Consider the following 41035-nt stretch of genomic DNA (forward strand, 5'->3'; position numbering starts at 1 on the left):
GGTCCCCGGGTGATCCGGTATCAGGCGGGACTCGTGATGCGCACCAGATCACCCCACAGTGCGATGTGATGTACCAGGCCCAGAGCCACAGGCCACGCGTGTAGCCGTCGACCAGGCCCGCCCAGCTGTAGGCGAACGCCCAGAGCGCCGGCGGGGCGGACGCGGTGACGAACCCCCAGCCGTCTCTGCCGAACCTCGCCCAGGCGCAGCAGAACGTCACCGTGCCGCAGATGATCCACACCCATGCCCAGCAGCGCAGCGGTGCGAAGTGGACCAGCAGCTCCAGGCCGCCGACCGCTGTGGGCGGGGTGAAGATGAACGAGGCGCCGAGGCAGACCTTGCCGACGCCCATGAAGACGAGGAAGGGCCCGCGGCGGCCCAGACGTCGGGTGTGCCGCCGGGCCGCCGCACGCATCAGACGCTCGGCGCGGTCGAAGCGCTGTTCTTCGGGCCGATCAGGCGGGCCGCGATGCCCTTGACCAGGGTCACGACGGCGGCCAGTCCGGCGGTGCCGACGCCCTCCCAGAAGGACACGCTGAGCATGTCTGCCGGGCCTGCGGCGAGGGCGACCGCGCCAGCCGCGCCGAGGAACGTCCAGATGATTCGCTCGATCAGGTCGACCGCGTAGGTGCGTCCGGTCTTCACGACGGTCTCGGCGTCGGGCAGATGCAGTTGGGACATGGTCAGGCTCCCTTCGTGACGGCCGCGCGCAGCTGCGCGACCTCGGTGCGGAGCGCCTCCATCTGGCGGAGGAGCTCTTCGGTGTTCTCGCGGGCGCGGCGGACGTGGCCGTAGCCCGAGCCGAGCGCCACACTGACCGCGATCTTCTTGTCCGACAGGCCCTTGTCCTCGGGCCAGGTCTCGGGCACCCAGTCGGGCAGGGGCACCTGGTCGGTGAGCTTCATGCCGGTTTCCTTCGGGGATGTCGGGGCCGGTGCCGGTGTGTTGGTGCCCTTGGCGCGGGCGACAATCCCGGGGAACACCACCTCCCGGAACTGGCGGATGCGGGCCTTGCCGGGGCACGCCGTGCCGCTGGTCGACCACTCCCGGAACTGGCTGTGGTAGCCGAACCCGGGGTCGCTGTGGCTGCGGCAGATCCGCAGCGGGATGTCGTGCCGCTCGTGGAGCCATACGCCGAGCTGGACCAGCTGCTCGATCTGCTCGGGCGTCCACTCGTCGGTGGCCGACGTGTTGGACGCCGTCTCGATGGACACCGCGCCGGTGCCGTCCGGCCGTCGGTTCGCGCCGGCGTTGGCGTCCGCGCGGGTCTCGGTGCCGATGTACTGGCCAATCGACCCGTCGTAGTCGAGGCCGAAGTGCGACTCGAGGTTGGTGCTGTCGCGCCAGTAGGCGTAGATCCGCTTCTCGTCCCACGGTGCAACCACCGAGTGGACGATGAACTGCGTGGGCCGGATCGCCGCCTGGGCGTCCGACTCCGGCTGCAGCTCCATGCGGGTGGCGCCGGGATACCAGGCCATGGGGCCTCCAGGGCATGAGAAACGCCCCGGCCGGGCGGCGCGGGGCGTGCGAAGAGGGGTGGGGCTACTTGGTGGGTGTGATCGGTTCCAAGTAGGAGTACGTCCGGGTCGCGTTGTTCACCCGGAAATCCGGGGAGTTCGCGAGCAGGTCGATGAACGCCTGGACGATGGGGGCCACTCCCGGGTCGTCGGGGTTGTCGGTCGTGGCGATCACGTCGAACTGGACGCCGTAGTCGCCGAGCGTCGCTTGGCTGGTCGCGGTGACCTTCCACTGGCTGGCGGTCGGGCCCTGCGGGGTACCCAGGGGCATGTGATTCTCCTTGCTGCTACAGGTGGGATCAGGCGTTGCCGCTGACCCAGGTGGCCATAAAGCTCACGTTGTTGCCGCCGCTGATCGTGGCGTTCGGGCTCAGGGTTTTCAGCATGCAGGTGCCGTCCGGGGCGATGGAGACGGAGCCGTCCGCCACACCGCTCCGGTCGAACGAGGTGACGAGGGTGGCCAGCGGCCGCCAGCCGGCTGGGAGGGTGCCGCACAGGGTGTCGCCGATGTTCCCGGCGGTGGAGGAGGTGATCGCCGACGCCCCGGTGTAGGTCATGACCAGCACCACCGTGGTCATCCCGGACACCTTGTACCCCTGGAACGAACCCACGCTCCAGTTGGTGGGCGCCACTACGCCCGAGGACGTCTGCGCCTCGATCGTATGGTCCATGAGCCGGTCCGCGGTGATTCGCATTCCGGCGAGCCAGAGAGTGATGACGCACCTCCTACATCGCGACGTAGACGGGGGACGCCAGGCGGATGTCCTGGCCCGGCGCGTGGGACTTCACGACGCCGTTGATGGAGCGGGTCACGGTGAACGTCTGCGGCGACGTCGTGCCGGTGATCCGGGTGACGCGCATGACCTCGCCCCCGGTGCGCACGTCGAACGGCAGATCCTGCGGGTACTCGCCCGGCGACGCGCTCACCTCCAGGCCCGACCACCGGACGGTGACCGGCAGGGTGTTGGTGTTGTCGGACGACAGGATCGTGCGCATGCCGATCTGCCCGGCCGCCGCCAGCGACGTGTCGGTGGCCGTGACGTGCCAGGCGTCCGGCTCGGTCCGCCCGTCGGCCCAGATCCGGGCGCGCAGCGTGCTGCCCGTACCCTGCCACCGCACCCGTACCGGCACCCCGGCCTGGTGGGTCAGCGTCGACGTGTAGGACGCCAGCTGCGTCTCGGTGCCTGCCACCCGTTTACGCAGGGACAGCGTGATCGTCCCACCCGGGGCGAACTGCACCCGCGCCAGGTAGGTGTTGGACGCGTCCTGGTAGCGGGCTGCCAGGGCCGGGAACATGCTGCCCCCGGAGGCGACGGCGCTGGTGGCGAGGCTCACCGCCTGGTCCCAGTTCGCACCCGGGGCGGGCAGCAGGCAGTAGCGGGACACGTTGAGGGTTCCGACGGCCACGGCGCCGGCGCCGGGGGAGACCGAGTAGTCGCCGCTGGAGCCGCCGTCCGTCGTCCACGCCTGCCCGGCGTCCGTCGTCCCCCAGCCGCCGGCCACGGTCCGCTGGAACGCGTCGCTGATCGTGGGCGCGCTGCCGGTGACCCAGCGGACGCCGGTCGAGGTCACGGACAGGGTGGTGTCGTCCGCGTCCACGGCTACGGCTACGGCCAGGGTGCTGCCGCCGGTGTCCGCGCGCCCGTGGGTGTCGGAGCCGACAATGCCGGCCGTCCACGGCTCGCCGGGCACGCAGTTGAACGTGATCAGCCAGCCGTCCGGCCCGGCTTCCTCGCTGTACCCGGCCACCAGCACATCGACGTCGTCCGGCCCGTGGTCCGGCGGCAGGTTCGTCAGCCGGATCGTGTCCCCGACGTCGATCCGCAGGATGTCATCGATGTGTTGGTAGACCCGCTCGTTCGCGAGGTTGAGGGTGAGGCGGGTGTACCGAACCCCGTTGTACGTGCCGAGGTGCAGCCGCATACCGGCGACCTGCGCGGCCTGGGCGTCCGTGGCCAGGCTGTAGGTGTACGAGGTGTCATAGCGGCCTACCCCTCCGTCCTCCGGGGCCAGGACGGACAGCTCCCCTTCCTCGAGGACCTGCCGTGCCGGGACCGACCCGAACTCGCGGCTCACCGATACGTCGTTCTCAGTGAGCTTGTCGTCGTCGACCGGGCGGAACGGCGGGCTGATGAGGCCGGCGGAGTAGTCCAGGGTGAGGGCGGGCGACTGATTCCACAGCGTGCTGCCGCCACGGTGGACCACCTCGACAGCGTCACGGCGGTCCAGGAGGTAACCGAAGTTCGTGGCCGAGGCCTCGTTCAGCAGCTCCAGCAGCTTCTTCTGCCCCTGGATACCGAGGGGCTGCTGGTACTCCGACTCGCCCGCCACGGAGGCCGTGTAACCCGCCTCCGTGGCCAGCCGCTCGATGCGCTCCCCGGCCAGCTCGCCCTGGAACCCCATGTACGCGTCGTACATCTGGGCCGCGCTGGGCCCGTTGGCGTCCCAGTAGGTGATGTACCCCACCGACCGGTCGGACATGGTGGTGCCCTCGATCGAGGCGAACCCCCAGCCGAACAAGATCTCACGGGCTGCCTTGAACGTAATGCCGGCGATGGTGCCGCTGCCCGCGGGCTGCCCGTCCACGTAGATGAGCCACTCGGTCAGGCCGCCCGAAGGGTCGATCGTCAGCCGCAGGTGGTGCGGCTCCTCGTCGTAGATGCCCACGGCGTCGATGTTCGCCAGCAGGCCGGAGCTGGACGTGGAATCGCCGTAGGACTGCCGGACAACAGTGAGTCGGTCCAGGCTGCCGGTGAAAATGATCTGGACGGAATTTTGCTCGTCGCCGTCCGTACCGGCCCCGAAGTCGCTGGTGGTCCACTGTCCGGAGGACGGGATGCCGCCGCCGGACAGGAACAGGTCCACCGACCAACCGCCCGCCGCGGACGGAGCGTTCGGCAGGCCGCCGCGCAGGTGCCCGGTCGTCTCCGCCTTCACCGCCAGCACCGGTTCGATCCAGTCGGCGAGGCTGCCCTTCTGCCAGTCGGCGGCCGTGTCCTCACCGATCAGGATCTCCTGCTGCATGTCCTGCCCGCCCACCAGGGACTTGGCGGCCGTGGTGCGGGGCCCGTCCGTGAGCGGCCAGCACTCGATCGGCCCCTCGGCCTTGATGTACCGCAGCAGCGCGCTGTCCTGGGGGCGGTTGCCGGCGTCCATCCGGCGCGTGAGCCCGGACGGGTTGATGCTGACGTAGTTGTCGTTGCCGGACAGGTCGCGGGTGGGCGGCCAGGCGGGCACCTCCCCGGCCATGCGGATATGGCGGTTGGTCAGGACCGAGGTGCCGCCCCGGGACCAGGTCAGCCCGGTGGCGTCCACGAACGTAGTGCCGCCCGGCGTGGCGGACGTGGTGGACATGTCGACCTTGACGGTGCCGCTGTCGCGCAGCTGCAGGGCGTAGGCCTTGCCGCGCATCCGGTTCAGGGAGCCGCCGCCCGGAGTCTGGTTGAAGTTGAAGCCGGCCCCGAGCTCCATGTACGCGCTGCCTGCGAACACTGAGGTGGTGCCGGTGCCGACGATCGGGTCGCCGAGCAGATGCCATTCCTCGTCGTCCACGGTGCGGCCGGTCCAGAAGCGCAGCTCGTAGCCGCCCGACCCGTTGTTGATGTCCAGGGTGACCCGCAGCGCCATGCGCTGGCCGTTGTAGCCGCGGACCGGCTCGGTGGCGGCCCGGTCGATGCGGCCGGCCAGCAGACCGGTCGGGGACCACATGAACGTCAGGGTGCCGTTCAGGATCTCCAGCGCCCACGAGCGCTGGTCGCCGGTGGACTGGTAGCGCAGCGCCAGCATCTGCGACTCCGACCAGTCCTCCAGCGCCACGTCCAGGCGCAGGTCGAAGTCCCCGGTGACGTCCAGGGCCGGGGCGTCATTGACGAACAGGGAGCTGTAGGTCAGGCCACCGGGCAGTTCGGCCCACGGCGAGCCAACGGTGTACCCCCAGCGGAACGGCGTATTGCGGCCGATCAGCCCGTACAGCGGACTGGCAGGGTTGCGGGGCGCGTACCGGTTGTCACGGCTTTCCAGGTCGCAGCTGCAGGCGGTCGGCTCCGCTGTGGACGACGACTCCGACGACAGCCCGCGGGTGACGGTGACGGGCGTCCTCTGAAGCAGATCGCCCGTGATGCTGTTCCAGGCGCCGCTGTAGTACAGCTCAGCCCACATGGGCGGCGGCAGGCTCGGCATGGATCATCCTTCCGCGAACTTGACGACGTCTCCGCCGGCGGTGGTGCGGACGGACTCCTGGAAGAACTCGCGGAAGGCGCGAGACCCGCCGCGCAGTTCCAGCACCAGGCGCTTGTCGGCGGGTTCCACGCGGGCCACGGCCGGGGCCGTTGCGCTGAGCAGCGACTCCAGCTTGGACAGCGGGAGCACGGCCTCCTGCTCACCGCCCTCACCGATCATCGCCAGCGTCGGGCCGGTCGTGATGCCGCCCTCTGCCAGGTACGGAATGTCCGGGGTGTGCAGGGTCACCGTGGGAATGTCGACCCCCATGAAGCTGCCGCCGCCCAGCGTGAACGAGAGGCTGTTCCACATCCAGATCAGCTGGTTGACGGCGTCCTTGAAGCCCCACACGATGCTGTCCCACATGCCCGAGGTGGCACGGCCGATCCGGCCCGGGAGCCCGGCGATGTAGGAGACGACCTCGCCGAGCCAGCCTGCGACCTGACCCGGGATGGCGTCCAGCCAGGCGACCGCGCCGAGGATGCCGTTGACGGCGCTCTCGGTCTTCTCCTCGACCCAGGCCCAGCCCTGGTCCCATTTCTCGTCGAGCCAGTCGATGCCGTCGCCGACCTTGCCGGAGATCCAGTCGATCCCCGCACCGACCTTGTCCTGGATCCACCTCCAGGCCGCTTCTGTGGCCGCGCTGAGCTCGTCCCACTTGGCGATGATGATCACGATGATGGCGATCAGGGCGACGATGCCGATCACGACCCAGGTCATGGGGCTCGCCCACATGGCGGCGTTGACCGCCCATACGGACAGTGCGAAGACGGCGAAGGCGGCTGCCAGCAGGAGAACCGCAGGCACCACGACCTTCATCAGTTCCGGGTGCTCGGTCATGAAGTCGCCGACCTTCTCCAGCGCCGGGGCGAGGGACTCGCCCAGGGTGGTGGAGATCTGCCGCCAGGCCGCATCGAATGTCTGCGCTTCCTCGACAGAGGAGGCTAGGTCCTTCGACGCGCCGGCCGCCTCGTCGAGGCCGGCCGCTGCGTCAGCGCCGGTGGCCTTCAGGTTCAACAGGGCGTTGCCCATGTCCTCGCCGGGACCACCGAAAAGGGCCGCTTGCAGGCTCGTCCTCTTGGTCTGGTCCTCGACCCCACGCAGGGCCTCGATCACCATGTCGAAGGCCTCAGTGCCGCGGCCCTCGTTCATCAGATCTTGGATCTCTCCGACGTCGAGTTTCAGCTCCTTCAGCGGCCCCTTGACCGCTTCGGTGTCGGCCATCAGGAGCGTGAACTCTTTGAGCGCGTCACCCATCTTGTCCAGCTCGAACGTCGGGCTCTTGGCGGCCTCAGCCAGTAGCCCCATCATCTCCGGGCCGGTGAAGCCCATCTGGTCGAAGAACTCGCCGTACTCGCGGGTGAGGGTGGGGAGTTCTTCCTGGAGGGCGGGGGGCAGCTTCTGCGCGGTCGCGGTGAGCAGGTCCAGGGCTTCGGTGCCGTTCTTCGCCAGGCCGGTCTTGAGCAGCGTGCCCATGGCCTGGGTGGCCTCGTTCACGTCGAAGTTGAAGGTGTCCGCGAGCGCGAGCGCGCTCTTGGTCATCTGGGTCAGCTCCTGGTCGGTGGCCTTGCCCATGCCGCCGATGTTCGCGGTGACCCCGGCCAGGGCCTCGTTCACGCCGCCGATCGAGTCGGAGAACCCGGCCTTGAACACCTCACCGGCGACCTCGCCCGCTCGCGCGGACTCCTCGGCGGTGAGCCCGAGTTGGTTCGTCAGCTTGGTGTTCGCGGCCCGCATGTCCATGGCTGACTGCAGGCCTGCCATGAAAAGGCCGCCCACGGCGACACCGGCCGCGCCTGCGGCGATGCCCCGGAAGGATCCTTCGACGTCTGCGGCCGCCTGCTCCGCCCCTTGGGCGGCCTCGTTGGCGGACGTGCCGACGCCGTCCAGGGCGGTGGCCGCCTGGTCGGCGGCGTCCGCGATGTCCCGGCCCATCGCGTCGGCCGCGTCCCCCACCCCGGCCAGGGAGCGTTCGACGTCGTCTGCTGCCCCGTCCGTTCCGGACCTCAGATCGTCGGCGTCGATGCCGATCTCAACGAGCAGTTCATCCAGCGTCGCCACTGTCGCCCCCTCGCGTGAGGTCGGTGCCGCCGAGGCGGCTGTTCAGCGCCCGCGCGGTGGCGAGCATCTCCTGCCAGTCCGCAGCCTGGGACTGGTCCCACTTGGGGACGAAGTCCTTCGGCACGGACTTGCGGCCCTTGCCGCCGGCGGCGTTGGCGGTGACCGCCGCCCGGATGCCGTGCAGCAGGTCCCCGCGCTCCGGTCCGAGCGGGCCGGTGATCTGCTCGTAGGCCATCCACTCGGTCAGCTCGTCCGACTGCATGTCGGCGAGCAGGTGCCGCACGGACCGGGCCCCGAGGTGGGCCGCTAGGCGGAAGTAGAACTGCCGCTCGGGTCGGCTTCGGAGTTTCCCGCCGCGTCCTCGACCGCGTCGTCGCCGAGGCCGGACAGCCGCTTGGCGACCCGCGCGAGCCGCTCGAGCACGGCGCCGTTCTTCGCCCCGAGAGCCTTGACCTGCTTGTCGGTGACGTACAGCCGCTTGAAGTTCTCGTCGACCAGGCACTTGGACAGCAGCCGCGCCAGCTGGTCGGTGAGGTCGACCTCCCGCGGCTTGCCGTTGCTGCCGAAGACGAGCATCTGCTTCTGGTAGGCGTTGCGGTCGGTGCCGGACATGCCGGCCACGCGGACGGTGCCGCCCCACTCGGGGACGTCGACGTCCTCCCATTGGCGGTCGTCGGCGGCTTCGATCTGTTCTGCGGTGAGCAGTGCCATGCGCGTATCCCCGTTCAGGCGATGGTGGGCTTGCCGGAGACCTTGAAGGTCAGCGACGCGGACAGCTTGTCGTCGGTGGGCGCCGACTTGGAGAACCCGGTCATGACCGCGGCGAAGGAGAATGTCGTCTGGGCCGGGTCCGGGAAGACGATCTGGTAGTTGCGCGGGTCCTCGTCCTCAAGATCGGCTTCGAGGACGTCGTGGACGGCCGGGTCGTAGTTGATGTCAGCCGTCACCTCGCCCGCGTCGATCAGACCGCCGACGAACTCCATGTACTTGTTCGGGGAGTCGTGGGCGGTGACGTCGATCGTGTTACGGGTCCGGCCGCCGTCCTCCAGGTTGGTCAGGTTCGCGATGGCGGTGAACACCTCGGGGGTCTCGCCGTCGCCTCGCTTCAGCTGGACGCCGAAGGCATCGATACCGGCCATGGGTGCCTCCTCGGGCATGAGAGACGCCCCGGCCGGCTGGGCTCGGGGCGAGGGTGGAGAGGGTCAGGTGGGCTGTTCGGTGACGACCCGGTAGCGCAGCACCAGGTGCCGGATGTCGCCCGGCGGCTCCGGGTCCGTGAGGGTCTGGGAGAACTCGAACCGGGTCACGACGTGGTCCAGGCCCTCGATGGTGAGCGGCCGGTGGTCCAGCAGCGCGGTCACCCGGGCACCGATCGCCAGCCCTTTCGAGTGGCCGCGGTGGCGGGTCCACACGTGCAGGGTCACGGTCGTCTGCCGTCCGAAGCCACCATGGTGGTTGTCCGGAATCTCGGTGGCCTCACCGATCACGATGTACGGGAAGGCGTCCTTCTCGGCGACGTAGTCCCACACGCCGGTGACGAGCCCCATCAGCGCCGCGTCGCCGGTCAGCACGCCGTACATGGCCTGCTGTACGGGGCCCATGGTGGAGGGGGCGGTCACGACAGCACCCTCCGCACCTCGATCTTCAGCCGGTCCTCGAAGCGGACCCGCTCCTGCTCAAGTGCGGGCCCGAGCGCGGGCTGCGCCGGGATCCGCTGGCTGCCGAACTCATGGATCGTGGCGTACCAGTCGGCCCTGTCCTTCCAGCCCACTTTCGCGGCCAGGCCGCCGCGCGCGTAGTGGATGCCCACCGAGTCGCGCAGGTTCCCGGTGTCGACGCGCACGCTGTCCCGGGTCTGCTCCTGGACGGCCTCGGCGGACGCCTCCACCGCTGCCCTGCTGGCCTCCAGCAGCTTCGGCGCCAGGCCCTCCAGGCTCTCCCTCAGCGAGTCCATCCCGTGGACCTGCATGCGCACAGGACTGCGCCTGCGGCGTCGTCGCGCCATGACGGCCTCCTCAGCGTTTGCGGCGCAGCTCGCGGCGGATCTCCGCCAGCTCCCCGGCCACGGCCAGCAGAGCCCACGCGGTCACCTCGGCAGGTGAGGCGAACGCGTCTTCCAGCAGCAGGGCCGCCGCCTTCTGCCGGCACTCCAGGGGATCGGGCGGCAGCGGCGGACGCTGCTCGTCGGCCGCCATCAGCGTTCCAGCTCGAACACCGCGACGGACACGGCGGTGACCGCGTCGTAGGTGACCGACGCCCTGCCGTTCACTCCCCGGAACACGGCCGTGAGCGGCAGGATCGCCGACTCCCCGGCCGGGACGACAACCGCGACCTCCGGCAGCGGCAGACCGGACGCCGTGCCCGGCGTGGCCACGGTCGCCGTGTGCGGGGCGGCGTCTCCGTTCATCACGTACAGGAACCGGCCCGGCCCGACCGGTGCCGTGTCCCCGCCGGCGGAGGCCGCGACGGCGGAGTCTTCCAGGCCGATGCCGCCGTTGACCGGCACCGTGACGATGTCCAAGGCAGCCATCTCAGGTGCCCTCCTTCTGGATCAGCTGGCACTCGGCCTTGCTGTAGATCGGCGCCGACGGCTGGACGACCGACAGCACCCGGAACGTCTGCCCGTCGCCGCGCAGTTCGTCGCCGCGCCGCACGTCGGCGGTCGGCTGCAGGTAGACGTTGTGCGTGTGCTCGGACCCGGCCTGCGCCGCCAGCGTCCGCTCGGCCGCGGACGGCTGGTCGACTTTCGCGGCGGCGTCGGCCTGGCGGACCAGCGTGGTGTCCTGCCCGCCCGCTCCGTCATCCGTGGCCACGATGCGCCACACCTGAAGCGTCCGGTTCAGCAGGTGCGTGATGTCCACGCCTCACCTGCTCTCGTTGCCGAGGGCGTAGGGCCGCAGCAGCCGTTCCTCGTAGGCGGTCAACTGATCGCCGGGGCGGTCCTTGTCGTAGGTGACAGACCGGTCCCCGAGAGACTCGGCCGACAGCCCGGTGGCCGCCGCCCGCACCCAGGCCCGGCCGGCGACCTGTAGGCAGACCTGCTTGACCGGTGCGGGCACCTGGTCATAGCCGTGGTCGTAGACCACCTCGATGTCCGCGTCCAGCGCCCAGCAGGCGCCGCCGCGGGTCAGGATGCCGTACCGGTTTACCCGCCAGTCGGCGGCGTCCAGGACGGTGCCGTCGACCGTTACCGAGGTGACCGACGTGACGGGCAGCTGAGGCAGGTTGATGACCCGGCGGCCGTTGCCGACCAGCCCGGCCACGTCGGCGGTGACCGCGTCGATGTCCTGCTCCAGGGCGCCGCGAATGATGCCCTCGGCCTCCGCGATTTTCACGGCCGCCGATTCCGTGTCGATCGAGGCGAGCCGGAGGTGGAGCCGCAGCTCCTCCGGTGTCGCCCAGGGCGATGCCACGGCTCCACCCCCGTCACTGGCCGTCGGACGACGCGCTGTCGCCCTTGCCGTCGTCGTCGTTGTCGTCGTCGCGGACGGCGGCGGCCTCGGCGTCGGTCGCCCCGGCCGCCTTCGCCGAGGTGTCCCGGGGCGCGCGACGGGTCGCCTGGCGCCGGCCGTCGCGCGCCTGCCGGACCGGCTTGCCCGCGCCCTTGCCCTTGGTCGTGGCCCTGCTGCTGTCGGGCTCGGCGTGCCCGGCAGCAATCCACGCGTCGGCCAGCTCGTCGTCGACCTCGACGACCTGGCCGTGACCGTAGCGGTGGCCCGCGCCATCAGCGATGGACGTGACCGACGTGATCCGGATGCGGCGCCCCATCACGCGGCCGCCATCGCCAGGATGCGCAGGGCCTGCGGACGGATGACGTCGCCGCCCACCCGCTTGCGGATCTTCCAGCCGACCATGCCCTCTTCCGCGTACAGCTGGTCCAGGACCTTCACGGTCATGCCCTGCCGGTCGTAGATGCGGTAGCCGGCGTTGAAGTCGCCGAAGGCGGCCACGCGCGCGCTGGCGGCGACGGCGGCGAGGTCCTCCTGGTTGTCCACCGGGTAGCCGAACAGCGAGTTGGGGCGGCCCGCCTGCGCGGACGGCTGCCAGATGTACTGGTTGTTGCCGTCCTTGAGCAGCGAGACCGCCAGCTCGGTACCGGAGGAGATGACGAACCGTCCGTTGCGCCGGTACTGCGCCGGGGTGGCGTAGATCAGCTTCTTGAGGTCGTCGGTGGAGATGGCGGCCGCGGCCGCCGCGGCGACGGTGGGCACGCCGCCCTCGGCCGTCATGTAGCCGACCGGCTGGTGGTTGGTGTGTCCGGTGCCGACGGTGAACGCGGTGTCCTCCGCCTCCGCGCACGCGCGGGCGAAGCTGTCGCGGATGAACGCCTCCAGGTTGACGTCGGAGTCGTCCAGCTCGTCCTCGCCGACCTTCGCCAGCCCGTACAGGTCCTCGATGTAGGTGAACTCCTCGGTGGGAGTGCTCGGCATCGAGTCGGTCAGGGTCTGCTCGTTGGTCTCCAGCTTGCCCCAGCCCACCGACACCTCGGCCAGCGACCGGCGCCGCACCCGGTTGGTGGTGATCGAGCGCTGCGAGGCGATGCCGCGCATGATCGTCAGGTCCGGCAGGGCCCGGTTGATCTCGGTCTCCAGGTCCTCCGGGACGAGGATCTCTCCGGCGGTGTTCTCCACCAGGGCCCGCTGCTCGGGCGCCATACGGGGCAGGCCGCGGCGCAGCGCCTGGAAGAACGCGCTGCGGCGCTCCTGGGCGCGGGTCTCGTCGGTGCCGCGGCCGCCGTCGTCCGGCCGGCCGCCGCCGCGACGGATCGGCTCGGCCATCTGCGCGGCCCGCTGCTCCTCAGCCTCCTGGCGCTCGATGCGCTCCGTCAGGCTCCGGAAATCCTCGTCGTGCCGGTCGTAGGACTGGCGCTCCTCCGGGTTCAGGCCGCGGTTCTCGCCCTCGGCTCGTTCGGTGATGGCCCGCATCGACTCAACGACGCCGGCCCGCTGCTGCCGCAGCTCCACGCTGGTGGGCATGGGCTCTCCTCAGTGAGATGGGTGGTGATCCCGGGCCGGTCGGCCGGGAAGTCAGGGGGTTACAGCTGGGCGAGCAGCTCGTACTCGCGAAGCCGGTGCTTGGCCCGCTCCAGCGGATACGCCTCGGGCGTCGGCCCCGAGCGGTCGGCCGCCTCCAGCAGCGCGTCCAGCGCGTCCCGGGCGTCCTGCACCAGCTGCCGGTTCGAGGCGGACAGGACCTTGCCCGCGCGCATCTCGGCGAGCGCCCGCGTCACCTGCTCCGGGTCCGGCTCCCGCAGGGTCTGGCCGGTGTGCCGGGCGGCTGCCGAGCGCAGCTCTGCCGAGGTCGCGGCGAACGCCGGGTAGGTCACGACGGAGACGTCGCCGCCGTCCAGGTCGATGCCGAACACCTCGTGCGTGTTGCCCTGCCAGCCGTCAGCGGTGACCCAGAACCCGAACGACATCTGCGTGATGTCGCCGCGCTCCAGGCTCACGGCCAGATCCCGGGCGTAGGACACGTCGGCCATGTCCGCCTCGACCATCACGCCGGCGTCGTCCTCGACCAGGGAGGCGGTACCGGCTGCGGTGCGGGCGAGCAGCAGGTTCGGGTCGTGGTTGATCAGGAACCGGACGTCCGGGTTCTGGGCGAGGGTGCGGGTCGCGGCGCCGGGCACGATGCGCTCTCGCCAGCCGCCCATGTCCTCGGACAGCGAGTCGTAGACGATCGCCCGGCCCCGGAACCGCAGGGCACCGCTCTGGTCGTCGGCGGCCCGGATCTGCAGGTCCGTCAGCGGGAACGCGCGGACCTCACGTGTGCGCGGCATGCGCGCCTCCTCACAGGTTGAATTGGAGCCGGCACGTGCACCCGGCGATCTCGTCGACACCGAGCCGGTGATCGTGCGGCCAGCGGCCCTTGCGCTTGCCGATGGTGAAGTCCTCGCGGATCTCGACGGTCTGCCCGTCCGCCCGCTGATGCGACTTGCGCGGGTTGGCGTCCCACACCCGCCACGTCTTCGTCCTGGCCCCGGCCTGCTTCGCGCCCTCGTGCGAGGCGAAGTTCGTGGTCTGCGACACCCGCGCCTGCGCGAGGACCTTGGCACGGGTCTCGGTCATCCGGTCGAACATGTCCCGCGCCGCCTTCTGCACCTCGGCCGGCGCGGCCTTCAACGCGATCGTGCTGCGCAGCTGCTCGACCGTCGTTGCGTTGACGTTCGCCGCCGTGGACGCGGCGCCCGCGGCGAGCAGCGCCGTGGTCTCCTCGACCGCGAACGCGCCGCCGAGTGTGGCCGCCGTCGCCGCGCCGACCTCAGCAGCCAGGCCGCGGGCGAGCTGGAACAGCAGCTCGGTCAGTTCCTCGTTGTCGGCGGCCAGGTCGATCAGGTCCTCCGCCGAAGCGTCCGGCGTCACCCCGAGCGCGGCCAGGACCCGCTCGCCCTGCTCGGCGAAGAACGCGCTGATCGCCTCGAAGTGCCTGGTGATCCACGACGGCAGGTCCTCCGCCGCAGGTGTCTCGGCGCTGTCCCCGGCACGGGCCTGCCGCCCGGGCAGGGAGCGCTGAGCGGGTGGTTCCGCACTGCCGGAGGGCACCATGTTCAGCGGCTGCAGGTAGTCGTCACCGCCCTCGATCGGCGCCAGTTCTTCCTTGGCCCTGATCTCGTTCACGCTCATCCAGCCCCACTGCCGGGCCTGCGTGTAGCCGGTGTAGCGCTGAGCGGTGTCACCCCGCAGCAGCCCCTCGGGGTTGAACTTCAGGTACACGCTGGGGTCGCCGAACAGCCGGTTCGTGGTGCGCTCCAGACGGGTCAGCCACGGCAGCAGTGAGTAGATGACGTAGCCCAGGGACTGCTGCTCGATGCCGGAGCCCCACGACGTGGACCGCTCCACGTCGCCGATCATGTGCGGCGGCACACCGAAAATCCCCGCGATCTCCGCGCGCGTCAGTTTGTAGACCTCCAGGAACTGCGCGTCGGCGGGGCTGAGTGTCGTCTTCTCCCACTTCGCGCCGGCCTCCATGACCGCGAGCTGGTGGGCCTTGTCGAACCCCTCGTGCAGGTCCTTCCACTGCCGCGTCAGCCGCTCGTACTGGGCGTCTTTCAGCGTCCCGGGCACCGAGACGATGCCTCCCGGGGAGGCGTCCCGGGCGAAGAAGCTGCCGATGTAGGCGTTGGCCGCGTACCCGGTGCCGACCGACTGGCGGGCCATGCCGATCGGCGACAGGCCCTCTGCACCCCCGACGCCGAAGGACCGGAAGTGCAGGAAGTTCTCGCTCCGGACCAGGCCGTCAGGCTCCCGGATAGGCGCCCACTCGTCGTCATCCAGCGTGATCTTCCAGACCAGTTCGCCGGTGTCCTTTATCCGGCGCTGTTCCACGCTGGTCCACGCCACGGGCCACAGACCGACCGGACGGCCGCCGTTGTTCCGCTCGATGTACACGCCGCCGTTACCGCGGACCAGCATCCAGCCCAGGACCTGCGCCCAGAACTCCCCTGCGGCAAGGTGCGGGTTGGCCTGGTAGGTGAGCAACGGCGCCAGCGGATGTTCCATCGCGGGCAGCCGGGTCTGCCCCGACTTCTGGAACACGCCGGTGGGCAGCATGCTCCCCGTCTCGGCCAGCAGCCGCACCGACGAGAACACCGCAGCGACCTGCAGCGCCCGCTCTGGCGTGACGGACACACCGGCCGACGTGGACCGGCCGTCCAGCCGGGGCATGCTCTTGCGGCTTCGCTCGGTACGGCCTCCCAGGAGGCGGCGGATCATCGGCATCAGTCGCCTCCTCCCTTGGGCCGGACGTTCCCGGCGACGAGCAGCAGCACGGACAGGACCAGGAGGGCGAGGCCGGCGCCGAGCGCGCCCCCGAGCGCGACGCCGACCATCACCGCCCCCGCCATCCCGACCGCCGCCCCGGCCAGTTCACACAGCCACTGGGCACGCTCGTGCACAGCAACGCACCCCCTCGGGCTAGCTGATGATGCGGATCTGCGGCTCCGGCTCTTCCTCCGGCTCAACCTGCGCCAGGTGCATCGCCAGCGCGTTCAGCCCGGAGGCCACACCGTCGATGCGCTTGGACGACGTCTGCCGGTCCGGCTTGACCGGCTTCACGTAGCCGTCTGAGTTCGTCTTCAGACCCACGCAGTCGACGTGCCAGCGCAGGATCGGATGCCCTCCGTGCGCGATCCGCTGAGACAGCACCAGCCGCTCCAGCTGCTGGCACGGCTGGTTCAGCCCCGCGTAGCCCTGCGACACCTGCTCCATCGCCAGCCCGGAGTCGGCCAGTTCCTTCACGGTCTCGGTCGCGTTCCACCGGTCGTAGCCGACCGCCAGGATGTCGAACCGCTCCGCCAGGTCCTCGGTGACCAGCTGGCGCACCGCGCGGTAGTCGACGACGTTGCCCTCCGTCAGCCGCAGCGCCGGCCCGGCGTGCGCGGCTGTCTTGGCCCACCGGTCCAGCGGCACCTTCGTGCGCCGCATCAGCTCCTTGATGCGGTCCTCCGGCAGCCAGAAGAACGGCACCCAGATGTGCGGCTCGGCCGGGTCCTCCGGATCCTCCGGCGGGAACCACAGGGAGAACGACGTCATGTCCGTGGTGGACGACAGGTCCAGCCCGCCGTAGCACTGCCGGCCCTCCAGGTCCGCCAGCTCCACCGCAATGGGCACGCCCGTCCGGGTCCGCGCGCTGGCGTCCCAGTCCTCCATCCGCAGCCACCTCGTGGTCTGCTTCGTCCGCACGTTCAGGTGCAGCCGCAGGTACCGGTTCAGCTGCTGCGGCGAGCGCGCCGCCTGCGCGGCCTTCCCCGCGAGGTAGTCCGCCAGCACGGTCACCCCGTAGCCGGGGTTCGCGGTGCGCAGCGTGTCCTCGGAGAACGGGTCGAAGTCCTCCGCCTGGTCGTCGGCGCCGAACACGACACCCCACACCGTGGGGTCCTCGGCGTGCCCGCCGGCGAGGGTCTCGATCTCCTCGCGCTTGGTGGCGTAGATCGACCCGGCCTCGGCACCGTCGTCGGCCGTGGTGATGAACACGATCAGCGGCTGCGTCCGGGAGCCGGTGCCGGTCTCCAAGGCGTCCACCACGTCCGGGTTCTTGTGGACGTGGACCTCGTCGATGATGCCGCCGTGCACGTTCAGGCCGTGTGCGCGCAGGCCCTCCGAAGACAGGGCCCGGAAGATGCTGTGCGTGCCCGGGTGCTCCAGCAGCTTGCGCTGGATCCCCCGGCGCCCGAGCCGCTTCTTCAGCGGCGGCGACCCGGAGGCCATGTTCGCGGCCGCGCGGAAGACGATGTTCGCCTGCTCGCGGTCACCAGCCGCCGCGAACACCTCGGCGCCCTGCTCCCGGTCCGCGAACGCCAGGTACAACCCCAGCCCCGAGCAGATTGTCGACTTGCCGTTCTTACGCGGGATCTCGAACCACACGGTACGGATCACCCGGTAGCCGTCCGGCCGCTTCAGCCCGAACACCGGCGCGATCAGGTAGCGCACCTGCCAGTCCAGCAGCCGGAACTCACGCCCGGCGTGACGACCAATCAGCTGCTTCAGCAGCAGGAAGAACTTCAGGACCCGCTCGACTGCCTGCGGGTCGAACCACGTACCCGGCGGGGCCGGCAGTGGTGTGACGAGCAGCGGCCGCCGTCCCTCGGCGAGCCACTCGGTGCCCTGCACCAGGCCCCCGTCGACCCAGCCCGCGATTGCCCGGTCGATCTCAGCGGTCAGTCGCGCCCGCAGCCCCCTAGTCGAGGATGCCGTCACCCGGGTCATCGTCGTCACCCTCCGGCTTCACCGAGCGGAGGCGGGCGCTGGGCGTGATGAACAGCTCCTTCGCCAGCGCCGCCACGGTGGTGGCCGCCTCCCGCCAGATCTGCCAGGCCGGGTTCTTCGCCGGACCGTTCCCCGCGCGCCGCTCGGCCACCAGGTCGTCCGACTGCAGCAGCTGCTCGGCGGCCACGAACTTGGACCAGGCCGCGCAGTACGTGGCGAGCGCGGCCCGGTCCACCTTGGCCAGCACCCCGAGCCGGTCCAGGTCCGGAACGATCCGCGCCCACTCCTCCTGTGCCTCGTCGTCCAGCCAGTCCGGGACGTCCGGCACGCCCGGCGAGGCGGTCACGCGCTTCGGGGCTGGCCGGCCGCCGGGGTTGCCGCGCAGAGCGCGGACGTTGTCGGGCTGGCCCACAGGTCCACGGGCTCCCATGACCACCTCCAGGGCATGTCGCAGCAGGTCTGCGGCGGTTACAGGATCCTCAGAAAGGCGGCCGAAACTCGCGGTCGCGTGCGCGACACCCCCGCCTGCGTTCTGGAACCTCCCCGGCGGGAAGATTCGCATCCCCCCTCGGGGGTGCGATCACATCGCCGGGGAGCTTTGGTCTGCGCGGTAGACGCGCCACCAGTCCTCGATGGCGCTGATCGTATCGCCTGGCCTGCCGTCCCGGCGAGCCCTGCGCACGCACTCGTCCTCGGGCGTGGCGAGCAGCACGACGTCGGCGCCGGGCGCCAGGCGCTCGCGGTCGGCCTGCCGGGGCGCGGTCGCGATGATCCACGCCGCGCTGAGGTTGTGGCTGCGTTCGAGGCGAGCGGTCACCGCGTCTCTCGCCTCGGCGATGAAGGGCCGCAGAGCGGAGGGGTGGGCGTGGGGGTGGGGGGACCCCAGGGCCACCCCCAGGGCGTCCCAGTCAACGATCAGGTCACCAGGCTCAGCGTGCTCGCGGACCCAGCTCGTCTTGCCCGAGCAGGGCGGCCCGCACACCAGGGTGACCTTGGCCGTGGTCTGCAGGCGCCGGCCGCCGTCCAGGAACCCTGTCTCGCGTGCGGTCTTGGCGTCGTGGCAGGGCTTGCACATGGCCTGGAGGTTGGCACGGTCGAACGCCAGCTGCTCGTTGCCGCGGTGGGGTCGGATGTGGTCGACGACCGTGGGCGGGCGGCTGCATCCTGCGCGGCAGAACGCTTCCTCGGAGAGGACCTGGTCGCGCAGTGGATCCCAGCGTGGGTCGTTGTAGACCCAGCGCCAGGCGGCCGCCGTCTGCCTGGCCTTGCGGCGGTGAGCTGGCGTCGTGCCCATGGGAACCGGGTCCTACTCGGTCGCGAACGGGATCTGCACGGTGATGAGCGCTGGCCCATCGCCGACTCTGACCTTGCGGCCCTCGGTGTCCTGAGCCAGCAGGCCGACCGTGAGGCCGTCCACGTGGTCCAGTTCGAAGGTGGTCACGGAGCCCGGCAGGCCGAGGGCGTCCAGGGCTGCGCGCGCCTGCTCGCGGGTGATGCTCTCGGGGAGTTCGGGCAGCTGGATCACAGCGTCCTCCGTGCGTGCAGGGTGTGGGTCCGCGCAGGGCGCGCGTCAGCAGCAACCCGACTCGTGTGAGCGATCCAGGGTGGGCCCTGCGCGGACGTCTGGACACGGCGAAGCCCCGACCGGGAACCGGCGGCCGGGGCTTCGTCGTGCGTCTGTGGTGCCGTTTGCGGGCACAGGTGTTCACCGAGATCGTGACAGGTCGCTGACCTGCGGTCAAGCGGCGTCAAGAGTGCGGCGCTTGGCGACCAGGGCTGCGACGTCCTGTGCGGCGTACCAGGGCTGGCGGGGAGTACCGCCCGAGCGTGTGAGGTGGCCGCGCTTCACCAGCTGCCGGACGGCGTCCAACTTCACCCCGAGCAGGCGTGCGGTCTGTTGTGCGGTGAGGTGGCCGGGCCTGATGTGCTGCTGCTCCATGCCTCCATGATGGGTCAGCGGGTGCCGGCCTGGTGGGTGCGGCGCCAGGCGTTGTGGGCGCGGCGGCCGACGCGGATCCGGAGCTTCTTGCCGAGGCAGCGCGGGCACATCTTCGTCTTCCCGAAGCGTTCGATGGTGCCGAGGCCGTCGCATCGGCGGCAGGGCGCGAAGGGCTTGACGGCGCACAGCACGGCGTAGCCGCCGGCCCAGAGGATGAGTGCGGCCATAGCGATCAGCATGAGGTGTCTTCTCCTCGTTTCCGGGCGGGTGCCGGGGTGTGGGTGGTGTCCCTGCTAGGCGCTAGTTGCCTGTTCAGGGGTGGGATTGGCTGCTAGCGGGGGTGCTAGACCTAGCAGGGTCGGGTGCTAGGTCTAGGGGTCGTTTCGGGGGTCAGGAGGCGAGCCTGTCGGCTTCTCGGCGGGTCACTGCGGCGACGACGTCGGTGCGCTTGATGCCGCGCCGGTTGGCGCCTTCGCCGCCGTCGGTGGTGCCCCACACCTGCCCGGTCTTGATGCCCCACGGCTTCACCGCGGCTGTGACGTTCTCGCCCTTCCAACCGTCGTAGGCGTCCGGGCGAAGCTCGGCGAGCCGGTCGGCGATCCGCTCGCACCACACGGCCTTTTCGTCCGTGGCCATCACGGCGAGGACGTCGGCCAGGACGTCCATGCCCACGGTCTTCGCCGGGCCCTCGCCGATGGCGTGGCCGGTGATGTTGCCGTATTCCTCGCGCATCTTCCGTGCCCGGGCGGCGACCAGTTCGGCTTTGGGTGCGTCGATGAACGCGGAGGCGACGATGCGCGGGTCGTCGCCCTCGCCGGCCAGCCAGCAGATGCCGAGGTCGCGGCGGCTGAACATGGTGGCGCGGATGCCCGACTTGTAGGCGCCGGTGCCCAGCACCATGTCGTTGGCCTGGTGGTTCATCACCTTCAGGCAGAACCGCAGGACCGCGTTGGCGCTGATGCCGGGCGGGAGGCTCTTGGCGTCGGGGCGCTGTGTGGCGAACATGCCGATGATGCCGAGGGCGGGGCCGCGCTTGGTGATGTCCGTGCAGATGGATTCGATCTCGGCGCCGTGCTTGTCGTGCTCGAACAGCACCTGGCATTCGTCGACGCCGATGACGATCGGGTGCAGGCCGAGGCTCTTGTCGCTGGCCAGCGCGGGCGTGACCTTCGATTCGGGGCAGCGGGCGCGCGGCAGGGACCGGATCACCTTCGCCCGGCGCCGCAGCTCCTCTTTGGCCTCCCGCAGGGCGTGAAGGATGTATTCGATGTCCTCGTCCTCCTCACCGGACCGGTAGCGGTGGGCGACGGGCTCCAGCGGGCCGAGGTCGCCGGTGCCCTTCAGGTCGAACGCCAGCAGCCATGCCCGCGGGTCCAGGGCGGCGACGAGCATGAGCAGCCGCAGGAGGAACGTCTTGCCCATGCGGGGGATGGAGCCGATGACGACGGACGCGAACATGAGGGTGACCTCGACCCAGCGCATGCGCTGGTCGTTGCCGAACACGATGGGCTTGAACAGGTCGACCTGGCCGTCCTTGAGCAGCGGCCACGCGGGTTTCGTGGTCTCGTTCATCGGCTTGTCGCCGACCCACAGCACCAGGCGGCCCTCGTGCTCGTCGGGGTCGCCGGACGGCCATACGCAGCCGACCTTGCGGCGCAGGCCGGAGGCGAGCTGTTCCCGCTTCTCCATGATGTCGTCGGGAGTGACTCCGTAGGGGAGGTCAAGGTCTGCGCGGTAGCCGGGCCCGTCGCGGACGATCTCGCTGGTGAAGCGCATGCCGTCCATGTCACCGCCCTTCTTGATGGCGGCGGAGATCTTCGGGTTGCCGATGCTGTCGAGGCCGCGCAGCACGATCGTGCCGGTGAGCTTCTGCAGCTCGGTGCGCATCACCGCGGGGCCGATGACGGGGGCGTCGGGCTGCTGCCCGAAGTAGCCGAGGGTGAGGACGGCGCCGGCCGCGAAGGCGTACAGGTAGGCGGGGGCCATGACGTACAGCCACAGCGCGAAGCCGAGGCCGAACACCGCGTCGACCAAGACGACCAGGCCGCGCAGGCGGACGCGGTTGCCGCGCAGTCGGGCGAGGTGCAGGTATTCGTCGACGTCCTCGGTGCGCACGGCGTGGTCGCGCAGCGGGGCGGCCTCGCGGTCCCAGATCCATCGGTTCGTCTCGGCGACGAAGCGGCAGGCGCCGCGCGGGGACATGGCGGCCAGCTGCAGGGCGTACCAGGGGGTGCGCAGTCCGTGGTAGGCGGTGGCGTACCCGAGGCGGGCCGTGGTGTGCTGGGCGGCCGTCGTGAACTCGGTCCGGTCGCGCAGCCACGGGGGCAGGATCGGCTTTCGCTTCTCGTCGACGACGCCCGGGGCGGGCAGTGTCGGGTTGTCGACGGGTACGGGAGCGTTGGGCGGCTGTTCGGGGGCGAACTTCAGCAGGGAGACCTGCGGGTTGGCGTGCCCGTTGACCTGCTCGGGCGCTGTCTCGGTCATGATGAGGGTTCCTTCTCTCTGCTGAGGGACGGGAGGCCCGGGGCGGCCGGTGAGCTTGGCGGCATGGCGGCCGCCCCGGGGCGGTGCTACTTGCGGCGTGCGGCCTCGCGGGCCTCGGCCTTGGCGCGGATCTCGTCGACCTGCTTCTCCTGACGGGCGGTGCCCTTGCCGCGGGCCTTACGCCGCTGGATCTGGATGCCGAGGACCACGGTCCTGGCCAACTCGGTGAGGTTGTGCGGGTCGTGGTTGCTGAACGGCATGGTCAGTTCTCCTCGTCGGTCGACGCGGTGAGGTGGGCGTCCATCAGGGCCGCCTCGACGTCCTGCACCTCGTTGCGCTCGATGGCGGCATACACCTCGTCGGCCTGGGCCTGCATGCGGTCGCTGAAGCTCATCTCGGTCCCTTCTCGGGTGGGCCGGGGCTGTCCCGGCTCCCCTCACCGCCCGGACGGGCCGGGCGGATCGGGCAGCCGGTCAGCGGCGGGGGTAGGTGTGGCCGGCGGGCGGGTAGGGCGGCTCGCACTCGGCGCCGGTGGCGGAGACGATGACCTCTTCGAAGTCGTCGAGGTCGGCGTCACCGCAGGGGTCACCGGTGCGGGCGGCGTAGGCGGCTTCCAGGCCGTTCAGCAGGCGCGTGGTGCGGGCCTGGTCGTCTGCCGCGGTCTCGCGGCGGTTGAAGATGCCCATCAGCGGCGCCCCTTCTGGACGTCGGCCCACATGCCGCGCAGGACGAGCAGGCAGGCGGTGGCACACACGGCGCCGATGGCGATCGCGACGGCGAACAGGGCGCCGACCAGGCCCACCGAGACGACGACGCCGCCGATGACGACCCACTTCTTCGCGTCGAACTCCTGCCGGACGGGCGCCGGCGGCTGCGCCTGCTGAGCGAGCATCTGCTGCTGCGCGGCGAGGATCGCGACGATCTGCCGGGTCAGCTCCGTGTTGTCGGCGGCCTCGACGGCGTCGCGGGCGGCCTTCTCCAGGGCGTCGCTCATCGGGTCCACTTCCTCACCAGGGGCAGGTACGGGCGGGCTACGGCACCGAGGACGAACGCGAGCAGCAGCGGCTGAGAGGCCAGCGCGGTGACCACGGTGGCGGTCGCGGTGAGCGCGGCGGGGGTGGTCAGCAGCAGCCCGAGCAGGGCGCCGAGGATGAGCCACTTCATGACCGGCTCCCCTCGACCACTTCGCGGCGCAGGTCGGTCGCTTCTCGACGCGACAGGCCGAGTTCGTCCTGAAGCGTCTTGATGGTCACCGGCCGGTTCGTCGACCTGACCGCCTCCCGGTGCAGCCTGCGGGCCTGTCGCCGCAGGTCGGACGGGGTGAGCGTGACCGTGGCGGTGACCACCTGGCGGGGCTGCTCGGCGGGTACCGACGCGGTCGCCTTAGAGGGGATGTCACGCGGACCGATGTGGTCCCACAGCCACGGACTCGCTGGCGTCTGGGGCAGGGGCGGGATGACCACCGGAGTGGGGGCGGGCGGCAGGCTTTCAGAGTTGAAAGCCTGGTCACCCTTGACCGGCTCGGGCCGGGCGACGATCGGCAGCAGCCGGGCGCCGGACGGGACTACCTCGGGCAGCGGGCGCGGCGCTTCGATGGCGGGCGGTTCTTCGGCCGCCTGGTCGTCGTCGACGCGCTCCACGGTCACTTCGACGGCCGGGGCGGCGGCGCCGTACATGGACGCGAGGGCCGCATCGGCTCCTTCGCGGACGCGGGTCCGCTGGACGTCGACCAGGCCGGCGCCGAGCTCGGTGTCGCCGACGCCGACGTATCGGGCGAGCTTCCAGTACCGGCGCACGGCGGCCTTGCGCTTGCGGGCGTCGGGGTGGCCGTCGGCCACCGCCCGGTGGAAGGCGAGCTGCCGGGCGACATCCGCGTTGCGGCGCAGCGTCTCGGCGTCCACGCCGGAGGTGTAGACGACGATGCTGCGGGCGATGAAGCCGAGGCCCTCGGCGGCGCCGGACATGGCGAGCGGGGTGACCGCGTACACGGCGGCCTCCCGGGGATTGCCTGCGATGGTGATGCCGATGCAGCTCGCGGAGACGGGGGCGAGCCACATGCCGATCCGGACGACCGCGGGCGAGGACTGCCCGAGCATCGTGCGGCCGAGCATCACCATCGCGAGGATGAGGGTCAGGCCCTCTCCGGCGGCGACGACACCGGCGGCGGTGGCCTGCCGGTGGAACTCGGCGGCAGCGTTGCTGTAGGTGCCGGCGGCGCCGACGACGCCGACGGCGACCATCAGGGCGGCGGCGGTGCCGAGGACGCCGGTCTGCCACTTCGTGAGGCTGCGAGTGGTCATCGGCGCTCACCTCGCAGGTGCGCGAGCTCGTCGAGGGCGCGGTCGATGCGGGCGGCGGCGGCGCGGAGGGCCCGGGTGAGGTGCCGGCCGTCCTCGGTGGCGACGGTGGCGTCGATGTCGAGGTGGACGTACAGCAGCGGGAGCGGCTCGGGGCGGATCTCGCCGTGCGGGGCCTGCGTGGTGCGGGCCTCGAGGATCTGCGTGCGGCCGTACCGGGCGGTGACGGCGGCCGCGGTGATGGTGGGCCCGTTGTGGGTGACGTCGGCGAGGTAGCCGACCAGGTCGTCGTCGTGGCCGACGCACCAGGCGGGCTCGGGCACGGTGACCTCGCCGTGGTCGACGGTGTCGAGGATGACGGTGCGGTCCCGGTAGCGCGGGGACTGCTTGCGGGGCTCGCTCACCGCTGTCCCTCCAGCCAGGCGTAGGGGCGCAGGGTGCTGGCGGTCTTGAAGGTGCGGGTGGCGGCGCCGTTGGGGGCGTCGGGCAGGGGGTAGACGCGTCCTCCGTCGAGGGAGGCGAGGAGGCGGGCGGCGTGGTGCTCGCAGCCGTCCGCGCCCGCGTTGCCGCGGTCGAGGACGGTGACGACGACCGGCCCGCCGCACGGGGTCGGGTCCTCGGGGTGCGCGGCCGGGCAGCGCAGCGCGGGCGGCTCGGCGGCGGCAGGGCGCCAGGCGATGGTGGAGCCGGCGCCGCGGGTGCCGACGGTCCACACCGTGCCGTCGTCCATGGTCAGCTGGCGGACGTCGCGGGCCATGCGGGCGGTGTAGCTGTCGGCGGGGATGACGGTGAAGGCCAGGCCGTTCGCGTGGCGGACCGTGTGCGGCTCGCTCGTCTCGGCGCCGATGGCGCGGAGGAGGAGTCGGAGGGCCTCGCGGAGGGAGAGGACGCTGTTGCTGTCGAGGAGCTGCTGGGCGACGCTGACGGCGACCTCGAGGTCGGTCGGCTCGCGCAGCTGGTCGCGGACGGCGGCGGCGGCCTCGTACAGGGGCTCGGCCGGGTTGATCTGCGCGCTTTCGGGCGCGCTAAGGTTCTGTTGGGTCATGAGGAGGTTAGCTCTCTCTCGTGATCAAGTCCTCGGTCTGGCGTTGACGCGCCTTCCGGGGGCCGAGTCGGGTCCCTCGGTCAGGCGGTGCAGTCGCCTTCGCCGAGGGGCCTTACTCGTTTGGATGATCTTCAGTTGTGGAGTCGGGCGGCGGTGCAGTCGCCGGTCCGTACTCGTTCATCGCTCTTCGCACGATGCGGACGTCGATCCCGGTTTCCCGGGCGACAGCCTTCTTCGTTCCGAGTTCGCGGACGCCTTCGCCGAACGCTTCCGCTCGTCTTCGGGCGCTGGCCGCGATCTCTTCACGTAGCTCACGCTGTCGCCGAGTTTCGGCAGCAACGCGCTCGCGCCAATTGGAGGTTGGCACGCAGTTCAGTCTAGGGGGACATTGTGTCCTACCGCAAGCGGTTCGGGCGCTCACGCTGCCTCCCTCGGCTGAAAGTGGAGCAGCAGCAGCCAGTCCTGCTCGGACTCGTAGCTGTAGCCGCACCACCGGCACGTCACACGGGACTGCCCGGGCAGCCGGGAGATCACCGCCCCGCAGATGACGCCGTCACTGTCGGCAGCCACGCACGTGCCGAGCCGCTGCGGCCGCGGCGCCGGGTCCCCGACGATCGTCCGCGCCTGCGCCTCCAGCTCGCCCACCTCGCGCGCCATGTCCCCGGCGCCTGGGTAGTGGTCGACGATCCACTCCAGCTCCATCGCCAGCCACCGGCAGTTGGCGTCCAGCGCGGCCGGCGGAGGCGGAGTGTGCTGTGGCCAGCGTTCCCGCTGCACGTCCACCCGCCACAGCTGCAGCACCTCGGCCGCCCGGGCCATGTTGACCGTGTCGAGGACGTCCTCGTCGAGCGGGGACCGGGGGCCGGCCGGGGCCGTCGAGACGAACTCGGCGGGCCCGGACCGGCGAGGCACCAGGCACTCGCCGACCTCGGCGTACAGGGTCGGCAGGTCGTCCAGGCGCTTGGCGAGCTGGACGGTGTGCCGCTCGCACAGGTACCGACTGCGGGTCTCCTCACCGCACAGCTCGCAGACGGTCACGGGACGAGTCCGTAGCGCTGCTGGACCTGGTACAGCTCCAGGCTCCGCAGGAACGCGTCACCGGCCGACCGGCGGCGGACCTGGTGGGACTCGGCGAGACTGCGGCGTGCCTGCCGCATGTCGAGGACCATGTGCCAGACGGCCACGCCCTGAGCACCGACGCCGATGCCGCAGATGAACAGGATGATCTCGTTCTCAGTCATGTCGCCTCCTTGATCAAAACGGGGGTTCGTCGGAGTAGTTGGCACCCTGGGCTGCGGGATGCTGCTGGCCACCGCCCCATCCGCCGGTCTGCTGCTGGCCGTTGGCGGGGCGCTGCTGCTGGCCGCTGCCGGTCTTCTTGGTGACGGCCGCGGTGGCGTAGGTGAGGGACGGCCCGACTTCGTCGACGTCCAGCTCGTAGACCGTGCGCTTGACGCCCTCGCGGTCCTCGTATGACCGCTGCTTCAGGCGGCCCTGGACGATGACGCGCATGCCTCGCTGGAGCGACTCGGCGACGTTCTCCGCCGCCTGCCGCCACACCGAGCAGGTCAGGAAGAGGCTCTCGCCGTCCTTCCACTCGTTCGTCTGGCGGTCGAAGGTGCGGGGGGTGGACGCGACACGGAACTTGGCGACCGCAGCGCCGGCCGGAGTGAAGCGGAGTTCAGGGTCGTCGACCAGGTTGCCGACGACGGTGATGACGGTCTCGCCTGCCATGGCGGGCTCCTTCTGTGATGCGCTGGATGGGTGGCCGGGCCCGATACCCGCGGGCCCGGCCGGTTGCGTGCGAGTCAGGCGTCCTCGCCGGTTCCGTTGGCGCCGGTGAGGTCTTCGACGATCGGGAGGTCGAGGGTGGCGGCGATGTCGCCGAGCGTCAGGACGGTCTCCTCGTCGAGCTTGTCGGCGAGGGCCTGCGTGACCTGGTTGATGGCGGCAGCGGCGTAGGCCCGGCCGACGTGGTTGAGCACCACGCCCAGGGCGTACTGGTGGGCCGCGTCGCCATCGAGGTCCAGGTAGGTCACGGCGGCGTGCTGCCCCTGCATGTACTCCTCGACGGCCCTGACCTGGACGCGCTTGTGAGCGAGCGCGCTGTACAGGCTGGTGTGCTCGTTGAGGACGTACTGGGTGATGGCGGCGCCGCAGTCGAAGTGCTCGCTGATCGGGTCGCCGGCCTTGATGCCGCAGGCGCAGCACTGCAGGAAGTTGCCGCCCTCGTGCGTCTCCGGGTTCCACCAACTGCCGAAGTGGACGCTCTCAGTGGTGCCGCAGTCCTGGCAGTTGGTCGGCCCGCTGTGGCCGTGGGCGCGGGCGATGTCGGTGGTCGTGGTCACTGGTTCTCCTCGGCGGTGATGGGATGCTGGGCGGGTGGCCGCCCCGGTTCCCGCGGGGCGGCCGGCTGCGTGCGGGTCAGGCAGACTGCTCGGGCGCGGGCGGCTCCTCGCTGGGGTGGTACAGCCGTAGGAAGCCGGAGTCGTTGCAGGGGTCGCCGGTCAAGCCGTCGGCGTCGACACAGACGGGCACGAGTTCGCCGTCGCTCTTGGCGTTCCAGGCAACGACTGTCCTCGTCCAGACAGTGCCGTCGCTGTCGCGGCACTCGGCGAGCCAGCCGCCACCGGGCAGCGAAGCGACGACCGGAAGGTCGACCTCGTGGAGGCCGGCGAAGTTGCTGTAGCTGTCGGCGTCGACGAGGTGGCCGGTCTTCTCGTCGACGACGAGGGCGGTCTTGTCGTCGTCCCAGGCGATGACGGGCTTGGTGGAGTGGTGGGTGGTGTCGGTGGCCTTGTTGTGGTGCCGGTAACGGGCCACGTAGGCGGGGCGGTTGGCGGGGATCACTGGTTCTCCTTGGTGGTGTCGTCCGTGACCGCCTCGGTCACGGCTCCGTCCGTCGTGCGGGCGGAAGCTTGGTTGCGGAGGCGCTGGGCATGCCGGTGGGCGAGGCCGCGCTGCCGGGCGGCGTTGAGGGCGGCCCGCCGCACCTTGGCCGCCTCGGCGCGGGCGCGGGCGGCGGCGATCTTCGCGGCGACGATGTCGTCAACGTTCACGGGGAGCCTTCCGGAGGTCGGGGCCCGGCCGCTGGACTTTCGTCCATTAATTCCATGCGGTCGTACCGGTAAGGGGTGTGGGCGATGAGGTCCGCCGTGCACCGGGGGTTACTTTTCTGGTTACAGAGAGTAGTAATTAGTTGAAAAATGAGCTTTATAGGGACCCTGGAACTAACCCAGGGCCCTTCACGCGGCACCCCGGGGCATGGAATTAATGGAAATAACTCGGCTCCGGTCGATGCCCGAGACGTCCGGGTGGACCACGTAGCGGGGCTTCTGCGGACGCCCGCGCTGCCCCTCCTTACGCTCCGGAGGGTCGATCTGCCGGAGCCAGCCGGACCGCACCAGGACGTCCAGGGCGTCGTGAACGTCCGCCATCTCCGTGCACCAGCCCTGCCCGCGCACGCCCTTCTCGACGTCGCTCGCCGAGAACCGGCCCACGATCTGCTCGTCCGCGATCTTCCGGCGCAGCCAGTCGAGGACCGAGCGCGCCGGCCCGAGCTTCGACTGCCGCTCGGCGGACATCAGGTCCGAGACGAGCCGCGCGTGCGCGATCAGGTAAGGCACCAGGGACACCACGTCGTCCATCACGTCCCCGGGAACGGTGAGCGCCGACGGGTCGTCAAGGAGCGTCAGGACTGCCGCCAGGCGGAGGACTTGGCCCGGCAGCTTCTTCGCCCAGCCCTCGATCGAGGCGAGGTCACCGTGCGACTTGTGGCGCGGCTCGAGGGCCTCCCAGAACGCCCGGAAGGATGCCCGCGCGTGGCTGTCGAGGTCCATCTGCCGGTACTCGGTGTCGTCCCAGATGGCCGTCATCATGTCCGTGATGGCGGTGTGCCACGCCTGCCGTACCTGGCCCGGGATCGGGTCGGTGTCGTACACGCGGTCGCCGACCCGGCTGATCGGCATGGAGAAGAGGAAGCGCGCCATGAGGCCGCGGGCCTCGAAGACGTCACCGGTCTCTCCCATACCTGTGAGGAAGCCGGGTTGCACGGCCAGGCCGAGGGACAGGTTGGGGCGCTCGAGCAGGAGCGTGCGGCCGCTCTTGCGGTTGACGGCGTGCGGTTCGTGGCTCCACGCCTTCAGCACGATCTCGGGGTTGGCGTTCTTGGCGTACCGGCCGCCGACGTTGCCGAGGAACGAGCTCTCGGTGGACAGGACGGCCAGGCGCTCACCCTGTTCGGCGATGACGTCAGTGGCGGCCTCCGGGGTGGTGTCGTCGGCGATGAGCTGGGTGTACACCTTCGGCTCGCCGAGGGACTCCAGCTCGTCGCGGGCCAGGTCCAGGTCGGTCCGCGCCTTCTTTCGGGCGTCCGCGTCCTTCGCCTTGATGACCTTGCTCTCGGCGTCGGACACGATCGACTCGGCGATGCGCCGGTCCTGCTGGTCCCGGGCGACTGCGACCTTGTCTTCGTCGCGGCGCCGCTTCTGCTCGTCATACAACGGCTTCGCCATGAGGCCGAGTGCTGGCGACTTCATCTCGCCGGGCGCGGCCACGGGCATCGTGTAGAGGGTGACGGGCTCAACCCAGTCGGGCTTGGGGCTGACGGTGCGGCGACCGCCGATCGCGGTGGAGGCGACGGCCATGCCGAGCCACGCGGGCAGGTCGACGGGCACCTGGAGGCTGTCGGCGACGGCCTGCGCCATGACGCCGACGCCGCGCAGCTTGGACGCGTCCAGCGGCGGCGCGGGCGGCGGCTCCAGCGGGATCGGCTCTTCCCAGTCCTTGGTGTCCTCGGGGTGGATGCCCTTGTCCCAGGACGGGGCCTCGATGTTGGGTGCCCAGTTCGGTGCCGTGGTCATGCGTCCACCGCCGGGTCGCCGGGGTACGGGACGGGTGCCCACACCTGGATGAACTCGTGGTCCTTGTGGCCGGCGGCGAAGTGGTCGGCGGCGTCCTTGCCGGTCTTGGCCTGGACGACGTAGACGGAGTGCGCCAGGCCGCGGAGGCTGTCGACGACGGCGAGGGCGTGTTCGCGTCCCTTCTCGTCGCGGTCGGCGACGATGGTGACGTCGGCGCCCTCGAGGAACTTGGCGTGCTCGGCGGTCCACTTCGTGGCGCCGCCCGCGTTGCAGGTGGCGGCCAGGCCGTGGTCGACGAGCGCGTGGACGTCCTTCTCGCCCTCGGCGATGAAGATGACCCGGTCGGCTTCCTTCGCGGCGAGCAGCTCGGGCAGCCGGTACGGGACCAGGCGGACGAGCCGGTTGCCGCGCTCATCGTTGAGGGACCAGCGGCGCCCGGACTTCGCGGCCGGGTCGGGCCGCCACTGGGCGAAGTCCTTGTGGTCGCAGCGGGTGACGCCGTGGACGACGCCGCCGTTCTCGTCGCGGTAGATGTACTGCGCGACTCGCTTGTGGCCGTGCCGCTGGCAGGGGATCCAGGTGTCGTCGGCGGGCCGGTCGCGCGTCCGCTCGAGGGGCTCGTCGAACAGGTCGGCCTCGGTCCAGCCAATGGCGGCGAGGAAGTCGGTGTTGCCCTGGCACTTGTGGCAGAACAGGGCGATGCCGTTGTCGATGCGGCTGATGGCGACGGTGTCGGGGGCGTCGCCGTCGTGGCAGAGGCCGCGGGTGCGGAGTCTGCCACTTTGGTAGCGCGTGGGTTCGCCCCGGTCGCGGAGCAGGTCCGCGATGCGGTTGAAGGCGATGGTGTCGATCACGAACTGCTCTCTTCTACGAGCGTTGGCCAGTTGGTTCGTGGGGTGAGGGCGGGCGCTACCCCCAGCAGCGCCCGCCCTTGACCGCTATGCCGCTCTGCGCTTGGCGTGGGCGATGTCCTCGGCGGCGGCGGTGATGCGGGTGCACCAGTTGCGGGCGGCCGTGACGACAGAAAGCGGCGTGGGCTGGGCCTCAAGGTCGTGCCGGATGGAGTCGAGGACCATCTCGTGCAGGGCGCGTTCCTGCTGCCGCTGCACGTACAGCTGGCCTTCGTCCGGCGCGAGCGCGTCGAGGTCGATGGGCTCGTCGACGGGCCAGCGGCCGGGGACGCGGTCGTTCACGACATCGCCTCCTTGCGGTGGGCCGGCCAACCGGGGCCGGGCGGAATCTCGGGCAGGCCCTTGAGGGCGCTCGGCGTGTGCTCGGAGCAGCGCAGGCCGGTGATGTAGCGGCGGACGCCGTCGGTCTTCCGGCAATGCCGCCGCTCGGAGCCGACCCAGTGCGTGCACTCGGGACGCAGCTGCTCACTCATGCCGCCTCCTTGGCCATGCTGGCCACGACGGGGGCGAAGATGCCGCGCAGGGTGGCGATCTGCTCGGTGGTCAGCGGCGGCGCTGCAGCGGTATTGCGTTCGATGCGCGCCCAGTAGGCGGCGTTCCTCTTCGGGTCGGCGAAGCGGACCGGGCGGGCCGGTGTGGCTACACCCCCGGCCGTCGGGGTGCTCCGTGGGGCGGTCACGCCTGCCCCCTCTTCTGCAGGTCGAGGACCAGGCTGCGGATCGCGGCGAGCCGCTCGACGGGGGCCTGCCCCTTGGGGAAGGCGGCGATGATGCTGCCGTCGTTCTTGACCGCGGCGAAGGCGCGGAAGCGGGCGGCGAGGTCGGGCGCGTCCTCGATGAGGCTGGCTATATCGAGCTCCTCGAGCTCGATGTCAAACTCGGCGAGGAACGCGGGGATCAGGACCTTCTCGGCGTACTCGCTGATGAGTGCCTCGATGCGGTCGGCCTTCTCGCGGAGCGAGGTGACCTTGGCCAGCGCCTGGGCCGGGGTGACCACCTGAAGGTCACCCTGGTTTCCCTGCGTGGCGGCGACCAGCGTGAGCTGGCCGTCGTCGAGGTCGGCCATGACCTCGACGGTCAGGCTGGCGGTGATGCCCTGCTCGGGCAGAGTCGACGGCGCCGTTGCCGTCGTGGGAAGCTTGCTCATGAGCACGTTCCGTTCTCTTACTTGCAGGTAGGTGCGGATTGCTCAACAGGAGCGGCCGGCTGGTACCCGGCCGCTTCGTCGTTTTCGGCGGTCTCTCCCGGCTGGTACACGGGAGAGACGCCGTGGCCCGCCTTGGCGAGCAGCTCTTCGTCGAACTCTCTGATGGCCGCCGCGGGGTACAAGTGCCGCCGGCCGACTTTCGTGCTCTTGGGGCCGTACCCGATGTGGCGCCAGTACCGGACCGTGCCCGGTGCTGTGCGGTAACGGGCGGCCACCTCGTCGGTGGTGAGGTAGTGCTCCATGGCCAACCTTCTCAGGGATGCGTCACGTGTTAACCGTGATGCTCATGGAGGATGCACGCCTGTTCGGCGACTGTCAACCTTGTCAGGGCTCAGCTAGTCGGTACTCTTCATCCCCATGAGGGATAAGCGTGAGTCAACGCAGTTCAACGCTGGAGGGCGTGAGCCGATGGCCGGACGGCTGCCGAAGGTGCTGGCGGCTCGGCTTCGGTCGGCGCGCAGGGCGGTAGGGCTCTCGCAGGGAGCCGTCGCGGATGCGATGCGCGACCGCGGGTTCACTTGGCGGCAAACAACGGTGGCTAAGACGGAAGCGGCGGACAGGCCCGTGCTCTTTGCCGAAGTGGCCGCTCTAGCTCAAATCTATAAGCGCGACTTCAACTACTTCCTGTACGCGGGCACAGAACTAGACGTTCTTGTGGATGATGCCTCACGGGAACTGGACAGCATCAAGCATGCGCTATCCGAAACGGCGAGTATGCTGGCAGCGCTAAAAAAGGATCGAAGGCTTTATGAATGCACGATCGGTGTTGCGACGAGCATCCTCAGGTACCGCAACACGGGCGACTCGGGGGTGCTGCTTGGCGACTTCAGGATGCTGGTGGAGCGGTATGGCTACCTATGCATGACCTTGGAAGACGTCTACGACTCCATCGGTGTCACGCAAGACCAACTGCATGGCGTGGACCAGGTGGCACTCCAGGATTCGGCAAGGCGTGAGCGCGCGTACTACGACAGTGTTATTCGAACAAAGACGGAATACGGGGAATCTCCCGAACTGCTTCAAGGTCTGCTCGACTTTAGTGATGGAAAACCGGTGTCGGAATCTTTGCTCGACGTTCTCCGTGAAAGCGCCGGATGGGTGGACACGGCGACATCTATGCTGGTTGATGTCATCATTTCTGCCGTAGACACTCAACTCAAGGCCGATGATTGATTCCCCGCCTCCAATGGAACACCACGGCGTCGTAGTCGAAGTACCCCCCGTCCGGCATCCGCCCTGGACGGGGGGTTTTCAGTGTCACCTCGACCAGGGCGCGCAGCGCGTTCCGCTTCCGCTCGAGGTCCAGCGTCTGCCAGGCCGCCCGCACGTCCGGCGCCCCCACCAGCCCCGCCAGCGGATCCCGCGTTGCCGCGCGCGCCAGCTGCGTCGTCACCCCGGCCAGCTGCGCGCGGGCGGTCTCCATGCCCTCGGTGAACGCGTCCAGCTCCAGCTGCCCGGCACCGAAGAGACCGCCCAGGTCCCGCATTCGCTGCCGGATTCGCTCGCCCTCGGCCTGCAGCGCGGCCACGTCGATGCCGTCCGGTGCGGGCTCCAGCAGCTGGTGCGCGTCGGGCCGTGACAGCCGGTCGATGACCTGGTCCTCGACGTACTGGTCGACGAGCTCGGCGCGTCGGCCGCCGCCGTGACCGGTGCCGCACTTGTAGCTGGGATGGTTCCGGCCGCCGGACTGCGTGACGGTCATGCCCTTGCCACACCCCGCGCGACCGCACCGGTACAGCAGCGACCCGAGCCACTTCGGCTGAGCACCCGGGGTCGTCGTGCGCGCCGGGTCCTTAAGGATCGCGCAGACGGCCCTGTACTTCGCCTCGTCGACGATGGGCTCCCACTGCCCGCGCCCAACCTCCTCGCCCCGGTAGACAGCGATCCCGGCGTTCCTGGGCCGCAGCAGCATGTCCCGCATGTCGGTGTGCGTGACCGGGTTCCCGCGCGTGGTGGTGACGCCCTTGTCGGCGCACCACTTCACCAGTGACCGGATGGATCCGCCGGACAGGATCTCGTCCGTCCAGAACCGCAGGGCCTCCGCCTCTTCCGGGACGGCCTTCATCATGTCCAGCTCAGGCACCTCGACTTCTTCGCCCGTCTTTCGGTCGGTCTTCGTCCGCGTCTCACCGGTGGGCACGCCCCAGCCGAACGGGCGGATCCCACCCATCCACTCGCCCTTCAACGCCTTCTGCCGACGGGCCCGGGCCACGCGCTCGCCCTTGTGCTCGGACTCCTGGCGGGCGACGGCGCCGAGGATCCGCGCGGTCATCCGGCCGGAGGGCGTGGCGAGGTCGACGGTCCCGGCCTGCACGGTGTGCGTGGCGATGCCGCGCCGGTCGGACAGCTCGATGTACTCCTCCAGCTCGACGATCGAGCGGGTGAGCCGGTCGGTGTGCCAGACGATGACGACGGTGGCCTTGCCCTGGTCGAGGTCGGCGAGCATCCGCCGGTAGTCCTTGCGGAGCTTCCCGGAGAAGGCGCTCACGTCGTTGTCGACGTACACCTCGAGGACTTCCCAGCCCATCCGTTCGGCGAGGGCTTCGCAGTCCTCGCGCTGTCGCTCGACGCCGAGGCCGGCGCCGGTACGGTCCTGGCTGATGCGCACGTAGATGACCGCGCGCGTCTTCTGGCCGGCGTCCGGCCGGGTGGTCTTCATGCGGTGAGTGTGCCTCAGTAGTGGTGTCTCTGTCCCCAGTTCGGGAAGACGACGTTGCTGAGCGCGCTGCTGGGGCTCGTCGGGCCGGAGGAGCGCATCGTCCTGGCCGAGGACTCGGCGGAACTGCGGCCCGATCACCCGCACGTCGTGCGGCTGGAGACCAGACCCGCCAACCAGGAGGGCGCGGGCCTCGTCACCCTGGAGGACCTGGTGCGGCAGGCGCTGCGGATGCGGCCCGACCGGCTGGTCGTGGGTGAGGTGCGCGGCCCGGAGGTGGTCCATCTGCTGGCCGCCCTCAACACGGGCCACGAAGGCTCCGGAACCGTCCACGCCAACGCCGCCGCCGACGTGCCGGCCCGGCTGGAGGCGCTCGGTACGGCTGCCGGACTCGACCGGTTCGCGCTGCACAGCCAGTTGGCTGCCGCCCTCTCGGTGGTGCTCCACCTCGTACGCGACCGGAACGGGCGGCGGCGGATCGCGGAGGTGCATGTGCTCGAACGGGACCCGTCGGGGCTGGTGCGGACGGTACCGGCACTGCGGTGGGGGCCGGAGGCCTTCGCCCGCGAGCGGGGATGGCAGCGGCTGCGGGAGCTGCTCCGGAACGCGGACGGTGATCGACCGCGAGAGGGGATCGGGCGGTGAACGGGACGACCGAGGTGTCGATGGGCGCGGCCGTGGCCTGTCTGGGGACCGCGGCCTGGATGCTGGGCGGCGGGCGGGCCGGGGCCAGGCGGGCGCGGTTGCTGCTGGCCGGCGGTGGAGCGGTGGGGAGCGGGCCGCCGGGCCGGCCCCGGGTGGTCCGCGCCGGGCAGCGGATCCTGGGGCGGCTGCGCGTCGAGTGGTGGTCGTTGGCCGCCGGGATGGTGCTGGCGGTGCTGGGTGCGTCGGTGCTTCCGGTCGTCGCGGGGGCGGCCGGGGTGCCCTTGCTGCGGAGGTTGCGCAGGGCCGCCACGGAGCGCCGGGTGCGGGAGAGCCGGGGGGACGCGGTGATCGCGCTGTGCGGTGCGCTGGCCGGCGAGGTGCGCGCCGGGCGCCAACCGGGTGAGGCGCTGCTGCCGGCCGCGCGGGACTCCGGCGGGCTCGGTGACATGCAGGCGGCGGTGCTGGCCGCCGCGCGGTTCGGCGGGGACGTACCGGACGCGCTCACGGCGGCGGCACAACAGCCGGGCGCCGAAGGGCTGCGGGGACTCGCCGCGTGCTGGCGGGTGTCGGTGGACCAGGGTGCCGGGCTCGCGGCCGGGCTCGACCGGCTGGAAGCGGCGCTGCGTGCCGAACGCGACCAGCGGGCCGACCTGCGCTCCCAGTTGGCCGGTGCCCGCGCCACGGCGGTGATGCTCGCCGGGCTCCCGGTCGTGGGCCTGGCGCTCGGCGCCGCACTCGGCGCGGACCCGCTGCGCATTCTGCTGCACACACGGCCGGGGCTGGTCTGTCTGGTGGCCGGCGGGGTGCTGGAGGGCCTCGGACTGTGGTGGGCCCTGCGGATCATGCGGGGCGCCGAGGAGGTGACGAAATGAGCGGGGACGTTGTCCACAGGCTGGGGGCGGTGATGGGGATCGTGTCGGCGCTCGCCTGGCTGGTGGGGTGGTGGAGCCGGACGCGCCGCCGGCGGCGGGTGCGGCGACGACTGGCCGAGGTGCTGGCCCTGGAGCGGCCGGCGGCTGCTTCACGCCTCACGAGGCTGCCCACCGTGCGGAGTTGGCTGCCGCACGCGGGCGTGGCGTGTGCCGGGTGGGTGCTGGTGGGCGGTCTCGCCGGAGTGGTGGTGGGACTGGTCGCCGCGGCCGGACTGTGGCGGTGGCGACTGCGGCGGACGGAGGCCGCCGCGGACGCAAGGGCGCCGGATGCCGCCTGGGCGGCACGTCAACTGCCCCTGGCCGCGGATCTGCTGTCCGCCTGCATCGCGGCGGGCGCGGGTCCGGTACTGGCCGCGCAGGCCGTCGGAGAGACCTTGGGCGGACCGGTCGGGGACGCGCTGGCGCGCGGCGCGGCGGAGGTACGGCTCGGCGGCGAGCCGGCTGCGGCGTGGCGCCGCCTGGCGTCGCTCCCGGGCGCCGGGGTGCTGGCCCGGCTGCTGGAGCGGGCCGATGTGTCCGGGCTGCCCCTGGCCGCCCCGGTGGCCCGGCTCGCCGCCGAGGCCCGCGCGCAGTGGACCCGCGCGGCGACGGCACGGGCCCGGCGGGCGGCCGTCCTGGTCAGCGCGCCGGTGGGGCTGTGCTTCCTGCCCGCCTTCATCGCGGTGGGTGTGCTGCCCGTGGTGATCGGGCTCGCGGGCGGCGTGCTGGGAGGAGGTGGTGTGTGACGGGCCGACGGAAGCACCACGGATGACGAAACGAGTGACAGAACGAGTGACAGAACGAGTGACAGAACGAGTGACGGAACCAACAGCACCTTTCCTTAAGGGGGTTGAGATGTATCAGGTGGTACGGGCGCGACTGCGTGCCCAGGTGTGCAAGGCGCGTGCGGTACGGCGGGACGCCGGAATGGTGACCTCGGAGTACGCGATGGGAATCGTGGCGGCGGTGGCGTTCTCCGTGGTGCTCTACAAGGTGGTCACCAGCGGACCGGTCAGCACGGCGCTGCGGAACATCGTGCAGCAGGCACTCGATGGCCGGATGTGAGCGACGCGCGGACCGGGGGTTCGTGACGGCGGAGTCGGCCATGGTGCTGCCCGTCCTGGTGATGTTCGCGACGGTGCTGGTCTGGGGCCTGCTCGTGGTGGCGGCGCAGATCCAGTGCGTGGACGCGGCACGCACGGGCGCCCGTGCGGCGGCCCGGCAGGACCCGCCGGACGCGGTCATCGAGGTGACCCGCGAGGCGGCACCGCCCGGCGCGACGGTCACGGTGAGCCGGGAGGCCGAGCAGGTCCGGGTGGTCGTCGTGGCCAGGCCCCCGGTCCTGCACGGGCTGCCCTTCGAACTACGGGAGGAAGCCGTAGCGGCGGCGGAGGAGACGGCCGCGGAGGAGTCCGTGGGGGAGGGGGCGTGAGGGGCGCTTTCCGCGGGCGATGGCCGGCGTGGTCGGCGCCGGTGCCGCTGGGCGGCCGCGGGCCCGGTGGGCGCTCGGACCGCGGGTCCGCGACCGTCTGGAGTGTCGGGGCGATCGCCGTGCTGTGTGTGGTCTTCGGCGTCGTCGCGGCCCTCGGGCACGCCGTGGTGGTCCGGCACCGGGCGGCCGGCGGCGCGGACCTGGCGGCGCTCGCGGCGGCGGACCACTGGACGCAGGGCGGTACGGAGGCTTGCGCGCGGGCGGACCGGGTGGCCCGGGCGCAGGGCACGCGGCTCGTGCGGTGCGTGATCACCGGCGAGGTGTCGGACGTGTCGGTGGCGTCGGGCCGGGGGCCGTTCGCGGTGGAGGTCAGGGCACGGGCGGGGCCGGCCGGCCCGGCGGAACCTCCGCTCCCGGCTCCGGTCCCGCCTCCGCTCTCGGCCCGGGTCCCGCCTCCGCTCTCGGCCCGGGTCCCGCCTCCGCTCCCGACCCCGGCCCGGGTCCTGCCTCCGGTTCCGGCCGCGGCGTCGGCTCCGGCTCCGGCCCCCGAGGCGGGCCAGGCACCGCCCCATCCGCTCCGGCAGACGGCTGAGCCGCCCCCGGGGTATCCGGCTTCTCCACCGGCGCGCCCTCCAGGAGCACCGTGAGCAGCCGTACCGCGCCCCGTTTGTGCAGAGGGTCGTTGCCGTTGCCGCACTTGGGGGACTGGATGCAGGAGGGGCACCCGGCGTCGCATTCGCAGGAGGCGATGGCCTGGCGGGTGGCCGTGAGCCAGGCGTGGGCGGTGTGGAAGGCGCGTTCCGCGAAGCCCGCGCCGCCTGGGTGGCCGTCGTAGACGAAGACCGTGGGCAGCAGGGTGTCGGGGTGCAGCGGGATCGAGACACCGCCGATGTCCCAGCGGTCGCAGGTGGCGAAGAGCGGCAGCATGCCGATCGACGCGTGCTCGGCGGCGTGCAGGGCACCGCCGAGGATCTCCGGGTTGATCCGGGCCCGGTCCAGCTGGTCCTCGGTGACCGTCCACCACACCGCGCGGGTGCGCAGCGTACGAGGAGGGAGGTCGAGCTTCGTCTCGCCGAGCACTTCGCCGGTGATGACCCGCCGGCGCAGGAAGGAGACCACGTGGTTGGTGACCTCGACGGAGCCGTAGCACAGGCGGCCGTCGCCCCACGGGATCTCGGTGTCCGTCTCCAGCACGGTGATCGACGTCGTGTCCCGGGCCACCGTGGTGTACGTCGGGTTCGCCCGCTCGACCAGGGCGACGGAGTCCTCCAGATCGAGCGACCGGACGAGGTACGTGAGGCCCTGGTGCAGATGGACCGCGCCCTCGTGGACGCTCGTGTGCGCCGCGCCCGCGTCGACCGTGCCGAGCAGCCTGCCCGTACCGACCTCGACGACCTGCACCGGCCGACCGCCCTCACCTCGTATGTCGGTCAGGTCCGCGGCCCTTTCCCGGCGGGTCCAGTGCCAGGCCCTCGTCCGCCGGCGCAGCAGCTTCGCGGCTTCCAGCTGCGGGAGCAGTTCCTCGGCGGCCGGACCGAAGAGGGCCAGGTCCTCCTCCGTCAGGGGCAGCTCCTCGGCCGCCGCGCACAGGTGCGGGGCGAGCACATAGGGGTTGTCCGGGTCGAGGACGGTGGACTCCACGGGCCGGTCGAAGAGGGCCTCGGGGTGGTGGACGAGGAAGGTGTCCAGAGGGTCGTCGCGGGCGACCAGGACGGCGAGGGCGCCCTGCCCGGACCGTCCCGCGCGGCCGGCCTGCTGCCACAGGGACGCCCGGGTGCCGGGATATCCGGCGATCACCACGGCGTCCAGGCCCGAGATGTCCACGCCGAGTTCGAGGGCGTTCGTCGCCGCGAGGCCGAGGAGTTCACCGGAGTGCAGGGCACGTTCGAGGGCGCGGCGCTCCTCGGGGAGATAGCCGCCCCGATACGCCGCGACACGCCCGGCCAGCGAACGGTCGACCTCGGCGAGGCGTTCCTGGGCGATCACGGAGATCAGCTCGGCGCCGCGCCGGGAGCGTACGAAGGTGATCGAGCGCATGCCCTGCACGGTGAGATCGGTCAGCAGGTCGGCTGCCTCGGCGGTGGCCGTACGGCGGACGGGGGCACCCTTCTCGCCGTGCAGCTCGGTCAGTGGCGGCTCCCAGAGGGCGAACACCAGTTCACCGCGTGGTGAGGCGTCGTCGGCGACCTCCACCACCGGCAGCCCGGTCAGGCGGCGGGCGGCGACCGCGGGCTCGGCGGCGGTGGCGGAGGCCAGCAGGAACACGGGCGAGGCGCCGTAGCGGGCGCACAGGCGGCGCAGCCGGCGCAGTACCTGGGCGACGTGCGAGCCGAACACGCCCCGGTAGGTGTGGCACTCGTCGATGACGACGTACTTCAGCGACTTCAGGAAGGAGGACCAGCGGGGGTGGGACGGCAGGATGCCCCGGTGCAGCATGTCCGGATTGGTCAGGACGTAGTTGGCGTACTGGCGGATCCACTCCCGTTCCTCGAACGGCGTGTCGCCGTCGTAGACCGCCGAGCGCACCGAATGGCCCAGTGTTTGTGAAAGTTCCTTCACGGATCGGCACTGGTCCGCTGCGAGGGCCTTGGTGGGGGCGAGGTAGAGCGCGGTCGCGCCGCGGCCGTTCGGGGCCTCGGCGCCGTCCAGGAGCGTGGACAGGACCGGTGTGAGATACGCCAGGGACTTCCCGGACGCGGTGCCGGTGGCGACCACGACGGATTCGCCGTCCAGGGCGTGCTCGGCGGCGCGTGCCTGGTGGGCCCACGGGTGCTCGATGCCCGCGGCCCGCACGGCGGCGACGACCTCCGCGCGGATCCGGTCCGGCCAGACGGCATGGCGACCCGCACGCGGGGGCAAGTGCTCCGTATGAGTTACGCGCGAAGCCCGGCTCGGTCCGGACGCGAGCCGGTCCAGGACCGTGCCCGGCAGGGGCCTGGACGGGGTGTCCGTCGGGGGTCGATCGGGTCGGTGATTCTTGGCCATCGGGACCGAGTGTGTCACTGGCGTGACGGACAATGGGGCCAAGGCGTCGTGCACGCCTGCCGGTAAGCCTCGCGCTTTCATGAAGCGGGCTGTCCGACGGGTGGTCAGGTATGAGAAAAGTGCCTCTGACCAGCAAGAATGAGGATTGTCTAGGTCCTTGTT

The 41035-nt window shown here is 70.9% G+C and carries 57 protein-coding genes and 2 pseudogenes; 7 read left to right on the forward strand and 52 right to left on the reverse strand.

Translation table 11 applies throughout. The features are described 5' to 3' along the window. From IE178_RS33305 to IE178_RS37015, 50 genes are all read right to left on the reverse strand, one after another. The coding region (locus IE178_RS33305) for a hypothetical protein (RefSeq protein ID WP_193514839.1) at positions 1-415 on the reverse strand (415 nt) is incomplete at its 3' end. Next, positions 415-681 (reverse strand): hypothetical protein, encoded by a 267-nt coding sequence (locus IE178_RS33310; RefSeq protein ID WP_193514840.1) that lies wholly within the window; start codon positions 679-681, stop codon positions 415-417. The genes IE178_RS33310 and IE178_RS33305, both read right to left, overlap by 1 nt. Positions 682-683: 2 nt before the next feature. Continuing rightward, positions 684-1478: a peptidoglycan recognition protein family protein gene (locus tag IE178_RS33315; protein ID WP_193514841.1), complete on the reverse strand. Its 795-nt coding sequence runs from the start codon at positions 1476-1478 to the stop codon at positions 684-686. 64 nt (positions 1479-1542) lie between these two features. After that, complete coding sequence (locus IE178_RS33320) at positions 1543-1788, reverse strand: hypothetical protein (protein ID WP_193514842.1); 246 nt, start codon at positions 1786-1788, stop codon at positions 1543-1545. 28 nt (positions 1789-1816) lie between these two features. Continuing rightward, positions 1817-2188 carry a hypothetical protein gene (locus IE178_RS33325; RefSeq protein ID WP_193514843.1) on the reverse strand — a complete coding sequence of 124 codons (372 nt, stop codon included), beginning with the start codon at positions 2186-2188 and terminating at the stop codon, positions 1817-1819. A gap of 55 nt (positions 2189-2243) precedes the next feature. Then, complete coding sequence (locus tag IE178_RS33330) at positions 2244-5696, reverse strand: hypothetical protein (protein WP_193514844.1); 3453 nt, start codon at positions 5694-5696, stop codon at positions 2244-2246. Between the two features lie 3 nt (positions 5697-5699). Continuing rightward, complete coding sequence (locus IE178_RS33335) at positions 5700-7796, reverse strand: phage tail tape measure protein (RefSeq protein WP_193514845.1); 2097 nt, start codon at positions 7794-7796, stop codon at positions 5700-5702. Next, positions 7780-8079 carry a phage tail assembly protein T gene (locus IE178_RS33340; RefSeq protein WP_318280387.1) on the reverse strand — a complete coding sequence of 100 codons (300 nt, stop codon included), beginning with the start codon at positions 8077-8079 and terminating at the stop codon, positions 7780-7782. Before IE178_RS33340 ends, IE178_RS33335 begins: the two co-directional genes overlap by 17 nt. Before the next feature lie 23 nt (positions 8080-8102). Then, positions 8103-8507 (reverse strand): phage tail assembly chaperone, encoded by a 405-nt coding sequence (locus IE178_RS33345; RefSeq protein WP_193514846.1) that lies wholly within the window; start codon positions 8505-8507, stop codon positions 8103-8105. A gap of 14 nt (positions 8508-8521) precedes the next feature. Next, positions 8522-8935, reverse strand: coding sequence for a phage tail tube protein (locus IE178_RS33350; RefSeq protein WP_193514847.1), 414 nt, complete (start codon positions 8933-8935; stop codon positions 8522-8524). A 63-nt stretch (positions 8936-8998) separates the two neighbouring features. Then, positions 8999-9415, reverse strand: a complete 417-nt coding sequence (locus tag IE178_RS33355) for a DUF3168 domain-containing protein (RefSeq protein ID WP_318280388.1) — start codon at positions 9413-9415, stop codon at positions 8999-9001. After that, complete coding sequence (locus tag IE178_RS33360; protein WP_193514848.1) at positions 9412-9801, reverse strand: HK97-gp10 family putative phage morphogenesis protein; 390 nt, start codon at positions 9799-9801, stop codon at positions 9412-9414. Before IE178_RS33360 ends, IE178_RS33355 begins: the two co-directional genes overlap by 4 nt. Positions 9802-9811: 10 nt before the next feature. Next, positions 9812-9991, reverse strand: coding sequence for a hypothetical protein (locus tag IE178_RS33365; RefSeq protein ID WP_193514849.1), 180 nt, complete (start codon positions 9989-9991; stop codon positions 9812-9814). Beyond that, the gene (locus IE178_RS33370) at positions 9991-10326 is read right to left on the reverse strand and encodes a hypothetical protein (RefSeq protein ID WP_193514850.1); all 336 of its coding nucleotides are present in this window, start codon (positions 10324-10326) and stop codon (positions 9991-9993) included. The genes IE178_RS33365 and IE178_RS33370 overlap by 1 nt, the downstream gene beginning before the upstream one ends. 1 nt (position 10327) lies before the next feature. Then, entirely contained in the window at positions 10328-10657 is a 330-nt protein-coding gene (locus IE178_RS33375; protein ID WP_193514851.1) for a phage head closure protein, read from the reverse strand. Between the two features lie 3 nt (positions 10658-10660). Then, positions 10661-11209, reverse strand: coding sequence for a hypothetical protein (locus IE178_RS33380; protein WP_193514852.1), 549 nt, complete (start codon positions 11207-11209; stop codon positions 10661-10663). Positions 11210-11222: 13 nt separating this feature from the next. After that, positions 11223-11564: a hypothetical protein gene (locus tag IE178_RS33385; RefSeq protein WP_193514853.1), complete on the reverse strand. Its 342-nt coding sequence runs from the start codon at positions 11562-11564 to the stop codon at positions 11223-11225. Beyond that, complete coding sequence (locus IE178_RS33390; protein ID WP_193514854.1) at positions 11564-12772, reverse strand: phage major capsid protein; 1209 nt, start codon at positions 12770-12772, stop codon at positions 11564-11566. The genes IE178_RS33385 and IE178_RS33390 overlap by 1 nt, the downstream gene beginning before the upstream one ends. Before the next feature lie 59 nt (positions 12773-12831). Further along, on the reverse strand, positions 12832-13575 hold the full coding sequence (locus IE178_RS33395) for an HK97 family phage prohead protease (RefSeq protein WP_193514855.1): 744 nt from the start codon (positions 13573-13575) through the stop codon (positions 12832-12834). 10 nt (positions 13576-13585) lie between these two features. Beyond that, the gene (locus tag IE178_RS33400) at positions 13586-15514 is read right to left on the reverse strand and encodes a phage portal protein (RefSeq protein ID WP_193514856.1); all 1929 of its coding nucleotides are present in this window, start codon (positions 15512-15514) and stop codon (positions 13586-13588) included. After that, positions 15514-15690 (reverse strand): hypothetical protein, encoded by a 177-nt coding sequence (locus tag IE178_RS33405; RefSeq protein ID WP_193514857.1) that lies wholly within the window; start codon positions 15688-15690, stop codon positions 15514-15516. Before IE178_RS33405 ends, IE178_RS33400 begins: the two co-directional genes overlap by 1 nt. A gap of 19 nt (positions 15691-15709) precedes the next feature. Then, positions 15710-17491: a terminase large subunit gene (locus IE178_RS33410; RefSeq protein WP_193514858.1), complete on the reverse strand. Its 1782-nt coding sequence runs from the start codon at positions 17489-17491 to the stop codon at positions 15710-15712. Beyond that, entirely contained in the window at positions 17472-17930 is a 459-nt protein-coding gene (locus IE178_RS33415; protein WP_193514859.1) for a phage terminase small subunit P27 family, read from the reverse strand. The genes IE178_RS33410 and IE178_RS33415 overlap by 20 nt, the downstream gene beginning before the upstream one ends. Before the next feature lie 150 nt (positions 17931-18080). Beyond that, positions 18081-18794: an AAA family ATPase gene (locus IE178_RS36415; RefSeq protein WP_318280389.1), complete on the reverse strand. Its 714-nt coding sequence runs from the start codon at positions 18792-18794 to the stop codon at positions 18081-18083. A gap of 12 nt (positions 18795-18806) precedes the next feature. After that, positions 18807-19025, reverse strand: a complete 219-nt coding sequence (locus IE178_RS33425) for a hypothetical protein (protein ID WP_193514860.1) — start codon at positions 19023-19025, stop codon at positions 18807-18809. Between the two features lie 213 nt (positions 19026-19238). Next, positions 19239-19439, reverse strand: coding sequence for a helix-turn-helix domain-containing protein (locus IE178_RS33430; protein ID WP_193514861.1), 201 nt, complete (start codon positions 19437-19439; stop codon positions 19239-19241). A gap of 14 nt (positions 19440-19453) precedes the next feature. Then, positions 19454-19666 carry a hypothetical protein gene (locus IE178_RS33435; RefSeq protein ID WP_318280390.1) on the reverse strand — a complete coding sequence of 71 codons (213 nt, stop codon included), beginning with the start codon at positions 19664-19666 and terminating at the stop codon, positions 19454-19456. 163 nt (positions 19667-19829) lie between these two features. Further along, positions 19830-21923 (reverse strand): FtsK/SpoIIIE domain-containing protein, encoded by a 2094-nt coding sequence (locus IE178_RS33440; protein ID WP_193514863.1) that lies wholly within the window; start codon positions 21921-21923, stop codon positions 19830-19832. Positions 21924-22009: 86 nt separating this feature from the next. Next, positions 22010-22183, reverse strand: a complete 174-nt coding sequence (locus IE178_RS33445; RefSeq protein WP_193514864.1) for a hypothetical protein — start codon at positions 22181-22183, stop codon at positions 22010-22012. A 2-nt stretch (positions 22184-22185) separates the two neighbouring features. After that, on the reverse strand, positions 22186-22317 hold the full coding sequence (locus IE178_RS36420) for a hypothetical protein (protein ID WP_318280391.1): 132 nt from the start codon (positions 22315-22317) through the stop codon (positions 22186-22188). 79 nt (positions 22318-22396) lie between these two features. Continuing rightward, a complete protein-coding gene (locus tag IE178_RS33450) occupies positions 22397-22609 on the reverse strand; it encodes a hypothetical protein (protein ID WP_193514865.1) in 213 nt (70 codons plus the stop codon). Next, a complete protein-coding gene (locus IE178_RS33455) occupies positions 22609-22917 on the reverse strand; it encodes a hypothetical protein (protein ID WP_193514866.1) in 309 nt (102 codons plus the stop codon). Before IE178_RS33455 ends, IE178_RS33450 begins: the two co-directional genes overlap by 1 nt. Continuing rightward, a complete protein-coding gene (locus IE178_RS33460) occupies positions 22914-23087 on the reverse strand; it encodes a hypothetical protein (RefSeq protein ID WP_193514867.1) in 174 nt (57 codons plus the stop codon). Before IE178_RS33460 ends, IE178_RS33455 begins: the two co-directional genes overlap by 4 nt. Continuing rightward, complete coding sequence (locus IE178_RS33465; RefSeq protein ID WP_193514868.1) at positions 23084-24223, reverse strand: conjugal transfer protein; 1140 nt, start codon at positions 24221-24223, stop codon at positions 23084-23086. The genes IE178_RS33460 and IE178_RS33465 overlap by 4 nt, the downstream gene beginning before the upstream one ends. Further along, on the reverse strand, positions 24220-24624 hold the full coding sequence (locus IE178_RS33470; RefSeq protein WP_193514869.1) for a DUF6907 domain-containing protein: 405 nt from the start codon (positions 24622-24624) through the stop codon (positions 24220-24222). Before IE178_RS33470 ends, IE178_RS33465 begins: the two co-directional genes overlap by 4 nt. Beyond that, positions 24621-25265, reverse strand: a complete 645-nt coding sequence (locus tag IE178_RS36425) for a hypothetical protein (RefSeq protein ID WP_318280392.1) — start codon at positions 25263-25265, stop codon at positions 24621-24623. Before IE178_RS36425 ends, IE178_RS33470 begins: the two co-directional genes overlap by 4 nt. A gap of 112 nt (positions 25266-25377) precedes the next feature. After that, positions 25378-25632: a hypothetical protein gene (locus IE178_RS33480; protein WP_193514870.1), complete on the reverse strand. Its 255-nt coding sequence runs from the start codon at positions 25630-25632 to the stop codon at positions 25378-25380. 50 nt (positions 25633-25682) lie between these two features. Next, positions 25683-26303 carry a hypothetical protein gene (locus IE178_RS33485; protein ID WP_193514871.1) on the reverse strand — a complete coding sequence of 207 codons (621 nt, stop codon included), beginning with the start codon at positions 26301-26303 and terminating at the stop codon, positions 25683-25685. Next, positions 26300-26506: a hypothetical protein gene (locus IE178_RS33490; RefSeq protein WP_193514872.1), complete on the reverse strand. Its 207-nt coding sequence runs from the start codon at positions 26504-26506 to the stop codon at positions 26300-26302. Before IE178_RS33490 ends, IE178_RS33485 begins: the two co-directional genes overlap by 4 nt. A 13-nt stretch (positions 26507-26519) precedes the next feature. Then, on the reverse strand, positions 26520-26999 hold the full coding sequence (locus IE178_RS33495) for a single-stranded DNA-binding protein (protein WP_193514873.1): 480 nt from the start codon (positions 26997-26999) through the stop codon (positions 26520-26522). 74 nt (positions 27000-27073) lie between these two features. Further along, on the reverse strand, positions 27074-27613 hold the full coding sequence (locus tag IE178_RS33500; RefSeq protein WP_193514874.1) for a hypothetical protein: 540 nt from the start codon (positions 27611-27613) through the stop codon (positions 27074-27076). Positions 27614-27689: 76 nt separating this feature from the next. Next, positions 27690-28115 (reverse strand): hypothetical protein, encoded by a 426-nt coding sequence (locus IE178_RS33505; protein ID WP_193514875.1) that lies wholly within the window; start codon positions 28113-28115, stop codon positions 27690-27692. Next, positions 28112-28324: a hypothetical protein gene (locus tag IE178_RS33510; protein WP_193514876.1), complete on the reverse strand. Its 213-nt coding sequence runs from the start codon at positions 28322-28324 to the stop codon at positions 28112-28114. Before IE178_RS33510 ends, IE178_RS33505 begins: the two co-directional genes overlap by 4 nt. 186 nt (positions 28325-28510) lie before the next feature. Next, the gene (locus tag IE178_RS33515; RefSeq protein WP_193514877.1) at positions 28511-30127 is read right to left on the reverse strand and encodes a YfjI family protein; all 1617 of its coding nucleotides are present in this window, start codon (positions 30125-30127) and stop codon (positions 28511-28513) included. Then, complete coding sequence (locus IE178_RS33520) at positions 30124-30981, reverse strand: toprim domain-containing protein (protein WP_193514878.1); 858 nt, start codon at positions 30979-30981, stop codon at positions 30124-30126. Before IE178_RS33520 ends, IE178_RS33515 begins: the two co-directional genes overlap by 4 nt. Before the next feature lie 84 nt (positions 30982-31065). Then, the gene (locus IE178_RS33525) at positions 31066-31320 is read right to left on the reverse strand and encodes a hypothetical protein (protein ID WP_193514879.1); all 255 of its coding nucleotides are present in this window, start codon (positions 31318-31320) and stop codon (positions 31066-31068) included. Next, the gene (locus IE178_RS33530) at positions 31317-31511 is read right to left on the reverse strand and encodes a hypothetical protein (protein WP_193514880.1); all 195 of its coding nucleotides are present in this window, start codon (positions 31509-31511) and stop codon (positions 31317-31319) included. The genes IE178_RS33525 and IE178_RS33530 overlap by 4 nt, the downstream gene beginning before the upstream one ends. After that, the gene (locus IE178_RS33535; RefSeq protein WP_193514881.1) at positions 31508-31717 is read right to left on the reverse strand and encodes a hypothetical protein; all 210 of its coding nucleotides are present in this window, start codon (positions 31715-31717) and stop codon (positions 31508-31510) included. Before IE178_RS33535 ends, IE178_RS33530 begins: the two co-directional genes overlap by 4 nt. Beyond that, positions 31714-32184: a hypothetical protein gene (locus IE178_RS33540; protein WP_193514882.1), complete on the reverse strand. Its 471-nt coding sequence runs from the start codon at positions 32182-32184 to the stop codon at positions 31714-31716. The genes IE178_RS33535 and IE178_RS33540 overlap by 4 nt, the downstream gene beginning before the upstream one ends. Positions 32185-32201: 17 nt before the next feature. Further along, on the reverse strand, positions 32202-32486 hold the full coding sequence (locus tag IE178_RS37015; protein WP_438874435.1) for a helix-turn-helix domain-containing protein: 285 nt from the start codon (positions 32484-32486) through the stop codon (positions 32202-32204). A 115-nt stretch (positions 32487-32601) separates the two neighbouring features. Between IE178_RS37015 and IE178_RS33550 the strand changes: the two genes are divergently transcribed. After that, positions 32602-33417: a helix-turn-helix domain-containing protein gene (locus IE178_RS33550; RefSeq protein ID WP_193514883.1), complete on the forward strand. Its 816-nt coding sequence runs from the start codon at positions 32602-32604 to the stop codon at positions 33415-33417. Here IE178_RS33550 and IE178_RS33555 read toward each other — a convergent pair. Next, positions 33401-34903, reverse strand: coding sequence for a recombinase family protein (locus IE178_RS33555; RefSeq protein ID WP_193514884.1), 1503 nt, complete (start codon positions 34901-34903; stop codon positions 33401-33403). The two genes, IE178_RS33550 and IE178_RS33555, sit on opposite strands and share 17 nt — an antisense overlap. A 42-nt stretch (positions 34904-34945) precedes the next feature. On the opposite strand from IE178_RS33555, the pseudogene IE178_RS33560 reads away from it, so the two are divergent. From IE178_RS33560 to IE178_RS33585, 6 genes and pseudogenes are all read left to right on the forward strand, one after another. Beyond that, positions 34946-35545, forward strand: a pseudogene (locus tag IE178_RS33560) (ATPase, T2SS/T4P/T4SS family); the annotation flags it as partial. Positions 35546-35565: 20 nt separating this feature from the next. Then, positions 35566-36417, forward strand: coding sequence for a type II secretion system F family protein (locus IE178_RS33565; RefSeq protein ID WP_184765134.1), 852 nt, complete (start codon positions 35566-35568; stop codon positions 36415-36417). Beyond that, the gene (locus tag IE178_RS33570) at positions 36414-37202 is read left to right on the forward strand and encodes a type II secretion system F family protein (RefSeq protein WP_184765056.1); all 789 of its coding nucleotides are present in this window, start codon (positions 36414-36416) and stop codon (positions 37200-37202) included. The genes IE178_RS33565 and IE178_RS33570 overlap by 4 nt, the downstream gene beginning before the upstream one ends. Positions 37203-37311: 109 nt before the next feature. Continuing rightward, positions 37312-37521 (forward strand): DUF4244 domain-containing protein, encoded by a 210-nt coding sequence (locus IE178_RS33575; RefSeq protein WP_184765057.1) that lies wholly within the window; start codon positions 37312-37314, stop codon positions 37519-37521. Beyond that, positions 37508-37888, forward strand: coding sequence for a TadE family type IV pilus minor pilin (locus IE178_RS33580; RefSeq protein WP_193514885.1), 381 nt, complete (start codon positions 37508-37510; stop codon positions 37886-37888). Before IE178_RS33575 ends, IE178_RS33580 begins: the two co-directional genes overlap by 14 nt. A 47-nt stretch (positions 37889-37935) precedes the next feature. Next, positions 37936-38316 (forward strand): annotated as a pseudogene (locus IE178_RS33585) (Rv3654c family TadE-like protein); the annotation flags it as partial. Here IE178_RS33585 and IE178_RS33590 read toward each other — a convergent pair. Continuing rightward, positions 38258-40954, reverse strand: coding sequence for a DEAD/DEAH box helicase (locus IE178_RS33590; RefSeq protein WP_438874436.1), 2697 nt, complete (start codon positions 40952-40954; stop codon positions 38258-38260). The pseudogene IE178_RS33585 and the gene IE178_RS33590 sit on opposite strands and share 59 nt — an antisense overlap. Between the last annotated feature and the right edge of the window lie 81 nt (positions 40955-41035).

The organism is Streptomyces griseoloalbus, from assembly GCA_014650015.1.
GTDB classification, from domain to species: Bacteria; Actinomycetota; Actinomycetes; order Streptomycetales; family Streptomycetaceae; genus Streptomyces; species Streptomyces griseoloalbus.

Coding starts and splice junctions, on each gene's coding strand:
- IE178_RS33310 (WP_193514840.1), bottom strand. CDS start 681: ATGTCCCAACTGCATCTGCCCGACGCCGAGACCGTCGTGAAGACCGGA.
- IE178_RS33315 (WP_193514841.1), bottom strand. CDS start 1,478: ATGGCCTGGTATCCCGGCGCCACCCGCATGGAGCTGCAGCCGGAGTCG.
- IE178_RS33320 (WP_193514842.1), bottom strand. CDS start 1,788: ATGCCCCTGGGTACCCCGCAGGGCCCGACCGCCAGCCAGTGGAAGGTC.
- IE178_RS33325 (WP_193514843.1), bottom strand. CDS start 2,188: ATGGACCATACGATCGAGGCGCAGACGTCCTCGGGCGTAGTGGCGCCC.
- IE178_RS33330 (WP_193514844.1), bottom strand. CDS start 5,696: ATGCCGAGCCTGCCGCCGCCCATGTGGGCTGAGCTGTACTACAGCGGC.
- IE178_RS33345 (WP_193514846.1), bottom strand. CDS start 8,507: ATGGCACTGCTCACCGCAGAACAGATCGAAGCCGCCGACGACCGCCAA.
- IE178_RS33350 (WP_193514847.1), bottom strand. CDS start 8,935: ATGGCCGGTATCGATGCCTTCGGCGTCCAGCTGAAGCGAGGCGACGGC.
- IE178_RS33360 (WP_193514848.1), bottom strand. CDS start 9,801: ATGGCGCGACGACGCCGCAGGCGCAGTCCTGTGCGCATGCAGGTCCAC.
- IE178_RS33365 (WP_193514849.1), bottom strand. CDS start 9,991: ATGGCGGCCGACGAGCAGCGTCCGCCGCTGCCGCCCGATCCCCTGGAG.
- IE178_RS33370 (WP_193514850.1), bottom strand. CDS start 10,326: ATGGCTGCCTTGGACATCGTCACGGTGCCGGTCAACGGCGGCATCGGC.
- IE178_RS33385 (WP_193514853.1), bottom strand. CDS start 11,564: ATGGGGCGCCGCATCCGGATCACGTCGGTCACGTCCATCGCTGATGGC.
- IE178_RS33390 (WP_193514854.1), bottom strand. CDS start 12,772: ATGCCCACCAGCGTGGAGCTGCGGCAGCAGCGGGCCGGCGTCGTTGAG.
- IE178_RS33395 (WP_193514855.1), bottom strand. CDS start 13,575: ATGCCGCGCACACGTGAGGTCCGCGCGTTCCCGCTGACGGACCTGCAG.
- IE178_RS33400 (WP_193514856.1), bottom strand. CDS start 15,514: ATGCCGATGATCCGCCGCCTCCTGGGAGGCCGTACCGAGCGAAGCCGC.
- IE178_RS33415 (WP_193514859.1), bottom strand. CDS start 17,930: ATGGGAGCCCGTGGACCTGTGGGCCAGCCCGACAACGTCCGCGCTCTG.
- IE178_RS36415 (WP_318280389.1), bottom strand. CDS start 18,794: ATGGGCACGACGCCAGCTCACCGCCGCAAGGCCAGGCAGACGGCGGCC.
- IE178_RS33430 (WP_193514861.1), bottom strand. CDS start 19,439: ATGGAGCAGCAGCACATCAGGCCCGGCCACCTCACCGCACAACAGACC.
- IE178_RS33435 (WP_318280390.1), bottom strand. CDS start 19,666: ATGGCCGCACTCATCCTCTGGGCCGGCGGCTACGCCGTGCTGTGCGCC.
- IE178_RS33440 (WP_193514863.1), bottom strand. CDS start 21,923: ATGACCGAGACAGCGCCCGAGCAGGTCAACGGGCACGCCAACCCGCAG.
- IE178_RS33445 (WP_193514864.1), bottom strand. CDS start 22,183: ATGCCGTTCAGCAACCACGACCCGCACAACCTCACCGAGTTGGCCAGG.
- IE178_RS36420 (WP_318280391.1), bottom strand. CDS start 22,317: ATGAGCTTCAGCGACCGCATGCAGGCCCAGGCCGACGAGGTGTATGCC.
- IE178_RS33450 (WP_193514865.1), bottom strand. CDS start 22,609: ATGGGCATCTTCAACCGCCGCGAGACCGCGGCAGACGACCAGGCCCGC.
- IE178_RS33455 (WP_193514866.1), bottom strand. CDS start 22,917: ATGAGCGACGCCCTGGAGAAGGCCGCCCGCGACGCCGTCGAGGCCGCC.
- IE178_RS33460 (WP_193514867.1), bottom strand. CDS start 23,087: ATGAAGTGGCTCATCCTCGGCGCCCTGCTCGGGCTGCTGCTGACCACC.
- IE178_RS33465 (WP_193514868.1), bottom strand. CDS start 24,223: ATGACCACTCGCAGCCTCACGAAGTGGCAGACCGGCGTCCTCGGCACC.
- IE178_RS36425 (WP_318280392.1), bottom strand. CDS start 25,265: ATGACCCAACAGAACCTTAGCGCGCCCGAAAGCGCGCAGATCAACCCG.
- IE178_RS33490 (WP_193514872.1), bottom strand. CDS start 26,506: ATGACTGAGAACGAGATCATCCTGTTCATCTGCGGCATCGGCGTCGGT.
- IE178_RS33495 (WP_193514873.1), bottom strand. CDS start 26,999: ATGGCAGGCGAGACCGTCATCACCGTCGTCGGCAACCTGGTCGACGAC.
- IE178_RS33515 (WP_193514877.1), bottom strand. CDS start 30,127: ATGACCACGGCACCGAACTGGGCACCCAACATCGAGGCCCCGTCCTGG.
- IE178_RS33530 (WP_193514880.1), bottom strand. CDS start 31,511: ATGAGTGAGCAGCTGCGTCCCGAGTGCACGCACTGGGTCGGCTCCGAG.
- IE178_RS33540 (WP_193514882.1), bottom strand. CDS start 32,184: ATGAGCAAGCTTCCCACGACGGCAACGGCGCCGTCGACTCTGCCCGAG.
- IE178_RS37015 (WP_438874435.1), bottom strand. CDS start 32,486: ATGGAGCACTACCTCACCACCGACGAGGTGGCCGCCCGTTACCGCACA.
- IE178_RS33550 (WP_193514883.1), top strand. CDS start 32,602: ATGAGGGATAAGCGTGAGTCAACGCAGTTCAACGCTGGAGGGCGTGAG.
- IE178_RS33555 (WP_193514884.1), bottom strand. CDS start 34,903: ATGAAGACCACCCGGCCGGACGCCGGCCAGAAGACGCGCGCGGTCATC.
- IE178_RS33565 (WP_184765134.1), top strand. CDS start 35,566: ATGGGCGCGGCCGTGGCCTGTCTGGGGACCGCGGCCTGGATGCTGGGC.
- IE178_RS33570 (WP_184765056.1), top strand. CDS start 36,414: ATGAGCGGGGACGTTGTCCACAGGCTGGGGGCGGTGATGGGGATCGTG.
- IE178_RS33575 (WP_184765057.1), top strand. CDS start 37,312: ATGTATCAGGTGGTACGGGCGCGACTGCGTGCCCAGGTGTGCAAGGCG.
- IE178_RS33580 (WP_193514885.1), top strand. CDS start 37,508: ATGGCCGGATGTGAGCGACGCGCGGACCGGGGGTTCGTGACGGCGGAG.
- IE178_RS33590 (WP_438874436.1), bottom strand. CDS start 40,954: ATGAAAGCGCGAGGCTTACCGGCAGGCGTGCACGACGCCTTGGCCCCA.